General features: G+C 36.8%; 47 protein-coding genes and 7 tRNA genes. 5 read left to right on the top strand and 49 right to left on the bottom strand.

Translation table 11 applies throughout. From position 1 onward, the window contains the following. The first annotated feature begins 156 nt into the window (after positions 1-156). Complete coding sequence (locus tag GXZ93_02155; GenBank protein HHT78588.1) at positions 157-1026, top strand: M56 family metallopeptidase; 870 nt, start codon at positions 157-159, stop codon at positions 1024-1026. Positions 1027-1054: 28 nt separating this feature from the next. Here GXZ93_02155 and GXZ93_02150 read toward each other — a convergent pair whose 3' ends face one another. The 7 genes from GXZ93_02150 to murJ all read right to left on the bottom strand — a co-directional run bounded on the left by GXZ93_02150 (position 1055) and on the right by murJ (position 8657). Beyond that, positions 1055-1324 (bottom strand): EutN/CcmL family microcompartment protein, encoded by a 270-nt coding sequence (locus GXZ93_02150; GenBank protein ID HHT78587.1) that lies wholly within the window; start codon positions 1322-1324, stop codon positions 1055-1057. Beyond that, complete coding sequence (locus GXZ93_02145) at positions 1325-1600, bottom strand: EutN/CcmL family microcompartment protein (GenBank protein ID HHT78586.1); 276 nt, start codon at positions 1598-1600, stop codon at positions 1325-1327. 138 nt (positions 1601-1738) lie between these two features. Next, complete coding sequence (locus tag GXZ93_02140; GenBank protein ID HHT78585.1) at positions 1739-2653, bottom strand: bifunctional 5,10-methylenetetrahydrofolate dehydrogenase/5,10-methenyltetrahydrofolate cyclohydrolase; 915 nt, start codon at positions 2651-2653, stop codon at positions 1739-1741. 65 nt (positions 2654-2718) lie between these two features. After that, positions 2719-4416 carry a formate--tetrahydrofolate ligase gene (locus GXZ93_02135; GenBank protein ID HHT78584.1) on the bottom strand — a complete coding sequence of 566 codons (1698 nt, stop codon included), beginning with the start codon at positions 4414-4416 and terminating at the stop codon, positions 2719-2721. Positions 4417-4612: 196 nt separating this feature from the next. Next, a complete protein-coding gene (locus tag GXZ93_02130; protein ID HHT78583.1) occupies positions 4613-5149 on the bottom strand; it encodes a hypothetical protein in 537 nt (178 codons plus the stop codon). A gap of 97 nt (positions 5150-5246) precedes the next feature. After that, complete coding sequence (gene lepA / locus GXZ93_02125) at positions 5247-7061, bottom strand: elongation factor 4 (GenBank protein ID HHT78582.1); 1815 nt, start codon at positions 7059-7061, stop codon at positions 5247-5249. 21 nt (positions 7062-7082) lie between these two features. Continuing rightward, entirely contained in the window at positions 7083-8657 is a 1575-nt protein-coding gene (gene murJ, locus GXZ93_02120) for a murein biosynthesis integral membrane protein MurJ (GenBank protein ID HHT78581.1), read from the bottom strand. A 204-nt stretch (positions 8658-8861) separates the two neighbouring features. On the opposite strand from murJ, the gene rpsT reads away from it, so the two are divergent. Further along, entirely contained in the window at positions 8862-9137 is a 276-nt protein-coding gene (rpsT, locus tag GXZ93_02115; GenBank protein ID HHT78580.1) for a 30S ribosomal protein S20, read from the top strand. A gap of 8 nt (positions 9138-9145) precedes the next feature. Here rpsT and GXZ93_02110 read toward each other — a convergent pair whose 3' ends face one another. Both GXZ93_02110 and GXZ93_02105 read right to left on the bottom strand, forming a co-directional pair. Next, positions 9146-10195: a hypothetical protein gene (locus GXZ93_02110; protein ID HHT78579.1), complete on the bottom strand. Its 1050-nt coding sequence runs from the start codon at positions 10193-10195 to the stop codon at positions 9146-9148. Positions 10196-10228: 33 nt separating this feature from the next. Further along, positions 10229-11623 carry a ComEC/Rec2 family competence protein gene (locus GXZ93_02105; protein ID HHT78578.1) on the bottom strand — a complete coding sequence of 465 codons (1395 nt, stop codon included), beginning with the start codon at positions 11621-11623 and terminating at the stop codon, positions 10229-10231. Positions 11624-11687: 64 nt separating this feature from the next. Between GXZ93_02105 and GXZ93_02100 the strand changes: the two genes are divergently transcribed. Next, entirely contained in the window at positions 11688-11831 is a 144-nt protein-coding gene (locus GXZ93_02100; GenBank protein ID HHT78577.1) for a hypothetical protein, read from the top strand. Between the two features lie 73 nt (positions 11832-11904). Here GXZ93_02100 and GXZ93_02095 read toward each other — a convergent pair whose 3' ends face one another. The 36 genes from GXZ93_02095 to GXZ93_01920 all read right to left on the bottom strand — a co-directional run bounded on the left by GXZ93_02095 (position 11905) and on the right by GXZ93_01920 (position 46481). Then, a complete protein-coding gene (locus tag GXZ93_02095) occupies positions 11905-12636 on the bottom strand; it encodes a competence protein ComEA (protein ID HHT78576.1) in 732 nt (243 codons plus the stop codon). 127 nt (positions 12637-12763) lie between these two features. After that, the gene (locus GXZ93_02090; protein ID HHT78575.1) at positions 12764-13585 is read right to left on the bottom strand and encodes an SIMPL domain-containing protein; all 822 of its coding nucleotides are present in this window, start codon (positions 13583-13585) and stop codon (positions 12764-12766) included. Positions 13586-13661: 76 nt separating this feature from the next. Beyond that, positions 13662-16196 carry a leucine--tRNA ligase gene (locus GXZ93_02085; GenBank protein HHT78574.1) on the bottom strand — a complete coding sequence of 845 codons (2535 nt, stop codon included), beginning with the start codon at positions 16194-16196 and terminating at the stop codon, positions 13662-13664. A 56-nt stretch (positions 16197-16252) separates the two neighbouring features. Continuing rightward, a complete protein-coding gene (gene rsfS, locus GXZ93_02080) occupies positions 16253-16699 on the bottom strand; it encodes a ribosome silencing factor (GenBank protein HHT78573.1) in 447 nt (148 codons plus the stop codon). Beyond that, positions 16674-18671 (bottom strand): LCP family protein, encoded by a 1998-nt coding sequence (locus GXZ93_02075; protein ID HHT78572.1) that lies wholly within the window; start codon positions 18669-18671, stop codon positions 16674-16676. Before GXZ93_02075 ends, rsfS begins: the two co-directional genes overlap by 26 nt. Then, on the bottom strand, positions 18658-19302 hold the full coding sequence (locus tag GXZ93_02070) for an HD domain-containing protein (GenBank protein ID HHT78571.1): 645 nt from the start codon (positions 19300-19302) through the stop codon (positions 18658-18660). The genes GXZ93_02075 and GXZ93_02070 overlap by 14 nt, the downstream gene beginning before the upstream one ends. Further along, positions 19286-19900, bottom strand: a complete 615-nt coding sequence (locus tag GXZ93_02065) for a nicotinate-nucleotide adenylyltransferase (protein ID HHT78570.1) — start codon at positions 19898-19900, stop codon at positions 19286-19288. Before GXZ93_02065 ends, GXZ93_02070 begins: the two co-directional genes overlap by 17 nt. Positions 19901-19905: 5 nt before the next feature. Beyond that, positions 19906-21156, bottom strand: coding sequence for a glutamate-5-semialdehyde dehydrogenase (locus GXZ93_02060; protein HHT78569.1), 1251 nt, complete (start codon positions 21154-21156; stop codon positions 19906-19908). Between the two features lie 29 nt (positions 21157-21185). After that, positions 21186-22319, bottom strand: a complete 1134-nt coding sequence (gene proB, locus GXZ93_02055; GenBank protein ID HHT78568.1) for a glutamate 5-kinase — start codon at positions 22317-22319, stop codon at positions 21186-21188. A gap of 15 nt (positions 22320-22334) precedes the next feature. Then, positions 22335-23639 carry a GTPase ObgE gene (obgE, locus tag GXZ93_02050; protein HHT78567.1) on the bottom strand — a complete coding sequence of 435 codons (1305 nt, stop codon included), beginning with the start codon at positions 23637-23639 and terminating at the stop codon, positions 22335-22337. Positions 23640-23779: 140 nt separating this feature from the next. Continuing rightward, positions 23780-24031: a 50S ribosomal protein L27 gene (rpmA, locus tag GXZ93_02045; GenBank protein HHT78566.1), complete on the bottom strand. Its 252-nt coding sequence runs from the start codon at positions 24029-24031 to the stop codon at positions 23780-23782. 9 nt (positions 24032-24040) lie between these two features. Further along, positions 24041-24412, bottom strand: coding sequence for a 50S ribosomal protein L21 (rplU, locus tag GXZ93_02040; GenBank protein HHT78565.1), 372 nt, complete (start codon positions 24410-24412; stop codon positions 24041-24043). 99 nt (positions 24413-24511) lie between these two features. Beyond that, positions 24512-26182 (bottom strand): Rne/Rng family ribonuclease, encoded by a 1671-nt coding sequence (locus tag GXZ93_02035; protein HHT78564.1) that lies wholly within the window; start codon positions 26180-26182, stop codon positions 24512-24514. 19 nt (positions 26183-26201) lie between these two features. Further along, complete coding sequence (locus GXZ93_02030) at positions 26202-26867, bottom strand: DUF2344 domain-containing protein (protein HHT78563.1); 666 nt, start codon at positions 26865-26867, stop codon at positions 26202-26204. Between the two features lie 3 nt (positions 26868-26870). Then, the gene (locus GXZ93_02025) at positions 26871-28682 is read right to left on the bottom strand and encodes a TIGR03960 family B12-binding radical SAM protein (GenBank protein HHT78562.1); all 1812 of its coding nucleotides are present in this window, start codon (positions 28680-28682) and stop codon (positions 26871-26873) included. A gap of 2 nt (positions 28683-28684) precedes the next feature. Next, positions 28685-29911, bottom strand: a complete 1227-nt coding sequence (rodA, locus tag GXZ93_02020; GenBank protein HHT78561.1) for a rod shape-determining protein RodA — start codon at positions 29909-29911, stop codon at positions 28685-28687. A 1-nt stretch (position 29912) separates the two neighbouring features. Further along, positions 29913-31805 (bottom strand): penicillin-binding protein 2, encoded by a 1893-nt coding sequence (gene mrdA / locus GXZ93_02015; protein ID HHT78560.1) that lies wholly within the window; start codon positions 31803-31805, stop codon positions 29913-29915. Continuing rightward, entirely contained in the window at positions 31786-32295 is a 510-nt protein-coding gene (mreD, locus tag GXZ93_02010; protein ID HHT78559.1) for a rod shape-determining protein MreD, read from the bottom strand. Before mreD ends, mrdA begins: the two co-directional genes overlap by 20 nt. Before the next feature lie 13 nt (positions 32296-32308). Next, positions 32309-33121 (bottom strand): rod shape-determining protein MreC, encoded by an 813-nt coding sequence (gene mreC, locus GXZ93_02005; GenBank protein HHT78558.1) that lies wholly within the window; start codon positions 33119-33121, stop codon positions 32309-32311. A gap of 30 nt (positions 33122-33151) precedes the next feature. Beyond that, on the bottom strand, positions 33152-34183 hold the full coding sequence (locus tag GXZ93_02000; GenBank protein ID HHT78557.1) for a rod shape-determining protein: 1032 nt from the start codon (positions 34181-34183) through the stop codon (positions 33152-33154). Between the two features lie 101 nt (positions 34184-34284). Beyond that, positions 34285-34929, bottom strand: a complete 645-nt coding sequence (maf, locus tag GXZ93_01995) for a septum formation protein Maf (protein ID HHT78556.1) — start codon at positions 34927-34929, stop codon at positions 34285-34287. After that, a complete protein-coding gene (locus GXZ93_01990) occupies positions 34910-35158 on the bottom strand; it encodes a DUF4321 domain-containing protein (protein ID HHT78555.1) in 249 nt (82 codons plus the stop codon). Before GXZ93_01990 ends, maf begins: the two co-directional genes overlap by 20 nt. Positions 35159-35250: 92 nt before the next feature. Continuing rightward, on the bottom strand, positions 35251-35748 hold the full coding sequence (gene ndk / locus GXZ93_01985) for a nucleoside-diphosphate kinase (GenBank protein HHT78554.1): 498 nt from the start codon (positions 35746-35748) through the stop codon (positions 35251-35253). A 45-nt stretch (positions 35749-35793) separates the two neighbouring features. Next, positions 35794-36243 (bottom strand): zinc ribbon domain-containing protein, encoded by a 450-nt coding sequence (locus GXZ93_01980; protein HHT78553.1) that lies wholly within the window; start codon positions 36241-36243, stop codon positions 35794-35796. 87 nt (positions 36244-36330) lie between these two features. Then, on the bottom strand, positions 36331-37659 hold the full coding sequence (locus tag GXZ93_01975; protein HHT78552.1) for a hypothetical protein: 1329 nt from the start codon (positions 37657-37659) through the stop codon (positions 36331-36333). A 25-nt stretch (positions 37660-37684) separates the two neighbouring features. Further along, positions 37685-40390 (bottom strand): valine--tRNA ligase, encoded by a 2706-nt coding sequence (locus tag GXZ93_01970; protein ID HHT78551.1) that lies wholly within the window; start codon positions 40388-40390, stop codon positions 37685-37687. 38 nt (positions 40391-40428) lie between these two features. Further along, positions 40429-41703, bottom strand: coding sequence for an ATP-dependent Clp protease ATP-binding subunit ClpX (gene clpX, locus GXZ93_01965; GenBank protein HHT78550.1), 1275 nt, complete (start codon positions 41701-41703; stop codon positions 40429-40431). A 22-nt stretch (positions 41704-41725) separates the two neighbouring features. After that, complete coding sequence (locus GXZ93_01960; protein ID HHT78549.1) at positions 41726-42325, bottom strand: ATP-dependent Clp protease proteolytic subunit; 600 nt, start codon at positions 42323-42325, stop codon at positions 41726-41728. Between the two features lie 44 nt (positions 42326-42369). Further along, positions 42370-43860, bottom strand: coding sequence for a trigger factor (gene tig, locus GXZ93_01955; protein HHT78548.1), 1491 nt, complete (start codon positions 43858-43860; stop codon positions 42370-42372). 298 nt (positions 43861-44158) lie between these two features. Beyond that, positions 44159-44244: transfer RNA gene (locus tag GXZ93_01950), tRNA-Leu, on the bottom strand. Between the two features lie 11 nt (positions 44245-44255). After that, positions 44256-44331 (bottom strand) — tRNA-Lys (locus GXZ93_01945). Positions 44332-44618: 287 nt separating this feature from the next. Then, positions 44619-44695: transfer RNA gene (locus tag GXZ93_01940), tRNA-Arg, on the bottom strand. Between the two features lie 13 nt (positions 44696-44708). Next, a tRNA-His gene (locus GXZ93_01935) sits at positions 44709-44784 on the bottom strand. A gap of 38 nt (positions 44785-44822) precedes the next feature. Next, a tRNA-Arg gene (locus GXZ93_01930) sits at positions 44823-44899 on the bottom strand. Between the two features lie 109 nt (positions 44900-45008). Continuing rightward, positions 45009-46202 (bottom strand): polysaccharide deacetylase family protein, encoded by a 1194-nt coding sequence (locus GXZ93_01925; protein HHT78547.1) that lies wholly within the window; start codon positions 46200-46202, stop codon positions 45009-45011. A gap of 202 nt (positions 46203-46404) precedes the next feature. Next, positions 46405-46481: transfer RNA gene (locus GXZ93_01920), tRNA-Gly, on the bottom strand. Between the two features lie 128 nt (positions 46482-46609). Here GXZ93_01920 and GXZ93_01915 point away from each other — a divergent pair. Further along, positions 46610-47530 (top strand): dihydrodipicolinate synthase family protein, encoded by a 921-nt coding sequence (locus tag GXZ93_01915; GenBank protein ID HHT78546.1) that lies wholly within the window; start codon positions 46610-46612, stop codon positions 47528-47530. A 125-nt stretch (positions 47531-47655) separates the two neighbouring features. On the opposite strand, the gene GXZ93_01910 is transcribed toward GXZ93_01915, so the two are convergent. Continuing rightward, complete coding sequence (locus tag GXZ93_01910; protein HHT78545.1) at positions 47656-49005, bottom strand: AAA family ATPase; 1350 nt, start codon at positions 49003-49005, stop codon at positions 47656-47658. Positions 49006-49448: 443 nt separating this feature from the next. Between GXZ93_01910 and GXZ93_01905 the strand changes: the two genes are divergently transcribed. After that, positions 49449-50693, top strand: a complete 1245-nt coding sequence (locus GXZ93_01905; GenBank protein HHT78544.1) for an ATP-binding protein — start codon at positions 49449-49451, stop codon at positions 50691-50693. A gap of 177 nt (positions 50694-50870) precedes the next feature. Here the strand turns inward: GXZ93_01905 and GXZ93_01900 are convergent, their stop codons facing one another. The 3 genes from GXZ93_01900 to GXZ93_01890 form a co-directional block, all read right to left on the bottom strand. Then, positions 50871-52133, bottom strand: a complete 1263-nt coding sequence (locus GXZ93_01900; protein ID HHT78543.1) for an ATP-binding protein — start codon at positions 52131-52133, stop codon at positions 50871-50873. 561 nt (positions 52134-52694) lie between these two features. Then, the gene (locus GXZ93_01895; protein ID HHT78542.1) at positions 52695-53738 is read right to left on the bottom strand and encodes a Fic family protein; all 1044 of its coding nucleotides are present in this window, start codon (positions 53736-53738) and stop codon (positions 52695-52697) included. Between the two features lie 250 nt (positions 53739-53988). Next, positions 53989-54067 (bottom strand) — tRNA-Pro (locus GXZ93_01890). Positions 54068-54115: the final 48 nt, after the last annotated feature.

Raw genomic sequence — 54115 nt, 5'->3', positions numbered from 1 at the left:
TATTATCCGGCAATGAATTATTTGCTTATGGAAAATACTCTGATAATCATCCAGAATATTTCCTACGTTTTTCTAAAAACGTTCTTTTACACTTTTCTGATTTTGTTTATTTTCAAAATATTTAAAATAAAGGATTCGCAATCATTTATATTTCTTATGATTCTTGCAATGATTAAACCTTTTTCTTCTTCCCTGAAGCTCGGATATAGTTCTGATTTTTTTTCTGACAATGAAGTCCATTATTTTTTTGTTGAAAAAATAAAAAATATTTTTCATCCGGACGTAGCAGGAGACAGAGAACTATATACAATCGGCATGGTATTTGTTTGCATTTTTCTGGCAATTATAGTTATCGGAACTATATTTATCATATATCAGAATTCTTATAATCTGAGAAAATTAATGTATTCTCCGAATCTCAGCAGATGTGTGGATAAAGAAATCAATTTACTTGTAAAAAAATATTCCGGGATAATGAAAATAAATACCCCGGAAATATATTTTGCACATGGGAGCAATTTTGGATTTTTTACCATCGGACTGATTAAAAATATAATTATACTTAATACCGAAATATTTGACTTTCTTAATGCCGACGAAAGAGAAACCATAATTTTGCATGAACTTTCCCATATAAAGAGAAAGGATAATATCCTGAATATACTTCTTTATTATTTTAATCTTATCAACTTTTACAACCCGATATCTTATCTGATACATTCATTTGTAAAAGCGGAACAGGAGAAAGATTGCGACAGAATGGTATTAAAATACTCAGACAAAACAAACAAAGAATTAGCAGAGAATATTCTTACTTCATTAATAAAAATCAGAAATCTTTCATACGGATTTAAGTTCAGATGTCCGAAAGCAGCATCGTTTTTTTCGATATCCGGGACCATATCGGAAATGAGAATAAAATTAAGGATTAAGTCATTAATAAGCATGCAGAAAAACGAAACCGGGCTAAGTCTTTCTGTAAAAATACCTCTTTATATTATTTTTATTGCCCTGCTTTTTTATTGAATATTGTCCGGTTCCTGATATTGCGCAGTTATTCCTGAATGTTCATGGAATCTACTTTTGCGACGATAACAGAATCCACGCTTTTATCTTTTGTGTCATCAGTCATTCTTGCCGAACTTCCGTTCACCACAAGCACTTTTTCGCCTATACCGACTCCTATGGTGTCGACTGCCACTACAAATGGTTCAAGAAGATTATCATTGAGATCTATGGCTTTTACCAGCAAGAGCTTACTGCCATCAAGGCTTTTATCCTTTAAGGCGCATACCACAGAACCTATTACTTTCCCAAGTATCATTTAATTCCCCAGAATATTGATTTTATCTATTATTGCAATTACCGTAGCATCTGTCGGGACTTCTTCAGGGTCAAAAGCCCATGATGCTTCTTTTCCGTCTTCATAACCAACAAAATCGCCTATACCTGAAGATGTTGTGTCAACAGCAATTATAAATTTATCCGACAAGGTTTTTGTTTCCATATCAATCGGCCTGACTACAAGCAGTTTTTTCCCTTCAAGCCCTTTACATTTGACAGTGGAAACAATGTTTCCTATTACTTTTCCGTAATACATATACTAATAATACCAGTTCCTGCAATATAATAGTACTCAATAGTTTTTAAATAGCCGGGTGCTGTTTTAAACATAATTTTTTAATCTTTTGCGTGCGCTGATATAACCTTTTTTTACAACATATCTGCAGACCGGCTCTTATCTTATACCTGCATATCTTTTGGCTGACAGAAGAGTATTATTTAAAAGCATTGCTATAGTCATGGGGCCTACTCCTCCCGGAACAGGAGTTATTGCGCTGGCCTTGAGTTCTGCTTCCTGAAAATCAACATCCCCCACAAGTGTCGCACCTTTATTTTCAAAATCCTCTTTTCTCCATTCAAGCAGCTTTTTATCAGCTTTATCCTTTGTTATTCTGTTTATGCCGATATCTACTACAACTGCTCCTTCTTTTATCATGTCTCCTCTTATCAGACCCGGCTCGCCGACTGCCACTACGAGAATATCTGCGCCTCTTGTGTGTGATTTTAAATCTGCTGTCTCAATATGACACACTGTCACAGTGGCCCATTCATTTAGAAGAAGCAGGGCACATGGTTTCCCAATAATTTCACTATGGCCTACCATTGTGGCATTTTTGCCTTTAATCTCTATTTTCTCTCTTTTCAGCATTTCTATTACTCCGGCAGGAGTTGCGGGAACAAACCCCTCTTGCCGGGAAACAAGCCTCCCAAGGTTTACAGGATGGAAACCGTCTACATCCTTATCCGGAGAAATTGCATATAGTATTTTGTTTTTGTTTATATGCGGCGGCAGTGGCAGTTGAACCAGCAGGCCGTGTATGTCGTCTCTGCCCTGATAAAGCTTTATCTGTCTTAGTATCTGTTCTTCTGTTGCGTCTGTCGGCATTCTGGCAGTTTCTGAAAGAAAGCCGACTTCTTCGCAACCTTTCTGCTTGTTTGCCACATAAACTTTTGAAGCAGGATCTTCTCCGACAAGTATAACCCCAAGACCGGGTTTTACTCCTTTAACCCTGACAAGTTCTTTTACTTCTTCTTTTATTTCATTTTTTATTTCTGCAGAGATTCTGATTCCGCTAATCAATTCAGCCATTGCAAATTCTGACCTTTTAATCTTTTTTGATAAGAAAGCAATAAATGATCTTTGAAAAAAAATGATTAAAACAGACCTACAATATTGCCTTTTTCATCGATATCGACTTTGGTGCCTGCGGGTGTCTTTGGCAGTCCGGGCATTGTTCTCATTTCTCCAAGAAGGGGATAAAGAAAACCTGCTCCTATCGAAGTCCTTACATCCCTTATGGGTATTCTGAAACCTTTGGGCCTTCCTTTAAGGTTAGGATCATGGCTTAATGAAAGATGTGTTTTTGCCATACATATAGGTAACCTGTCAAACCCCTGCTTCGTATAAAGTGCAATTTTTTCCTCAGCTTTCTGCAGATAATCCACTCCGTCTGCTCCATATATCTTTGTGGCAATAATCTCTATTTTCTCTTTGATCGATGCTTCAAGGGGATAAAGGAATTTAAAATTGCCGGGTTTGCTACAAGCTTTTATAACAGCTTCTGCAAGCTCTTCGCCCCCTGCGCCGCCTTTTGCCCACACTTCGCTTACAACACATGAATCAGCTCCGGCATTCAGGGCTGCTTCCTTTACTGCCTCTATTTCTTCAGGAAAATCAGCTGTAAATGTATTTACCGTTACAACAGCAGGTATGCCGAATATTTTTATATTTTCAATCATTTTTATAAGATTTTCACAGCCTTTTTTCACTGCTTCCACATTTTTTGCTTCCATCTTTTCCCTGTCAACGCCTTTTCCGGGAATGAATTCAAAGCCTCCGCCATGCATTTTCAGTGCCCTGACTGTTGCTACTATAACCGCTGCCGAAGGTTTGAGTCCGCTGTATCTGCATTTGATGTTCATAAACTTTTCGGCTCCGAGATCAGCGCCAAAACCGCTTTCAGTCACAACATATTCTCCCAGCTTGCTTGCCATCATGTCTGCAAGAACGGAATTGTTGCCGTGAGCTATATTTGCAAAAGGACCGGCATGCACAAAACAGGGATTATGCTCTATTGTCTGAAGGAGATTGGGTTTGATTGCATCCTTTAAAAGAACTGTCATTGCTCCGGCGCACTTTAAATCTTCGGCAGTTACAGGCCTTCCTTCATAATCAGTTCCTATAACCATTCTTGCAAGTCTTTTTCTCAGATCCTTAAGGCTTGTTGTAAGTGCCAGGATTGCCATTACTTCCGATGCCACAGTAATATCATATCCTGTTTCCCTTGGAATTCCATTTACCTTTCCGCCAAGCCCTACTACTATATTTCTCAGCACCCTGTCATTGACATCCACGACTCTGTTGAGAGTTATGCTGTAAGGATCTATATTAAGATCATTGCCATGCATTATATGGGCATCAAGAAATGCAGCAAGAAGGTTATGGGCAACCCCTACGGCATGCACATCTCCTGTAAGATGAAGATTGAAGTCCTCCATCGGCAGAACCTGTGAATAACCTCCTCCGGCAGCACCGCCTTTTATTCCGAAAACAGGCCCCAGGGAAGGCTGTCTTATGCAGGTCACTGCTTTTTTGCCTATTCTGTTTAATGCCATTCCCAGGCCTATTGTGGTAACAGTTTTTCCTTCTCCCATGGGCGTTGGCGTTATTGCTGTAACGTCAACATATTTTGCATCTGGTTTGTCTTTGAATTTTTCAAGTACTTCAAGCTTTACTTTTGCTTTGTGTTTTCCATACAACTCAAGATCATCCTCGTTAAGACCTATTGATTCTGCAATTTCGACGATTGGTTTGATTTTGGCCGCCTGAGCAATTTCAATATCGCTTTTCAACTGCTCCCCCTTCTTTAATCATGGGTTTGATGATAAATTACAAACAAATTATATAAAAAAAATCCTTATTTACCAATTTTTTCACAAATACCGCGAAATAAATTAAAACACAGAAAAACAGCCCGCTGTCTTCTGTGCTTTAAAATAGAATATTTAATTTTTTCTTATCTTTATTTTATCGATATTATCGATAAAATTATCGTTCGATTATCTGCATCCCCAGGGAGGCTTCATCACTTGACTCGCCGATTGTAACAGATACTTCATAGGCTTTGCTTTTCAAATAAAGAAATGCCAGATCACCGTCATCGGATTTTGTGTACTGATCGGTTATAAACTCCCAGCCGGATAATTTTTCTTTATACCAGTTATAAACTTCTTCTACTGAGCCTTTGGTAACTATTCCCCAAACTGCATATTCGTTTTTGCCTGTTTCACCGTTTTTTGTCTTTGTCGACATGGAAAAATTCGTATCGGGATAAACAGGAACATCATTCGGCCAGCCTTCCGGCAAACTGATATTTTCGCCTATCTGTGTTTCTCCGCCTTTTTCGTCTTTTACAACTGCTCCGCCTTTTTCAAGATCAAGATCCACATTTCCGTCTGAAGATTTCTCAAGAGCTTTCTCAATAGCATTTTCAGCGATCTTTGAACCCACTCTTGCACAGCTTACAACAGGAATTACCAGCGATAATGCCATAATAAGACTTATTGCAATTAACAGTTTCTTCATTCCAATGCCTTTCTGTATTTTTAATTTTAAAGTCCTGGCAGTTAATAATATTATAATGGAAATTAAATTAAAACATACAAATATCTTCATAAAAAGCTTATTTGTTATTTATGTCAATTTTATAAAAACTCATGAAGGCTTCACTCGGTATTTCTACTTTGCCGATTTTCTTCATTTTTTTCTTGCCTTTTTTCTGCTTGTCCAGAAGTTTGTTTTTTCTGGTAACATCTCCGCCATACAGTTTCGCTGTAACATCTTTCCTTAAGGCAGAGACCGTTTCCCTGGCTATTATTCTTTTGTTTATAGCTGCCTGTATTGCTATTTCAAACATCTGTCTTGGTATTTCCTGTTTTAATTTTCTGACAAATTCCCTGCCAATAGAGTAAGCTTTGTCTTTGTGCACAATTACAGATAATTCTTCAACCTTGCTGCCTCCCACCAAAACATCCAGCCTGACCAGTTCAGACGCTCTGTAATCTTTAAATTCGTAATCAAGAGATGCAAATCCTGATGTTGCCGATTTCAGAAGATTAAAAAAATCAACTATTATTTCAGAAAGAGGGAAATCATAATGAAGCTCTACTCTACCAACAGAAATAAATTTCATATCTTTATATACCCCTCTTTTCTGATTGGAAAGCTTCATTATCTCACCTATGTACTCTTTGGGGGTAAGTATAGATGCTGTAACAAAAGGCTCTTCTATTTTCTGTATTTTTTCCTCTTCAGGATAATCTGCCGGACTTTTGACCACAACCACTTCACCATTTGTCTTGGTTATCCGATACACTACATTAGGGGTAGTTGTAAGCAGATGAAGGTTATATTCTCTTTCCAGTCTTTCCCTAACGATTTCAAGATGCAGAAGCCCAAGAAATCCCACCCTGTATCCTGAACCGAGAGCAACTGAAACTTCAGGTATGAAAATCAGGGAAGAGTCGTTCAGCTCAAGTTTTTTTAATGCATCCCTTAAACTTTCATAATCATCGCCGTCAATCGGATACAGACCGCAATAAACCATTGGCTTTGGTTTATTATAACCGGGAAGACTTGACTTTGTCGGATTGTCAAAAGAAGTAATCGTATCGCCTACTATTATTTTGTCGACTTCCTTTATTCCGGTTACAATATATCCGACTTCACCGGCAGAAAGACTGTCAACAGGAATCATTTTCGGTCCCATTACGCCTACTTCCTCAACTTCGGTGCAGTATCCTTCTGCCATAAATCTTATCTTCATATTTTTTGCAATTCGGCCGTTCATCAGCCTGATAAGAGAAACTACACCTCTATAAGGATCATAATTTGAATCAAATATAAGAGCCTGGAGAGGCTCATCTTCATTTCCGCCAGGTCCGGGAATATCAGTTATAATACTCTCCAGTATTTCTTCCACGCCTTCTCCTGTTTTTGCCGAAACTTTTAGAATTTTCTCCCCGCTGATTCCAAGAATTTTATCTATTTCTTCAGCCACTTCCTCAGGTCTTGAACTTTGAAGATCTATTTTATTTATAACAGGTATCAGCTCAAGATCGTTCTCCATTGCAAGATAAACATTTGCCAGAGTTTGCGCCTGAATCCCCTGGGTTGCATCGACAACAAGAACAACTCCTTCACAGGCTGCAAGGCTTCTTGATACTTCATAGGTAAAATCCACATGCCCCGGAGTATCAATAAAATTGAATCTGTATTCCTTACCGTCTTTTCTGGATTTATATACAACAGTAACGTAATGAGCTTTTATTGTTATTCCTCTTTCCCTTTCAAGATCCATATTGTCAAGATACTGCTCCAGCATATCTCTCGGACTGACAGTTTTTGTATACTCAAGTATTCTGTCAGCAAGAGTAGATTTTCCATGATCTATATGGGCAATAATTGAAAAATTTCTTATATAATTCTTTTCCGTCATAATTTTAATTATCCAGATGTCTCATTTTACAAATCGTTGCTTAATGGTTCTTGCAATAAAATTGGTTTCTTCCATTTTAAAAACATAAGTCAGGGCAATATAAAGAGCTCCTGCAAAAATAATAATTATAAATAAAAGCAGGACTGTCATAAAGTTATTTTTATCAAAAAATACATAAAGGAGTCTCCATGCAAAGTAAGCAAATGCAGACATAATAACTGAGGCTGCGCTTATTTTCAGATAGGAAACAATTATTTTTTTACCGCCCAGGTAGCCTATCTTTTTTCTCAGGATAATTATAAGCAAAGCAATATTGATGCCTGCAACCAGAGATGTCGCTAATGCGATTCCTGATATTCCCATAACCTTCATTAAAAGCCAGTCAAGCAGAAGATTGGAAGCTATAGAAGCAAGAGCAATGATCAAAGGAGTTTTTACATCTTTCAGGGAATAAAAAATCCTGTTTAAAGTCATTAGAAGACCAAAAAAAACAAGTCCTGCGCAATGAAAAACAAGTATTGTCGCTACCTTCTCCGTATCCATTGAAGTAAACTGATTTCTCTCAAACAGTACTTTTATTATCGGACCGGCAAGTATTATCATACCGGCGGTGGCCGGGATCATTATGTATCCTATCTCTCTTACAGCAATGGAAAAACTGTTTTTTAATCCCGTAATGTTTTTATCGGCGGCCTGCTTTGAAATAAGCGGATAAAGAACCGTAATAACTGCTACTGAAAAAACACCAAGAGGCAGATTTGCCACCCGCCATGAAAAAGTCAGGGCTGTTGTGTTTCCTGCCCCCAGATTTAAGGCAAAAAAATTATCAATACTGTTATTTATCTGCACAGCTCCCAGACTGAGCATTATAGGAACCATCATTGAAAACATTTCTTTTACTGCATCATTTTTAAAATTTATCTTAAACCTGTACTTCAGGTCAATGCCCTTAAGCCCCGGCAGCTGTATCAGGACTTCCAGGACAGAACCGATTATTATTCCTATGGCCATGCTTATAATTCCTATCCTGCCTGCCAGAGCTACAACAAAAATTATTGATACTATATTCATTATCATGGGAGCTATCGCAGGGACTACGAACTTGTTATGACTGTTTAAAATGCTTGTCAGAAGTCCGGCAATGCTCATTATAACCAGAGAAAATATCATAATCCTGTTCATCATTGAAAAACCGGCGATATCCATATTATTCCCTGATATTCCGGAAAGAAAAGAACCGATGGGATTTGAAAAAATAAAAATAATCAGTGATATGGCTGTAAATACAACAATAAAAATATTTGTGACTGATGCAACAAAATCATTCAGCTGATCCCTGTCATTTTTTTTAAGATAAAGCGCGTATATAGGAATAAAAGCAGCAATTATAATCGATTCGGCAAAAAGCACCCTGAAAAGATTGGGTATAAAATACGCCCATGTAAAAGCATCAGTATCATAAGTGATGCCAAAATAGCTGGCAGTTATCTGATCGCGCACAAGTCCGCTTGCTTTAGAAAGCAGAGTGGCGATCATAACCAGAAAAGTCGCATTAAAAATTCCTTTTCTTAAATCTGATTTTTCTCTGGTTTCCATTAATTTATAATCCGGATAATAAGATATTAATCAGGTTTTTCCGCCGTATTTCCTTATTTTAACCTGCATTTTAAAGCTATTATATTGCAAATAACGTATTATACCATTTTAATATGCGTATTTTAATCAAATAAATATTTTTATTTTTTTAAAAAAATGTTAAAATGACCACTTGTTTAAAAACCATAATATGGAGAATTGATAATGCCAAATATCAAGTCACAGGAAAAAAGAGACAGGCAGAACATAAAAAGAGAATTAAAAAATAAATCTTTGAGAACAGAAATTAAGAGTACAAGAAAGAAAATAGCTGCCGACATTGAGCAGAAAGATGCACAGATCCTGCAGGACAACTTAAGCGCTTATTTCAAAAAGCTCGACAAAGCTGTTAAAAAAGGTGCTGTACACAAAAATTTTGCAGCAAACAAAAAATCAAAAGCAGCAAAGCTTGTTAATTCTGCTTCCGGAGAAGAGAAATAAAAATCTAATTACTTTTTATCTGTTATAAGCTGAAGATTCAGGATGAGACTGTTTAAATAGACTTTTGCAGAAAAACTGCTTTTTGACTTTATTTTGATATCAAACTCATTTAAGCAATCCAATACTCTTATGAGCTCATCATAAGAGTATTTTTTTTCAAATCCCTGATACTTCCTGATTATAATGTTTATAAAATAAGGCTTTGCATTTATATTTTTCTGCAGATATTTTGCAGCGCTGTCTGTCCCGTCTTTTTCAGACTTAAGATAAAGCATTACCTTAAACATCCTGTACAAATTGCTTATTACTGTTATCAACAATGTGTTATCGGCTGATGAACTTCCCTGAATCAGATCAGGTATCATGTTTACCGCTCCGGGAAAATGTTTTCCGCCTATGTTGTCGATAAGCTCAAAGATAGTGCTTTCAGTACTCCTTGAAACAAGTGACTTTATTTTTTCTTCATTTACTATTCTTTTATCGTCAAAATAAACATTTGATAAAATTTTTTCATATTCATTTTCAAATAAAATAGGATCTTCTCCAATATTTTCAAGAAAAAGATTTACTGCATTCGGTGTAAACCTGACTTTGTTCAAATCGTTTTTTTCAGCAAGTCTTTTTTTTAAATCTTCACTTATCGCTTTGTCTATCTTGATCAGCTCACCCCGGGCGCCTGCTTCAGGAATCATTGATATTATTTTTCTTGAATTGCTGCAGCAAAGAAAAATTATGGAATTTTTTCCAAAACCGGGATTGGTTTTTATATAGTCTGATAAAAAAGACAGAATATCTCTGGAAACTTTATCTGCGTTCTTTACCGTCAGGACTTTCCGGAGCGAAAAAAAAGAAGGGGTGCTTAAAAAATTAAAAAGATCGTTTACTATTACATCATCATTTTCGTCAATAGATTTAAAATCGCTTACCGCATCAATTTTGGTTCTGAAATAATTTTTTATCTCCTTTATTTTCTTGTCGATTATTTTTTCGCTTCTACTTTCAATCAGATAGATCGGTTTTAATTCCTCAAGATTTTTATTTTTTAAAAATTTTTCCATTTATTTTTTCTGCTTTGATAGATATCAAATAGATTATACTACATTTTTTTCTTTCATTTTGTATTTAAAAGATAAAAAATAGTTTGCAGACAGCAGAAGCATGAAAAGCAGCATGTAATAAATGAAAATATTTAAGGGTCTGTTAAAAAATTTTGTTTTGATATAACCGAATGAAGACTCTGAAAAAAAATTCGATAAATTAATAATCAGACTAATGAGCAATGAAGCCGGTTTTAAAAAAATATAGCCGGTTGCTGGCAGGAATAATGCCAAAACAGAACCTGCAAAAAGAAGCAGAAGAATAAGGTAAAAGACAGGCGAACAGACCATATTTGATAAAAAAGATAAAACATAATATCCTCTGAAATAATAAAATGACAGAGGGAGTATAAAGATATTAACCGATGTATTCAATATCAGTATCTTTACAAAATAATTGCCTGTCAGATGTCTTCCTTCGGAAAACAAAAAAAATATTTTTTTGATAACCGGACTTACAATAATTATTCCCGCAGTTGCTGCAAATGAAAGAATAAATCCTGCATCAGACAAAAATTCCGGATTAATAAGAAGCATTGCTATAAGAGTCATGCAGAGTACATTTTGAGAATGATTGTATTTTCCAAAATTTCTTGAAACAGAGTAAATAATAAAAAAGAAAGAAGCCCTCATCATCGCAGCTTTCAGACCAACAAGAATATTAAATGCCAGAAGTAGCAGAAAACATAAAAGATTTGCGGTATTTCTGAATTTTGTCGATTTTAAATAATCAGCTCTCGACAGAAAAAAAGAAATTATTGAAAAAAGAATTGAAAGATGCAGGCCCGAAATTGCAAGCATGTGATACAGGCCGCTTTTTGTAAAAGATTCCCTGAGAGCCTGGCTTAATTCCTCCTGATTTCCCAGCAATACGGCTGATGCAAATGTATAATTTCTATAAGAAAAGCACTCTCTGAATTTTTCAGAGAGAAAGAAAAACACTTTTTGCCTTACAGTATAAAACTTGTGTAAAAAAGAAGAGGCTTTTTCCTTCTCAGCTTTTTCTGTGCAGAAAACTAATAATTTTTCTCCTTTTTTACCGACATATGTTTTAATATCTTCTACACTTATTTTAATGATGTCGTCCCTCATGACGGCAGGTTTTTTATTTCCCCCGGAAGCCATGCTTATAAAAATATCATTTATATTTTCAAGATAATGCCTGTTGTCTGAGAGTCTGTCATTGAAGATAATTGTAGAATTGTCGAGGTTAAAATAATAATTACCGGTTCCTGCACGGGGATGAGATGCAACCCTTCCGGATATCTCAATGCTGCAAGCTTCTCTCAGGCTGTCTTTATTTATTAATTCATAGATATCCTTGTGATTAAATAATTTAGAAGAAAAAGACCGGCCTGCAGACAAAAATGAAAGCAGCATAAGCAGCACAAGAAAAACCGTTAATATATAAAAGGAGAATCTGTTTTTTGAAAAATTTTCTTTTCCGGAGAAAATGACAAAGGCAAAAATTAATAAAAAAACGATACCGGAGATTAGTATCGGTAATGAAAGAACGGAAATTTTCTCTTTTATGTTTCCGGACAGTTGTCTGAAAATAAATATCCCTGAAATGACCGCAAGAGAAAATAACAAATAAGAATGTCTCAGATAACTCAAGTGCTTTATTGATCAAACTGATTTTTAAAATATTTTATAAAATTCCCCGGTACTCAGACTGTTATCATATCTTTTATATCACTGAATTTTTTATCGCCTATTCCGCTTACTTTCCTGAGCTCATCTACGTTTTGAAAGCCGCCGTGCATCTCCCTGTATTGTATAATCCTTGACGCAAGTTCACTTCCGATTCCAGGTAGCGTTTCGAGCTCTTTTTTTGAAGCATAGTTGATATTTATTGTTTCAGTTCCATGGTTTTCGCAGATTGCTGCATTATCTTCACCACCGGAAAAAACAAAATCTTTGCTTTCTTCAACAGATGGGATATACACTTTTTGTCCATCCACCAGTTTCTGGGCAGGATTTATCAGTTCCAGACAGGCATTTATACCTGTTCCTCCGGCAGCTTTTATAAGATCATTTATCCTTGAACCATCAGCAACCTCATAAACTCCGGGGTTGCTGATCTCTCCACAGATAAAAACTACAAGCGTTCTTTTTTCCTGACCGGCAGAAGATGTATTCCCATCTTTTCCCTGTGCAGCCGGCCGGCTGCCTTCTTCCTGAAAAATATCCTGTCCATCACTTTCCCTTGATTTTGAGACAGCCTCGAGAATATTTTTCTTTATCCTGTTTTCGCTGTTCTGTTTTACAAGTATTATTGCAAGAACAATGAAAGAGATCAGCAGCAGAAAGAAAACTGATATGAAAAACTGTTTCAGCTTTTCATTTTTTATATATAAAAATTTAAAAAGTATTCTCTGTAAGAATTCCCTTGGTTTCATTCTGAATTTCCCGGTATTGGTTAAAACTGCCCGGACAGAACTAAAGTATTTCCGGAATCTGGTAAAACAGAATTGAAACATATAATAGCATATTTGTGTATTTATGTAAATATATAAGTTGAAATAATTATCTGAATATATAAACTACTTCAACCCCTGATCTTACTTCTATCTCCTGCGGAAGTATTTCGGGAGCAGCCACGTCTGCTGCATTAGCTTCCTCTTTCCTCATATAATAAACAGGATTTATAAAGCTGGTGCCTGTTTCGTTTACCGAGAATATTTCGACTATATCTGCAGCCATTGCTTCCGCAATAGCTTCGGCTTTAAGATTGGCATCTTTCATAGCTATTGATAAAGCGCTGTTTTTGGTTTCTTTCTTAAGTTTTTCACTTAAATCATAATTTATTGAAGATATTTCATTTGCTCCGGCTTCAATGGCAGCAGCAATAATATCTCCTGTCTTTTCAAGGCTTTCAGTAGTTATTCTGAGGCTTGATACCGTCCTGTAAGCATAAATTGAAGGGGGCATATTCTCCACATAATTATAAAGAGGGTTAAGATTAAAGCCCTGGGTTTCTATTTCAATATCAGCTATCCCCAGGCTGGAAACGGCATTTATTACACCCTGAACCCAAATTGTATTCTCATTTACAGATTCAGTGCTTGAAGGTTTTTCAGTTATGACTGCAATAACTATGTCGACAAGATTAGGGGCTATTTTTAATACCGATTCGCTGGAAACTGTTATTGTCTTCAGGCTTGCAGCCTGTTTTATCTCAGCTGTTTCCTCTCCGTAAACAGTTTCTCCCTTAATCTTCTCTTCTGTTTCTGAAATCGTATATCTTGGCGGTTTGGAGCCTATGCATCCGGTTAAAATCACAGGAAGCACTGAAATAATAATAAATATAAAAATAAAAAAACTTATAAACAATTTATTTTTTCTCATCTTTTAATCCCCTGTCTTTTATATTTAAAACCATAAATTATAGTTTCCAGCCATTATCAGATTAAAAATTTCGATCTTATCCGGCAACAATATTATATAGCTTGTTTTTGACAAATATCTTTTTTATTACTTTTTTATCCCCGATGTTTTCCATTATTCTGGAAGAAGAAAATGCATACCTGCTGACTTCTTCTTCGCTGCAGTCCATCGCAAAATCCTTCTTTTCCCGGATTTTTCCATTCACCTGGAATACTATTGTTATTTTTTCCTCTTTCGCCAGTTCAGAATCATATTCCGGCCATTCAGTTTTATGCACACTGTTTTCCATGCCAAGCTTCTCCCATAGTTCCTCCGCTATAAACGGAGTAATCGGCGAAATAAGCCTGATGATTTTTTCAGTTGTTTCAAATAGAAGCATGTAGTCAGAATTATCATCATTCTTTATGGAATTATACCGGCTTATCGAATTCATAAGCTCCATGATAGCGCTTATGGCAGTATTAAAATTAAACCTGAATATATCATCAGTAACTTTTTTAATTGTCTGATGCAGTTTTCTGGCAAGTTCCTTTGAAGGTTTGTCCGGATAATCCGGAATTATCCCGGTTCTTTTTTGTATTGCAGCATTATTTCTCTTTAAAAATCCGCTTTTTTCCAGTTTCCTGATATTTTCAGTAATTATCCTGTAAAACCTTCCTAAAAATCTGTACGAACCTTCTACACCTTTGTCATTCCAGTCAACAATGGAATCAGCCGGTCCGATAAACAATATATAAAGCCTGAGAGTATCTGAGCCATATTTATTATAAATTTCCGAAGGATTTATAATATTTCCCTTGGACTTGGACATCTTTTGTCCGCCAAGAGTAACAACTCCATGCGGATAGTATCTGATAAAAGGTTCTTTGAAATTAACAAGCCCCGCATCAAAAAGCACTTTTGTAAAAAATCTTGAATAGATAAGATGCATGGTTGCATGTTCTATGCCGCCTATATACTGATCAACAGGCATCCAGTAATCCGCATCTTCTTTTCTGAAAGCTTCTTTATCATAAGAAGGACTGCAGTACCTGAGAAAATACCAGGAAGAGCATACAAAAGTATCCATGGTATCAGTCTCTCTTTTTGACGGAGAGCCGCAGACAGGACATGCGGTATTGACAAACTTTTCACTGTAAGAAAGAGGAGAAAGTCCTGTGGGCCTGAAATCAACATCTTCCGGCAATATCACAGGCAGATCTTTTTCAGGCACGGGTACCATGCCGCATTTCTCGCAATAAATGATCGGAATCGGAGCGCCCCAGTATCTCTGTCTGCTTATCAGCCAGTTTTTTAATTTATAATTTATTTCCGCATTTCCTATATTGTTTTCATTTACAAATTTTATTATTTCCTTTATGCCTTCCGCAGAATCCATACCATCAAATCGGCCGGAATTAACCATTTTGCCTTTGCCTGTAAAAACTTCCTTTATCTCAGCAGAGATTTTGCCTGTCGGTGAAATGACTTCCCTTATTGGAATCCCGTATTTCTTTGCAAATTCATAATCTCTTTCATCATGCGCAGGAACTGCCATAATTGCTCCGGTGCCGTAATCAGACAGAACATAGTTTGCAATCCATACCGGAACCTTTTCGCCGCTTACAGGATTGATTACATATCTTCCCGTAAACCCGCCTATCTTTTCTGCAATTACTGAACCTCTTTCGATATCCGTCTGCTTGGATATAAGTTTCTTTAATCTGTCGATTTCTTTCCTGATTTCTTTATCTGTCACTATTTTTTCTACAAGAGGGTGTTCCGGAGACAATATAAAGAAAGTCACCCCGAAAATGGTGTCAGGCCTGGTTGTAAATACAGGAATAAGAACTTCTTCATTTTCATCATCAAGCCTGAAATTTATTTTTGCGCCCTCGCTTCTGCCAATCCAGTTTTTCTGTATGGTCAGAACTTTGTCAGGCCATCCTTTAAGAAGCTCCATGTCATCCAGAAGGGCCTGTGCGTAATCGGTGATTTTGAAATACCACTGTGAAAGATTCTTTCTTGCAACCTCGCTGTCACATCGTTCACACTTTCCATCCACCACCTGCTCGTTTGCAAGAACTGTCTGACATGAACCGCACCAGTTTACAAGTCCTTCTTTTTTTTCTGCAAGACCCATTTTGTAAAGCAGAAGAAAAAACCATTGGGTCCATTTATAATATTCAGGCTCGCATGTAATTACCTGCTCTTCAAAGTTATATGTCATTCCCATTTTCATTAAAGCTTCTTCCATTTTTCTTATATTAGTGAAAGTGCTTTTCTTTGGATGAATACCGCTCTTTATCGCTGCATTTTCAGCCGGGAGACCGAAAGCATCATAACCCATGGGATGAAGAACATTAAAACCTTGTCTGCTTTTTATTCTTGCAAGAACATCTCCTATGGCATAATTTCTTGCATGACCCATATGAGGTTCTCCTGAAGGATAGGGAAACATTTCAAGGCAGTAAAATTTGTCCTGCTTTGAAGGATCTTTAAGATTATTGGTACCGTCTGCCTTCCATTTTTCCAACCATTTTTTCTCTACTGATTTGCTGTCATACCCTTCATTAACAAAATTATTATACAATTTAAAAAGTCCTCTCTAAATAAAAAATGAATTTTATCTGATTACAGCCACAGATATTACTGGTTTTCCCACTCAACAGTTTTCGAATCTTTCCAAAGTCTTTCGAGGTCATAGAACTGCCTGAACTCTTCGGTAAAAATATGAACGACAAAATCATCATAATCCATAAGAATCCAGTTGGCGTCTATTGTACCGGAAGTACGGATAGGTAAAAGCCCGAATGGTTTCAGGCTTACTTTTATTTCATCTTCAAGGCTGGATGTCAGCCTCGTATTTTTTGCGCCTATAATGATGAAAAAATCAGTAATAATAAGACGATTCTTCATTTCAAGTATGCTAATGTAGTCTGCACCTTTGGAGTCTGCAAGCCTGGCAACATATCTGACAATATCTGTAGTATTTTCCCTGTCTAATTTTAAGCCTTTGGTTAAACTATTTTCCCGTTCTTTTATTTCTTCTTTATGTCTTATTTTTACCTCACTTTGCAGTATAATCTTTGCCAAGTATAACACTTATCTTGACATTATCCGGATTACTGTCGGAATATTTGATAACCCCTGCGCCCAGTTCTTTCTGTATCTGTTGAGCAATATTATTTATAAGATCGGTATTTTCAAAAAATATTATTTCTGTTTCCGCGTAATTGAAATTAGCCGCATCTTTGACTTCTGATACCTCTATCAGCTTTTGTACTGAATTAAGATTTTTCTCAAGCTGGGCTTTTGCTTTGCCTGCAAGACCCGCTGTACCGACACCGTTCAGTATGTTTATTTTAACAGCTTCTCCCTGCTGGGCTGTCGTTTCGCTTGTCTGTTCTTTTCCATAATCGGCTCCGATTATTATTACGATGTTCTGTGTCGGAGCATCGCTGTTCTGAGTTATATTACCTGCTTTTAATATTGTTTTAATTTCTTCTGCAAGAGCCATATAGCTTGCATCTGAAGAATTAACGACTATCTGCGTAGCAGCATAGTTATAATTATCAGCATCCTTTGCCTGAAGAACATTAAACTTTGCAGTCCCGTCATTATATTTTAAATCTTTAAACAGGCCGCTTACCTTGCCGGCTATACCCGGAGTTCCGACTCCGTTAAGTATCTGCAGGTCAGCAGTAACTTGATTAAATATTGCAATTTCTGTTCCCGGTTGCTGTACATCAAAAATAGAACTTAGTCTTGATATATCCGGCACATAGAAGATATTTCCTCCCTCAAGCTCAACAGAGGTCACATCCAGAGGATAGGCTGAATTGCTTTCAGCCGGCAGTTTTGCAAACGTTGAAAACAGCTGGAATATTTCTTCATCAGAGAGATTGGTCTCATAAAAATTTGAAACAGAATTCAGATTCTTCTGAAGATCTTCATCATTTTCACCATTCACAGCTATAAGTATTGCATCGAATACTTTTTTCTGATTGACTGTCTGGTTTATAGGTACATCTTTTACCGTTCCGCTGTAATATTTCAGATAGCTCACTGCTGCTGTCCCGTTTAATTTGTTGTCTCCTGCCTGTAGTGCTATTTCTTCATCATTTTCAAAATTGTTTATAATCAGATCGGAATCAAGATTTATATTAACTCCACCGATTTTGTCAACTATGCTTTTTATATCAAAAATAATATATCTGTTCACATCCATGGCAAGAGCTTTCTTCAGTGTAAGCATCAGAAGATCCATTCCTCCGAATTCAACTGCTTTGTCAGTGCTTTCAAGCCCGAATCCGGGTATATCCATCAAAGTATTGACCGGAATGGTCAGACTTGTCAGCTTGTTGACTTTGCTGTCAAATCGGGAATAAAAAATAAAATTGATATCCGGTTCAAGAAGATTTTCTCTTGCTCCTGCAACTACCATGCTTATATCTTCCGTAAGTGCAAGATTTGCCGGAACATCGATAGGTTCATTCACAGAAGTAGTTGTTTCGCCCTCCCCGGCTGAAAATTTGTTTTTAAAGAATTTGAAAAGGAAAAAAGCTCCGACTGCGATTATTGCAATTATTATAAATATAATAATTGCAGAAGATATGATTTTTCTTTTTCTTTTTTTCTGCTTTATTTTTCTTGTTCTCGTTGAGTACTCATCAGGATCTATCCCTGAAGGAACATCTTCATTGTCTGAATAATTAAAATCATCATCCTTGAAGAAATCATCTGCAAACCTGTCTTTATATCTGTTCAGATCCCTATTATCCTTCCTGGAACCATATTTATAATCATCTTCATCATAATAATTCTTGTCATAATTACTTTTATCATAAACATCTTTGTCGTAATCATTCCTCCCGAAGTCTTCTCTTTCGAAATTTTCTTTTTCATAATCATCGTCATAGAAATTATTTTTTTTAAAACTACTTCCGTGCTTTCCCCTGTAATAATTGTCTCTGTCCTGATCTTTCTCTTTTTCGAAAAAGTAGTCATCCTTTTTTCTGTCTGAGAAGTAATCATCATCATTGAATCTTCTATCATCTGGGGCCATCTGAAAAACCTCCATAAAGTCTACAGATATTATTCCAAATATTAAAAGTCTGGCTGTAAAAACTTTTATTTCTTCTTATTATATAAATTATATTATTTTTATAAACTTCTAGTAAACATAAATCAATATTTTTTAAAGATATTTCCCTTAAGTAATCTATATCTTCATATTGTCTGCCGTATTCTATTTTATCCGATATATAAACTATTTTGTCAACCAAATCCATTCCAAGTTTCCCGGTAGTGTGGTATTTTACTGCTTCAATTATTTTTCTGTCTTCAATACCAAGCTCCTCCTCTATAAGAAATGAACCGCTGAATCCGTGCAGAAGTGCATCTATTTCCAAATCCTCAGATTTTATCTTTATCTTGTCTTTATTCTTTAAAGCAATTGCCCTTTGTGCATTAATAGCAAGCTTTTTGCCATAATCATGCAGAATTGAAGCTGAGCATATCCTGAAATAGTCTCCCGCACTGACATTATTCCTTTCTGAAAGCATAGAGGCATATTTTAATGTATTTACTGAATGCCGATAAAGATCCGGGTCAAGATTCTTTTTAATCAGAATGTCATAATTTCTTATAATGTTCTTTTCTTCTTCGCCCGTTTTTAATTTATAAATATAATCCATGTTTGAATATGTATTTGCTGACTCCTTCAGGTACAAGGTAGTCTATCGGCCTGCCCCCTCTTACCCTTTCTCTTATATCTGTAGAAGAAATGGCAAGAGCAGGAACTTCCATAACAAGTATTCTGCTGTCAACATTATTTCCGGTTATTCCGTGGAGATCTTTCTTTAATTCCTCCAGCTTAAGCAGATTGTAACCGGGTCTTGTAGCAGCAATCATATAGCAGAGATTAATTATCTCCTTAGTTTTTTTCCATGTGAGAATCTCAAGAATAGCATCAGCGCCCGTTATAAAAAAGAATTCCGCACTCTCACCATATGTTTTCTTTAATTCTTTTAATGTGTCTATTGTATAGGATTTTCCCTTTCTGTCTATTTCTGTCCTTGAGACCAAAAAATTACTGTTTGAAGATGTTGCGATGACGGTCATAAGATATCTGTGTTCGGCGATTTCTTCCTCATGATAGTCTTTGTGCGGAGGATCTCCCGAAGGTATGAAGATTACTTTTTCCAGACTGAACTGGTTTAATGCTTCTGCTGCAGTCACCAGATGGCCGTGATGTATGGGATTAAAAGTTCCGCCCATTATTCCTATCTTCATTTATTTCATTTCCTTATCTGCCCGTTTCCATAGACAATAAATTTATTTGCAGTTATCTGCCTCAGGCCCATGGGGCCCCTGAAATGAAGCTTTTGGGTGCTTATTCCAATTTCCGCGCCCATTCCGAACTGGCCGCCGTCCGTAAATCTTGTCGAAGCATTTACATATACTGTAGACGAGTCTACATTTGAAGTGAAATACATGGCATTTTCATAGTCGGATGTGATTATTGAATCAGAATGCATTGAACCGTATTTATTTATATGCTCAACTGCTTCTTTTGTACTTTCAACAACCTTTACAGCCATTTTAAGGTCAAGATATTCTTCATACCAGTCTTCTTCCTGTGCAGGTTCAATATCTTCATAAATCCCAGCTATTGAAGGGCAGCCCTTTATTATTACATTCTTTTCTCTTAGCGCATCTATGACAGCCTTTCCCGTACTCTCAAGCACTGATCTATGTATCAGCAGCTTTTCTGCCGCATTACATACGCTCGGTCTCTGGGTCTTGGCATTTATTACAATATCAATTACCTGTTTTTCACTTAAACTGAATATGGAATCAATATATATGTGGCAATTGCCTATCCCTGTTTCAATTACAGGGATATTTGAATTTTTTACCACGCTTTCAATAAGGCTTCTGCCTCCTCTGGGTATAAGCACATCGATATATTGCCGCAGAGACATCATTTCCCGGACATCTTCTCTTGAAGCTGTGGGAATGAGCTGAATCAGATCTGCAGGAAAGTTATTTTCTTTCAGGCATTGTCTCATGATTTCAACTACTTTAAGATTTGTGTTCAGGGCATTTGAGCTTCCCCTTAGAACTACCGCACTTCCGGCTTTAAGGCAGAGAACTGCAGAGTCCACAGTAACATTAGGTCTTGCTTCAAAAATCATGCCTATCACACCAAAAGGAACTCTGATATTTTTAAGAATCAGGCCATTTGGGAGATCATATCCGAAAATTACTTCCCCCACAGGATCATTTAACGATATTACATCCAGTATGCTCCCAGAAATTGATTTTATTCTTTCATTATTTAAGGTCAGTCTGTCAAGCATGCTTTCACTTATGCTGCCTTTTGCTGTTTCACAGTCTTTTTTGTTTGCCTCTATAATATCAGGTGATTTTTCAATCAGTGCATCCGATATATCTTTAAGAACCTGATTTTTAGCAGCAGTGCTTGCGCTTGCCAGAAAATATGATGCTTCCCTGGCTTTCTTTGCAATATCATAAACTATACTCATCTGATCTCCTCACCCGGAATGTGATAAAATCATAAAACAAACATACTGTCCCTGTGCACTATTTCACAGCAGAGGCTGCAGCCGAATTCCTCCAGTATATTTTTCTCTCTTTTGCCCTTTATTTTTAATATTTCGTCGCTTGTAAAATTTGTTATTCCTTTTGCAATGGTTCTGTCGTCACTTGCAATTATCGCTATATTATCTCCCTTGATAAATTTCCCGCTTACCTCCAGTACCCCTACCGGAAGAAGGCTCTTCCCTTTTCTCACTATTGCTTCTTCAGCCCCCCTGTCAACCTTTATAGAGCCTTTTGTTATCATACCAAAGGCTATCCATCTTTTAACACTTGCAACTTTTTTTGATTCTTCCGGAACAAAAAAAGTTCCGATATCAATTCCTGAAAGTATTCTTTTCAATATATTTTCTTTACGACTGTTCGCTATTGCCATCGGTATTCCTGAAAAAGAACATATCCTGGCGGCTCTTATTTTTGTTATCATCCCTCCTGAACCATAGCTTGAGCCGATCCCGCCGGCTATTTTTTCAATATCTTCTGTAATAGAACTGACAACTGAAATCAGTTCAGCGTTCTTAAAAACTTGTGGATTTCCGGAATAAAGACCATCAATATCTGACAGAATTATCAAAAGATCCGCTTCTATCAGCCCGGCAACAAGAGCAGCCAGTGTATCATTATCACCAAACTTGATTTCATCCAGTGCCACACTGTCATTTTCATTGATTATCGGTATAACATTCATATCCAGAAGTGTAATTATGGTATTTTTTATATTAAGATACTGTTCTCTTTTTGTAGTATCTTCTCTTGATAAAAGAATCTGGCCGACTTTTTTATCCATTTTATAAAAAAAGCTGCTGTATACTCTCATAAGATCATGCTGGCCTACAGCTGCTACTGCCTGCAGCTCTGGAAATTTTTTTGGTTTTTCATTAAGTCCGAGATATTTTATGCCTGCTGCAATAGCTCCGCTTGTAACTATGATGGTTTTCAGACCTTCATCCCACAGATCGGAAATCTCAGAAGTAAATTTCATGAGGTTATCCATATCAAGCCCGCCAACAGGAGAAGTCAGGCTGCTTGAACCGATTTTTACAACAACTTTCTTAATTCTTTTTAAGTGTTTTTTTCTTATTTCTTCCAATTTATGCACTTAGATTTATTCGACAAGTTCAAAGACCAGTTCACCGATTATTATCGTTGAACCTTCAGGAATGCCCATTTTTTTAAGTTTATCACCAATACCCATTTTTTTTAATTTATTCCTCAAATATATAAGAGCTTCTTCATTTTCAAGATTGGTCATGGATATCATTCTTTTAAGTCCCTTATTCCTGACGACATATTCACCATTAACATTTTTTACTTCAAGGGTGTCTGTTGAATATTCATCTTCTTCCAAAGTATATACTGCTTTTATAGCATCATCTTCTTTTTCTTTATTAAGAACATTTTTGTAAATCTTTTCTTTTTCCTCTTTAACTCTTCTGGTAAGAGTTTTAATAAAGATATCAATATTTTCTCCTGTAAAAGCAGAAATAAAAATTATATCCCCGTCTGTATGTTTTTTAAGCTTTTTTTCAAGCTCCTCAAGAACCGCTCTGTCCGGAAGAATATCTATTTTGTTTACTGCAACTATATAATTTCTTTCATATAATTTTTTATCAAATAATTTAAGCTCCTGCCTCAGTTCAAAAAAATTTTTAGAAATATCTATATCATTTAATGTGGCGTATTCGATATCAAGCACAAATACATTGAATATGGCTCTCATTATGTGTCTTAAAAATTTATCTCCAAGTCCAACTCCTGCATGAGACCCCTTGATGATGCCCGGAATATCTGCAACTACATAATTTGTATCATTTGAATAAACTACCCCAAGATTCGGCACCAGGGTTGTAAAAGGATAATCCGCTATCTTGGGCCTTGCATTTGAAATCCTGCTTATGAGCGTTGATTTTCCTGCATTGGGATATCCGACAAGAGCTACATCTGCAAGCAGTCTCAGCTCCAGCTCTATCCACTGTTCTTCTGTTTTTTCGCCTTTTTCAGCAAATGAGGGAAACTTCAGCCTCTGGGAGACAAAACTGGCATTTCCTCTTCCTCCTATACCGCCCCTGGCTGCAACAAATTCCGCGTTTTCTTCCTCAAGGTCGGCAAGCATTTCTTTGTCTGCGCTTTTAATGATTGTCCCGATGGGAACCTGGATTATGAGGTTCTCTCCGTTTCTGCCGGCCTTTTTGTTTGAAGCGCCGTTCCCACCATTTCCGGCTTTGTAATGCACCTTATTCTTAAAATTATATAATGTGCTTACATTAGAAGAGGCCTTAAATATCACATCTCCTCCGCGTCCGCCGTTTCCTCCACATGCAATCTTTTTTTTCCGGTCTTTGAGAACAAAAAAAGATGCGCTTCCGGAACCGCCGTCCCCTGGTTTTATATTTATTTTTGCTTCATCCAAAAACATATTCGGATATTAAAACAGATTATAAAAAAATCGAGCAGTAAAATATGCCCGATTTTATATTAATAATTATATTGATTTTTTAAAGCTGTAATACACTTTTATAATTTTAATTACAGGCTTTTCAAAAAAATTGATTAACTTATTATATTAACTACTTTTCCCTTTTTGGAATTTTTTACAAACTCAATAATACCGTCAGCTTTGGCAAAAAGAGTAAAATCTCTTCCCATACCTACATTATTTCCCGGTCGGTATTTAGAACCCCTCTGTCTGAGTATAATGCTTCCTGCCTTTGCAGTCTGGCCTGCAAATAATTTTATTCCGAGATATTTTGGATTGCTGTCTCTTCCGTTTCTTGAACTTCCAACACCTTTTTTGCTTGCCATACCTACTCCCTATTTCTTAACACTTATCTTATCAAGGCTTAATAAAGTAAGATTCTGTCTGTGTCCTACTTTTCTATGATATCTTTTTTTTGATTTATATTTATAGGCAATTACTTTATCGCCCCTGAACTGTTTTTTTATCGTACCTTCAATAACCACATCTGATAAAGATGGGCTTCCTATTTCTATTTTATCTCCGTCGCTAAACAGATTTACATCAGTTATTTTAACTTTATCGCCTTCATTACCTTCAATTCTTTCCAAAACTATATTAGAATTTTCAGTAACTTTATATTGTTTACCCCCACTTGTTATTATCGCGTAAATTTTGGGCCTCCTCTTATTAAAAAGAAATAAATACTTATAATTAAAAACCGGCAACGATATTTTACATAATATTATTAAAATATCAATATAAAATCACAAAAGATGATATTAACACAGCAATAATTTTAATGTCAAACATTGTTTAGCAGTAATTTATATTATTTTCGCAACCGCACTCGTTTTTGAAACACCTATTATTTCTACAGTGATACGTTTGCCCATATATTTTTTGCCATTTATTATCTGTATTATATAACCATCTGTCCTGGCAAGAGCGTCATTGGAATTATGAAGATAGGTCTCTTCAACAAGAAGTTCAATCTGGTCACCGATTTTAAAAGGTTTTGCCGCATCATCAACTTCTTTATATGTCCCTTTTGCTGCCAATATCATTCCGTCCATCGGCAGATCATTATCACCTTTTATTATTATGTGTTTTTTTGTTAAAGATTCCAGAAATTTAAGATTTCGTCCGCCCTGGCCTATTATCTGGCATGCAATTGAAGTATTTAATTTGAATAAAAATGCTTTTTCAGGGTTTTTAATGGCAACAGTCCTTATTTTTCTTTCGATTTCATATTTAATCGTTTCCTCTGATTTGACAAATCCTGATCCGGAACAGCACGGACATGGTTTGCATAATGCACCCAGTATTCCGTCTGAAACATTTTTTCTTGTCATTTCCAGTAGTCCGAATTTTGAAAAATTAAGGACCTCTGTTTTGGTTTTGTCTTTATCCAGGCACTGCTTGAATTTTTCCAGCACCCTTTGCTTATCTTTCTCGCTTGTCATGTCTATAAAATCCACCACAATAAGTCCGCCGATATCCCTGAGCTTTAACTGAGCGCATATTACTTCAGCTGCTTCAAGATTTGTTCTTAGTATGGTATCCGATGCATTCTTGTTTGAGGTATATTTTCCGGTATTTACATCTATGGATGTAAGAGCTTCCCCATAGTCTATTACAATAAAGCCGCCTGACTTCAGCCAGACTCTTTTTTCTATTGCATTTTCAATCACTTCATTTACGTTGAAATATTCAAACAGATCACCCGGTTCGTTAAATAAATAAAGTCTGGAAAAATCAACTCCTATATTTCTGAGATATCTTGAGATATCTTTTTTTGTTTCTTTACTGTCCACATGTATTGCATCAAATTCACTGGAAAACATATCCCTGAGTATTCTGAGCACAACAGGCTGCTCATTAATAATAAGAGAAGGATGGTTTGTCCTTGAAATCCTTCGCTGAATCTCGTTCCATGTTCTCATTAGTATTTTTAAATCTCTTTTTAATATATTTTTATCTGCACTTCTTGCGGCAGTCCTTACTATAATGCCGTAATCTCTGGGCTTTATTTCTTTTGCAATCTGCCTCAGAGATTCTCTTTCAGCATCATTAAGCTTTCTTGATACGCCTATTCCGTCATTAAACGGTGCCAGAACCAGGTATCTCCCTGGAATTGAAATAAAAGTAGTAAGACGGGCACCTTTGCTTTTCATGGGATCTTTTGTTACCTGAACAACGATATTTTGATTAGGTTTCAGTATATGCTGAATTTTTTTATGCATTTCTTCACTTTCCTCAAAATCCATATCAAGCGCAATCTCATTAATATAGAGGAAAGCATTTTTTTCTTCACCAATATCTACAAAAGCCGCATCAAGACTTGGGAGGACATTTTCAACTTTTCCGACATAAATATTGCCTACTATTGATTTTTTGAACTTTCTGTCAAAATAAAGTTCCGTTACGCGACCGTCGTCAAGAATAGCTACCCTGGTTTCGCCATCTCCAGAGCTTACAAGCATCTCTTTACCCAAATTTTTTAAACTCCTTTAATCAAACAATACACATGGGAGTTTTAAGAATATTACTTCTTATCACATAAGCTTCCTTCTTAAAAAAATCCATAATACCCACATTTTTATTGCTTGACAATATTTTTAAATTTATTAAAAAATCATTAAATTTGAATATCTTATTATTATTTAACAATTTAGTATATCCAAATAAATTTAAATAAACAATATCAGCATCAGTTTCAGGCTCTGCAAATTCATACATCCAGACTGAGCAGGTTTCTTTGACCATGCTTTCGATTTCGCTTTTATATTCTTCCAGAAAAGACTTATCATCAAAACTCAGCCTGAAAACATACTTTATTATCGAAATATCAGCCATAAGGCTGGGAAGTTTTTCTTTATGAAATAAGGCATCCAGAATTTCCATCCCTTTTCCCAGATTCTTATTTAAGTCAGCTATGAATTTGCTAAGATCAATTTTCTCATATACATCCATATCCGCATATTCCGCAAAACTTCCAAGACCGACAGGAACAGGAAAACTGAAATTAAGCTTTGGATTGGGATTGAAGCCCTCACTGTATTTTATAGGTATTTTCGCTCTCCTTGCTGCCATTACAAGAAGTCTTACAGTTTCGAGATGGGAAAGATATTTGAACTCATTGATTTTCTGAAATTTAAATCTTATTTTATAGCTTTCCATTTTTTAAAAATCACTTGCATTATTTGCTTTTCCGGATCTAAGAATCTCTTTTGCCTTGTTGTTTTCTTTAATGAAGAAGTCCTTTTTTACACCTATATCAATAAAATCCCAGCATAAAAGTTCATCATAAGACATCTCTCTTAAAGAATAAAAGTCCATATCGATGCCTGCCTCTTTAAAAGCATTTTCCCATATTTCAAAATTGAAATATTCGCTCCAATTATCAAAACGCGCCCCTTTTATGAAGGCGTTCTCGACAGCTTTTGCCGTTCTTATATCTCCCCTGGATATCGCACACTCAAGTTTGCTTTTTCTCGGATCTGACCAGCTCACATTAACGGCTTTTTTTGGAAGAAGACTTACGATGATTGCAAACTTTTCTTTAAGGATTTCTGTCGAATCCTGTCCAGCCCACTGGAACGGGGTAAATGGCTTGGGGCAGAAAGCATTTATACTCAGGTTTATTCCTATTCTTCCTGCCTTTCTGTCGGGGAGAAATTCTCTTCCCGTCCTCAATATCTCTTTTACCAGTTCCGGTATTGCCAGGATATCCTCCTCAGTCTCATCCGGAAAGCCTATCATAAAATAAAGCTTTACCTTTTCCCATCCTTCACTGAAAGCAGTTGCCATGCATGCAAGCATCTCATCTTTATCAATATTTTTATTGATTGCATCACGCATGGACTGGCTTCCGGCTTCAGGGGCAAATGTAAGCCCGGTTTTTCTTCCGCCCTGTATCAGCCTGGCAATATTAAAACCGAAGCTGTCCAGCCTCATTGAAGGAAGTGAAACAGATATTCTTTTATCTTTTATGTCTCCGGTAAAACCGTTTATCAGCTTCTCAAGCCCGGGATAGTCAGCACTTGAGAGAGACAGGAATGAAATTTCATCATATCCGCTTTTTGCAATACCTTCCGTGCACTGGAGCTTAAGCTTCTCATGATTTCTGTATCTTACCGGTCTGTAAATATATCCTGCCTGGCAAAATCTGCAACCCCGAAAGCAACCTCTCATTATTTCGCAGACAAATCTGTCATGCACCGGCTTTATATTTGCAATGACAGGATCTTTTACTATATCAAAATCGTCTATTTTCCTTAATACGGCTTTTCTGATTTTTCTGTCAGGCTCTATTTTTTCAAGCAGACCCCGGCTGCCGTAAAAGAAATTGTAATCCTCAGGTATAAAAATTCCTTCAAATTCTCTTATATTGTCAAAAAACCATTTTTTTGATTTCCTGTTCTTTTTCTTTTCCTTCAGGATTTCAAGAACTCTTATAAATACTTCTTCCCCGTCTCCAATAACAAAGAAATCAACAAAAGGAGCCATGGGCAGCGGATTAAAGCATGAGGGACCTCCCGCACATACCAGGGGAGCTTCTTCTTTTCTGTCTTTTGTTTTTATTGCAATCTGCCCAAGCCTGAGTATGTTCAGGGTGTTTGTATACATAAGTTCATGTTGAAGGCTTATGCCGATTATATCGAATTCATCCAGAAAAATTCTGTTTTCGAGTGAAAAAAGCTTTAATCCTGATTTGAGAAGATTATCTTCCAGATCAAACCATGGTGAAAAGACTCTTTCCGCGCTGAAATCCTTGTTTTTGTTTATCAGATCATAAAGAATCTGCATTCCAAGATTGGACATGCCCACTTCATAGGTATCCGGAAATACAAGAGCAGTAAAAACCATTGATTCCGTGTCTGTGGCAGTGCTGATAGCTTTACTTTTTATGCCAGCTTCATTTCCAATATACCTGCCGGGTTTTAATACTCCTTCAAGCAGCTTTTCCAGCTGCCGATAACTTAGTCTTTTCAATTTTATTTGAATTCCTCATTTGCAATTTCATAGTCTTTTCGTATTTCCCTGCGCATATAAACGTTTTCAACAAGAGAAATACCAATAAAAACACTTAAAAGGTTTGAACCCCCATAGCTCAAAAACGGCAGAGGTATTCCTATGATAGGCATCAGACCAATTGTCATTCCGATATTTATTGTCATCTGGGTAAGTATAAGAAATCCCACACCGGCTGATAACAGAAAACCAAACTGGTCGCTTGCCTGTCTGGCTATTTTGAAACAACGCCAGATGATTACTGCAAATATGATTATTGTAATGAATGCACCAATAAATCCGAACTCTTCGCCTATGACGGAAAAAATGAAATCTGTACGGTGCTCCGGAACATAGTTAAGATTTGTCTGGGTCCCAAGAAAAAGTCCTTTGCCAAATAATTTCCCGGAGCCTATTGCTATTTTTGACTGGAAAAGATTATATCCTGCTCCTTCAGGCTTGACATCAGGCCTGAGAAATATCAGAAGCCTGTCAAGCTGATACTGCTTTATAAGCCCCATTCTAAGGCCTGCAAAGACACCGCTTATGGTTACTCCTATCACGCCAAGGACATATAGAAAGTTCGCCCCTGATACAAAAAGCATAAGAACAAAAACAATAAATATAATGATGGACTGTCCAAAATCAGGTTCAAGAAGAATAAGACCGATAGTCAGAAAAGCAATAAATATGGATAGGATGACTTTCTTAAAACTTACCACTGGTTTTTTTTCTGATCGCCATTTAGAAAGAACAGCCGCAACACAGATAATCATAAATATCTTTGCGAATTCGGAAGGCTGTATTGAAGTAAATTTCAAATCAATCCAGCCTTTGGTTGCATTAACTTCATAACCAAATATCAAAACACTTATTAACAAAAGAACATTTGCAGCAAACACAATTATCCAAAATCTTTTGAATCTTCTGTAATTTACAAACAAGAGAGCTCCAAAAATAAAAATCGAAACCAGCAGGAGAGTAAGCTGTTTCTTGAAATAGTATGCCGGATCTGATACACCGTCAGACAGGCTGAACATTGTCGCACTGTAAATGACCAGCAAACCGAATCCTGATAATAAAAGCACGCAAATCAGAAGGACAAAATCAAATTTAAAAGTTTTTTTCTTCTCTTTGTCTACATTGATTTCTTCCAAAAAGGAAGAATTGTCAATGCTTCTGCCGACTATATGCCTGCCTCTTAGAGCCATTTTAATCTCCAAAACTATCAACTGAACGGACTATTCCGCTACTTTCAATATTAAACAGATACTCGAGTATCCTTCTTGCTATGGGAGCAACGTTTCTTCCTCCCCCTCCCGCTTCTTCAAGCATTATAGCTATTACATATTCCGGATTGTCTATGGGAGCATAACATGTAAACCAGGCATAATCCTGTCTGCCTGCAAACTCTGCAGTACCTGTTTTGCCTGCAACCGGAAATTCATTCATGGGAAAGCCGGAAAACGCGCTTGCTGCTGTACCCTGTTTACTGACAAAGTAAAGCCCGGTTTCTATAGTATTTAAATAATCCTGATTAAGATTGAGATCCCTGACTTCTCCAACAGAGTAATCAAAAAGATTTTCACCGCCGTCTTCGCTTATGTCTTTTAATATATGAGGAACATGTTGTATGCCTCTGTCCGCAACTGCCATATATGAATAAGCCATCTGAAGAGGAGTAACCAGTACATCACCCTGGCCTATTGACATATTTACAGTATCACCCGGAAACCAGACAGAATTGGCTTTATCATTCTTAAACCATTCTTTTTTCCATGTTTTATCAGGTATTATTCCGCTTTCTTCATTAGGCAGATCAATACCTGTCGGCTCGCCAAAACCAAGAATCCTGCAGTATTTCTGCAACAGCTCATCAGCATTCTTGTTTTTGAGATAAAGCCTAAGTCCCAGTTCATAAAAAAAAGTATCGCATGAATTCTGTAATGCCCCCAGTATATTCAGCCCGCCGTGTCCGCCTTTATTCCAGCAGGTTTTGGGGTAGTCGCTACCAAGGCCGTACCAGGTTCCTGCACAGCTGAATGAAGTCCCGTTGTTTATTATTCCTTCGCTCAGTCCTGCGTATGCAGTGGCTATCTTAAACACCGATCCGGGAGGAAATCCCATCAGAGCTCTGTTATTCAAAGGATATCTGTTTACAGGCTTGTTAAGTTCGTTCCAGTCAGCTATGGAAATGCCTCCTACGAAAACACCGGGGTCATAAGTAGGATTGCTTGCCATTGCGAGAACCTCTCCTGTCTTGACATCCATTACTACCGCAGCTCCTCCGCCGGCCCTGTAATATTCATTGGTATTTTTTATTTTTGTTTCCCTTATCTGTTCAAGCTGAGTTGCCAGAGTTTCTTCCACAAATCTCTGAAGTTCTATATCTATGGTAATATATATATCATTTCCGGGTATATAATCAGTCTGCTCTATTATATCGGTAGGTCTGCCAAGAGGATCCACTTCATAAACGATTTTACCTTTTATTCCCTGGAGTATATCTTCATACTGTGCTTCGATTCCACTTAGTCCTACCTGATCTCCGCCCTCGTAGCCTGTTTTGTATTTTTCCATTTTCAATTTTTCTTCCGTGATTTCTCCGGTATAACCAAGCACATGGGATGCCAGATATCCGTAATTATACTTTCTTAAAAAAATATTTATCACTTCCACGCCCGGAAGGTTGTTGCTGTTTTCCTTCAGGTATACAAGTGTTTCCTGATCAATATCATATTTAATGATTACCCTGTCTATATAGGTGGTCTTCTTTTCTTCAAGCTTTTTCTTAAGGTCACGGTAAGAAATTTTTAACTTTGAACTTAAAATTGTCATGACATCTTCCCTGCCAAGTACAGTATAGGGATCTATTGCAACTGCAATTGTCGGGATGCTTTCAACAAGAAGTTTGCCATTTCTGTCATATATATTTCCTCTCGGGGCTGCAGTAGACCTGGTTCTCGTAATATTTTCTGAAGCTGCCTGCGCATAAATTTCACCACTCATTACCTGTAGAAAATATAATCTCAGAGTCAGCATTACAACAACTACGATTACAAAATAGCTTATAAAGATAAGTTTCTTATTTGAATTGATATTCAACGATATCTTCTCCGGAAAATTTTAACCTGAATAATGGAAATATAATAAAGACCAGCAATATATTAAGTAAAGGTTTTGTTATCAGCTCAGCAACAACAGATGTGAAATCCATTTTAAAATTAAACAGATAATAAAGAATATTCAATAATATTATATTTATCTCTGTTGAAATAATTACAATAAAAATATAGCTTAAAAGCCTTAATTTTAGTCCTGAGCTTACAAGCCGGCAGATTACAAAAACACATAATGAAAAAATCAGCGGAGAAACGCCTACTATTGCTCCTGAAAGCAGGTCAAATATCATCCCGGCAACAAAGGCAAAAACCATTCCTGTTAAAAAACCATCCTTAAGAGTGGCAGCCACCAATACAACAAGGATAAAGTCGAAGCTTATATAATAGATTTCAAGCTGTTCTCCAAATATTATCTGAACGATAATAAAAAAAACAAGAATAAAAAAATGTATTATTTTTAAAAAATATTTCATTTGCTGTCTGTTATCAGCCGGTTATTATCAGAACGTTTTCTATCTTCCGCATATCCACAAAAGTCTCTATCTCTATTTCCTGATAAGGATTACTTTCAGAAGATGTTGCTTTTTTCACAGTACCTATAAGTATCTCCTCAGGAATATACTTCCCGAATTCAGCAGTTACCAGTATGTCTCCGGGATAAACAATATCATTTTTGGAAATATAATTAAAAAATATGATATTATTCTGAGTCCCTTCAACCATTCCCAGGCTTCTGGAAGAAAGTATTCTTGCTCCAAGACTGGTCTGGGGATCATTTAATAATCTTACATTGCATGAGTTGCTTGCGCTCAGTATAACAATACCTATAAGACCTTTTTCATTTATGACGCACATGCCTTCAAGAACACCGTCATTTTTACCTGCATTAAGAATAATTTCCGACTGCCACTTATCAGTATTATAGCCGATCACTTTGGCAGCTACTGTCTTGTGGTTTGCTCTTTGCTTTATTTCAAGCAGACTTCGCAGGGAATCATTTTCAATTTTCAGATTTATATTTTCAGAATAATCCCTTAAAAGCTTCGCGTTTTCCTGCTCAAGCTCCTTTATTTTCGCAGAAAGAGCAAAGAAATTCCTGATATTATCAAATGTCCTGATTACCGGCTGGAAAAAAGTATAAAGTCTCTCCTGTACTGGCTTGAAAAAATCAAGAGTCCCTTCCTTTAAAGATTTGATTACACTGGCATCTCGAAAACTTGCAGCAATTACCACAAGACACAGCACAACAATTATTAATAAGATAATAATATTCCTAATGCTTTTTCTTGAGGAAGCCATCAATATCCATAAAGTAAAATATTTAAATTTTTAATGCTTTGCATATTTAAGGTATCTTTTCAGAATTGCAAAGTCTTCAGAAACCTTGCCTGTACCAAGCGCAACCGAAGCAAGGGGATCATTTGCCAGATAAACCGGGCAGTGTGTTTCCCTGCTTATTCTTTCAGTTAATCCTTTAAGAAGGGCTCCGCCGCCACTTAGCACTATACCTCTTTTCATTATGTCTGATGCAAGCTCAGGCGGTGTCACATCCAGTACTTCTATTATTGAGTTAACAATATCTGCAATGCTTTTTTCAAGCGCTTTTCTTATCTGCTGGCTTGTAATAATGATCGTTTTCGGCAGACCGGCTACCAGGTCTCTTCCGTTTATTTCCATTTTTTCTTCATTTTCAAGAGGGAAAGCAGAACCGATTTCTATTTTTACCTTTTCAGCAGTCCTTTCCCCCGATAGAAGATTATGCTCTTTTTTCAGATAATATGTAATTGCTTCATCCAGTTCATCTCCACCTATTCTAAGTGACTGGCTTACCACAATACCTCCAAGAGATATAACAGCTACTTCTGAAGTCCCCCCGCCGATATCGACTATCATTGAACCGGTAGGCTCATTGATGGGAAGGTCGGCTCCTATCGCTGCAGCAAGCGGCTCCTCTATTATATAAGCTGCTCTTGCGCCTGCCTGTTCAGCGGCTTCCACCACCGCCTTCCTTTCAACTGCAGTTATTCCTGACGGAACACATATTACTATCCTTGGCCTTGCAAATGCCACATTTCTATGAACACGCTGAATAAAATATCTCAGCATTTTTTCAGTCGTTTCAAAATCTGCAATAACTCCGTCTTTTAAAGGTCTGATTGCTACAATATTTCCGGGAGTTCTGCCCACCATCCTTTTAGCTTCTTTTCCGACTGCAAGTATTTTATTTGTATCTTTGTCAATTGCCACTATTGAGGGTTCATCAAGAACAACACCTTTTCCTTTTACATAAACAAGGGTGTTTGCAGTTCCAAGATCTATACCCATATCCCTACCGACTACATTTAGAAAAAAGTCAAACATCAGCTCTCCTCATAATTAAATTTTATGCTTAAAAACAATTATTTCATTTAAATATATATTACAAAAACAATCAAATAAAAAATATACCGTAAAGTATAAAATTATTTTTGAAAATCCTTAAGACTATAGCCTAATTTTTTAATCATTTCCAGAAATTTGCACACAGGAAGACCTGCAACATTGTAAAAACACCCGTTGATCTTCTTTACAAGTATACATCCATAGCCATCAAGATTATAGGCTCCAGCCTTATCAAGAACATTTTCTTTTTCCAGATAGTCTTCAATATCTTTATCATCCAGCTCTCGAAATGTAACTTCTGTCATATCATAACCAGAAAACACCTTTTCATCAGCAAGACTGATTAGGCTCACACCTGAATAAACTCTGTGGGTTTTACCGGAAAATATTTTTAAAAATTCTCCGGCTTCTTCTGTGCTCTCTGGTTTTATAAAAAATCTTCCCTCAAGAAAAACAATTGTATCAAAACCGGCAATTATTAATCTTTCGAAATCACTTTTTTTAAAAGCAGCTGATTTGTCAGTTTTAATACAGCGGGCAATATTTTCGGCTTTCCTGAGGCTGTTAAAGGTCACAGTTTCGGCAGGATCTTCAAATATTTTTTCTTTTATACGGATTGGAGCTATTATCTTAAAATCAAGATTTAATTTATAAAAGATATCTGCTCTTCTGGGAGACTTTGAGGCTAAAATTACTTTTTTTTTATTATTTTCTTCTAAAAACATCGGCAAGTAAAAAAGCAAGTAATAGGCCTATTATTGCCCCAAGCGTTATATTGACATGAATACTAAAACTTACATCAATAAGGTAAAGATTAAGACTTAGCTGATCGGTACCAACTTTAAGTCCCTGGTCAAGAATAGGGACTATGTCTCTTAAGACATGGCCGAGAATGGCACCCAGGATACCTCCTATAATAATAATAAAAAATACTACTATCCCTCTTCTTTTCAATATTACCTTTCTGTTTTATCAATATTGCCCATAGCAATATTAGCATATAATAATGATTATCTTTATTTTGTTACTTTAAGTATTATAGGTTATTACAGATAATTTCCAAAGAAAATATTTATTTCCCTTTCAGCAGAACTTTCACTGTCGGAACCGTGGACTACATTTATTGTAATATCGGTACCGAAATCTCCTCTGATAGTACCTTTATCTGCTTTCTCAGGATTTGTGCAGCCTATAAGCTCTCTTGCCCTTGCTACGGCATTTTCACCTTTTATTACCATCACAATTGAAGGTCCGCTTGTTATATATTGTAAAAGTTTGGGGAAAAAAGGTTTTTCCACATGTTCTTTGTAATGGATAAGAGCAATATTCTTATCGATATGGAGAACTCTTATTCTTTCAATTTCCAGACCATCGTCCTCAAACCTTGAGATTATTCTTCCTATCAGTTTTTTCTGGACTCCGTCAGGCTTTATTATTATTAAAGTTCTCTCACATTTTGTTTTCTGCTTGACAGGCTTGTCTTCTTTTATTTTTTCTCCCCGCTTATTGCATGTCTCAGTTTTTTCTTCCGCTTTTAGGTTCATAGCAGCCTCCCCTATCCAATTTCCTTAATAAACAATTTTCAAAATTTATTGTGTTGTTCTGCAATAAGGACAGATTTTCCAATCCAGGTTTAAAGGCTTTTGGCAGTTAATGCATGAATTCTTTAATTTTCTTCTGCAGTGCGGGCAGATGAGAAAATCTTCCTTCACTTCTTTGCCACATGCAGGACATTTTACATAAGCACTGTCCAAAAGAAATTCCATCCTTTTTATTTCCAGATCTCTTTCCACAACATCATCTATGAATTCAGGTGGTCTTAAAATTAAATATAAAATCAACCCTACATAATTAAAAACAAATACAACAATAGCCCAGAAAGGCGCCGGGGCATTCCTTAATTTTGCATCCCTGTAAGTCCAGTATATGAATGCAAGCCAGACTATTATAAGCATAAAAATAATCCCGTACAGAAGATATTTCCAGATGGGATTAGTAAAAAATGCTATTATATTATTCGCGTATTTCAGTATATCCATCAATCCTCCAATTTTTAACAAAAAAACAACTTTTAAACAAAAAATCCCCGAATTGCAATAAATAGCAGTCGAGCAATTTTATCAAAACTATACTGTTTTTACAAATTCGAGGTTGGTTATTGAACCGGTTAAAGATATGATAACATCTTTTTTGGCTAAATTTAAAGCATATTTCACTGAATTTTCTATATTATCAACAGCAATTATTTTTTCCGGATGCTTTTCTTTCTTTGTTTTTAATGCATCGGCAATATATAAGGCATCTTTCTTTATTTCTTCTGCAGAAAGACTTCTTTCCGTTAAGGAGCTTGACACAATAAGAATATCAGCAATCTTTATTATATCTTCAAGCATTTTCTGATAATCTTTGTCTTTCAATACGGAAAATATGATTATCTTTTTTTTATCCGGAAAAAATTTTTTAATATTTTTGACAAAATTCTTTATTCCTTCCGGATTATGCGAAGCATCTGCAATAAAAAAAGGCTCTTTGCTTATTACCTGGAATCTGCCCTTTATATTTGTTTTTTTAACTGCTTCATTTATTTTTTCCTGTTCAGCTCCCAAAGAAAGCCTTCCCAGATATAATTCACTCAGAACAACTGACAAAAGAAGGTTTTTTATCTGATAGTCTCCGGCAAGAGGGATATAAATATTGTCATAGCATTTGTAAATGCCTTTTAATGATACTTTCGCCCCCTCGATGCTTTCACTGATGACCCTTATGTCAAAATCTTTTTTATAAACATAAAGCCTGGAACCTGTCTGCAGTGCTTTTTTTAATAATATTCTATTAACTGTCGAACCGGTGCTATTTAAAGCTACAAGACAATTTTCTTTGATGACTTCGGATTTTTCAGAAGCTATAAGCGCTATTGTCTTCCCGAGTATCCGGGTATGCTCAAGGCTGACTCCCGTAAGTCCTGCAACTTTTGCGTCCGCAACATTTGTGGCATCCCATCTGCCGCCCATTCCAGCCTCCATCACCATTACATCAAGATTATTTTTTCCGCAGGCATAAAACATCATACATGTAAGTATTTCGAACTGAGTCATACTGCCGTTAATGCCTGCCGAATTAACTTTTTCAATAAATGGAAATATCTCATAAAAGATTGCGCTGAATTCCTTTTCGCTTATTTCGTCTCCGCCAAGCGCAATTCTTTCCGTATATGAATGAATATGAGGAGAAATATAATACCCTGACTTCAAACCATGATATTTCAAAATTGAAGCTGTCATTTTGGTGGTGGAGGTCTTGCCGTTTGTGCCTACGATATGTATGAAATCGGTATTTTTTTCGGGATGATTCGCCAGCTCAAGAAATTTTTTCATCCTTTCAAGACCCGGTTTGATGCCGAAAACAAGAGTGCTGTCAAGATAATTGCATACTTCTTTAAAATCATTACTTTTCATTTTTTTTAAAATGTAATAAGACAGTTCAGGAGGAAGATGAAAGCATGGCCTGTTTTATTTTTTCCAGTTCTGCTTCCAGGATTTCAAGGCTTTTCTTTAATTCGCTTACCTTGATTTTTTCTTTGTTAACTATCGTTTCAGGAGCTTTGCTGAGAAAATCAGGATTATTTACTTTACTATTGGATTTTTTAAGTTCAATATCCAGCTTTTTAATGTCAGATTCTATCCGTTTTATCTCAAGCTCATAATTTATTGCCCCGGAAAGGTCTAAAAATACCTCGGTGCTGCCTATTATTATCTTGATGATAGAATCACCGGCAGATGGTTTCAGGTAAGCTACGTCTGAGGCCCTGCAGAAAGCCTTGAGGTAACTTTCATTACTGCGTATAAAACTCAGGCTGTCAGAATTTTTATTATTATCTGCGTCTGCGGCATTAAAAAATAATCTTATTTTACTGCCGGGACTGATGTTTAATTCTGACCTTGACTTCCTTACTGCGCTTATAATATCAAAAAGATGTTCCAGTTCACGAGACTCTTCTGAGGATATCATTTTTTTCAAAGCCCCGGGAAAATCCTCCATCATTATGCTCTCGCCCCGGATCGGAAGACTCTGCCAAATGCGTTCAGTCAGAAATGGCATAACAGGATGCAGCAGCCTTAGGAATCTCTCAAGAACATAATGAAGCACAAAGCCAGTATTGTTTTTCCCGGCTGCATCATCACTATAGATGCTTACTTTTGCAGCCTCTATATACCAGTCGCAGAATTCATTCCAGAAAAAGTTATGCAATAGTTTTAATGCAAATGAAAAGTTATATTTTTCAATGTATTTCTCATAATTCTTTATTGTCCATGAAAGTCTTTCAAGTATCCATTTATCCCATATATTCAGTTTTTTGCCTGCCGGTTCGCTTTCAAAATCAATATCGCTATCTTTGATTGCAGACAAGACAAATTTTGAAGCATTCCATATTTTGTTTGCAAAATTTTTTGTGCCTTCGATTTTTTCTTCCCCGAGAAGCAGATTTCTTCCGGGAGTGGTCAGAGCTGTAAGAGTATATCTCAGAACATCGCAGCCATATTTTTCCACTATAGATACAGGATCTATTACATTTCCCTTGGATTTGCTCATTTTCTGGCCTTTTTCATCATTGACAAGAGGGTTAATAAAAACCTCTTTAAAAGGAATATCTTTCATGAAATAAAGGCTCATCATTATCATTCTTGCCACCCAGAAAAATATAATGTCATGAGCGGTTATCAGAACACTTGTGGGAAAGAAATAGTGAAGTTCTTCCGTGTCCTCAGGCCATCCCATTACCGCAAAAGGCCACATATCGGAGCTGAACCATGTGTCAAGAACATCCTCATCCTGATGTATTCCGGAAGAATTGCATTTTACACACTTTGATGGTTCAGTTTCCGTAACTATTACTTCGCCGCAATCATCACAATACCAGACCGGTATCCTGTGACCCCACCAGAGCTGTCTGGAAATACACCAGTCTCTGATATTTTCCATCCAGTTAAAATAAAGCTTTTCCCATTTTTTTGGAACAAATTTTATTCTTCCGCTTTTAACCGCCTCTATTGCAGGAACAGCGAGTTTTTTCATTGAAACATACCATTGAAGCGAAATGCGGGGTTCAACTACCGTCGAGCATCTTGAACAGGAGCCAACCGAGGAAATATGTTCTTTTTTTCCCAGAAGAAAACCTGTTTTTTCAAGTTCCTCAAGGATCTTTTTTCTTGCTTCAAACCTGTCAAGGCCTTCATATGCTCCGGCATTTTCATTTAAAGTTGCGTCATCATTCATGATGTTTATTTTTTCAAGGCTATGCCTCTGTCCCATTGCAAAATCATTAGGGTCATGGGAAGGCGTTACTTTGACCGCTCCTGTTCCGAATTTCATATCAACATATTCGTCAGCAATTACAGGAATTTTCCTTTTGGCTACAGGTAAAAAAACGGATTTTCCGATAAGCCCGGAATACCTTTTGTCTTTTGGATGCACAGCTACAGCAGTATCGCCAAGCATTGTCTCCGGACGGGTAGTTGAGACTACTATATATTTTTCCGTATCTGCTTCTCCGGTTTTTTCATCTATTACAGGATATTTGATATCCCACAGATTTCCATGCTTTTCATGATGCTCCACTTCAATATCTGATACCGCAGTCTGGCACCTCGGACACCAGTTGACCATATAATTTCCCCGATAAATCAAGCCGTCATTATACAGAGTCACAAATTCCCTATTGACCGCTTTTACATAGCTGTCGTCAAAAGTGAATCTTTCCCTGTCCCAGTCACAGCTGCAACCAAGGATTTTCAATTGTTCGATAATCCTGCTTCCGTGTTTTTCCTTCCACTTCCAGACTCTTCTGATAAACTCATCACGCCCTATTTCATGTCTGCTTGTTCCCTGCTTTTCCAGTTCACGCTCAACTACATTCTGGGTTGCTATTCCTGCATGATCTGTTCCGGGAAACCAGGAGCAGTTAAATCCTTTCATCCTTTTAAATCTTATAACCGCATCCTGAAGAGAATTATTCAGTGCATGACCCATATGCAGATACCCTGTTACATTGGGTGGAGGAATGACTATGCTGAAAGGCGGTTTTTGCGAACCTGTTATTCCATGAAAATACTTTTTTCCCAGCCAGAAATCATAGATGCTGCTCTCGAATTCAGAAGGATTATAGCTTCCGGTTAATTCTTTAAACATAATATATTTCTATCAAATCGAAAAACAAATATAATTTTCTATGCAAGTTTCTCTTTTTTATCTATTAATTCTTCCTGATTAAACAATTTTGAATCCTGTATTTTATTCAGAACCACATCGCTTGTTACTATATACTTTTTAATTTCCTTCATGGAAGGAATGTCATACATGATATCAAGCATGACTTCTTCAAGTATTGATCTCAGACCTCTTGCACCCGTCCCTCTTTTCAGTGCCAGCAAGGCAATTGTCTTTATGGCATCATCAGAAAAAACCAACTCGACATCATCAAGTGCAAACATTTTCTTGTATTGCCTTAAAAGGGAATTCTTGGGTTCGGTAAGTATTCTTATCAGATCATCTGATGTAAGATTCTTTAAAGTAGATATTACAGGAAGCCTTCCCACAAATTCGGGAATCATGCCATATTTCAGAAGATCCTCAGGCATGACCTGCGGCAGAAGAAAGTCCGCTCTCTCATTTTTCTTTGGCATCTTATCGGAAATGAAGCCGACACTTCTTTTATTTATTCTTCTCTCAATAATTTCTTCCAGCCCTCCGAAAGCTCCGCCGCATATAAAAAGAATATTGGTGGTGTTTATCTGTATGAGTTCCTGATGTGGATGCTTCCTTCCTCCCTGAGGAGGCACATTTGCTTCGGTGCCTTCAAGGATTTTCAGCAACGCCTGCTGAACACCCTCACCTGACACATCTCTGGTAATTGAAGGGTTTTCGCTTTTTCTTGAGATTTTATCTATCTCATCAATATATATTATTCCTGTTTCTGCTCTTTTTATATCATAGTCTGCAGTCTGTATAAGTTTTAACAAAATGTTTTCAACATCTTCTCCCACATATCCGGCTTCCGTAAGCGTCGTGGCATCGGCAATGCAGAAAGGAACATTTAATATTCTGGCAAGAGTCTGTGCAAGCAGGGTTTTCCCGCATCCTGTCGGACCTATAAGCAGTATATTGCTCTTCTGGATTTCTATATCGTCTTTTGCCAGCTTGCTTTCAAATTTTATCCTCTTATAGTGATTATATACAGCAACAGACAGGATCTTTTTTGCTCTTTCCTGGCCTATCACATAATTGTTTAATGTGCCATAAATCTCATCAGGTTTGGGAAGATTCCCAAAATCTGTTTCATCTTCTATCTTGTTTTCCTCATCTATTATCTCATTGCATAGTTCGACACATTCATCACAGATGTACACATCATTACCTGCTATTAGTTTTTTAACCTGCTTCTGGGTCTTGCCGCAGAAAGAACATTTTAAAAAATCATCTTTTACTTCTTTTTCATTTGTCAAATCAGATTGCTCCTTAAAATAATTACTTTTTAAATATTATCTCATCAACTATTCCGTACGCTTTTGCTTCCTGGGAAGTTAAAATAAAATCCCTTTCGGTGTCTTTTGATACTTTGCTGACATCCTGTCCTGTATGGCCTGCAATTATTTTGTTAAGCGAGTCTCTAAGCCTCATCATTTCCTTTGTGTGTATCTCTACGTCAATAGCCGTTCCCTCAAATCCGCCTGAAGGCTGATGAAGAAGGACTCTTGCATTCGGAAGTATGAATCTTTTTCCTTTTTCACCGGCAAGAAGGAGAACTGCAGCGGCGCTTGCTGCCTGTCCTATACATATTGTCGATACTTTGGATTTAATAAACTGCATTGTATCATATATTGCCAGAGCTGCTGTTACTACTCCCCCGGGACTGTTAATATAAAGCTGTATATCCTTTTCCGGATCATCGGCTTCAAGATGGATAAGCTGCGCCATAACCACATTGGCAACATTATCATCTATTCCTGTCCCAAGAAAAATGATTCTTTCTTTAAGTAATCTTGAGTAAATGTCAAAAGATCTCTCTCCTCTGTTGGTCTGTTCAACAACCATTGGGATAAGATAGTCATTTTTAATTGATTCCATTTAAATCACCGTTAAAATACTTAATTGAAATTTATTTTTAAAGTTTATTTGTTACCGGTTTCTTTTGTTGCCGGTTCCTTTTTCTCTGATTTCTCCTGTTCCGACTTTTTCTGTTCTGACTTTTTATGTTTCGGTTCCTCCTGCTCCGACTTTTTCTGTTCCGACTTCTTCGGATTTTTTTGAAGCTTTGACTGTTTTTTTAATTCTTCAGCACTTATTTCTTTTATTTTTGCATTTTTAATAAGTATGTCCACCAGTTTTTTTCTTCTGATTGAGCTTTTTATATTCTTTTCACCTGTCGGTGTTTTGAAATAATCCTCAAGCTTTTTTTTGTCTTCCGCTTTGGTTGAATTCTTTATGATTCTTTCTTTTTCTTCTTCTATTTCTTTGTCATTCGGTTCAATTTCTTTTCTAAGCTTGTTCTCAAGAGTGTTAAATATTATATATTCTTTTACATTGTTTAATGCTCTCTGTTCAAAATCACTTTCAAATTTTTCTTCTGTAATATTGAAATAGGACAGATACTGATCCTTCGTTATTTTCTGATCCTCAAGTTTGTGGTCAAAATCATGTTTAAGTTCTTTTACTTCATTCTCAATCATGATCTTTGGAATATCTATCTTTGAATTTGCGATAAGATATTCAACTATATCCGAAAAAATCTTGTTCTGTCTTGCATTTTCTTTTTGCTCTTTAATGTTTGTTTTTATAAATTCTCTTAAAGCTTCGACATTCTCAAAATCACCCATATTTTTAAGGAATTCTGCATCTACTTCCGGGAGGATTTTTCTCTTGATTTCCTTTATTTTAAGATTGAATTCAGCTTTTTTGCCTGCAATTTCCTTATTTTCTATTTCTTTGGGCATCTTTACGTTTACAGTTTTCTCTTCACCTTTTTTAAGACCTACAAGAGCTTTTTCGATTTCTTTATAAAGCCTGCCGGCTCCTATATCAAGAATGAAATCATTATAGCTGCCTCCTTCAAATTCTTTTCCGTCAATAGTGCCTTTAAAATCTATCGTTGCAATATCTCTGTTCCGGGAAACTTCTTTTTCATCAATCGGTTCAAGTGAGGCAAACCGGTTTCTGAGATTTTCAATCTGTGCATCTACTTCTTCTTCTTCAACTTCTGTAGGAAGGCCTTTTGCTTTTATTCCTTTGTAATTAGCAAGTTCTGCCTCTGGCTCAACATCTACTGTTATCAAAAAATTAACAGGTTTGTTTTCAAGTATCTCTCCGTCTATGTCAACTTTGGGATAGTCTATCGGTTTGATATCAGAACTTTCAATGATTTCCGGATAGAGTTCAGAGATGGAGATATTTGCAGCTTCTGCCAGAACATACTCTTTTCCGTAATTAATATCTATGATCTCATAAGGTATTCTTCCTTTTCTAAAACCGGGAATCTTAGCCTTTCCAGAAATATCCCTATAGGCTTTCCCTAATGATTTTTTGAAATAACCGTCAGAAACCTCTACTTTCAGCTTTACTTTATTTTTCTCCAGCTTTTCCTGGCTCTTGATGCTGTAACTCAACTTTTCTCGCCCTCCTTAGATAATATGGAATCCAAAACATAAACATTTATAAGCCATCTTGTCTATAAGCCGTTTGAATATAATATGAAATAAAATATATAAAATTCATCGTGCCTAAAATTAAACAACTTATTATAAATAAATTTAAATAAAAATACAAACCGGACCTTGTCTATATTTTTAATGTATTTATGATTATTCTTCGCGGATACGGTTAATTTGTGTGGAGCACGAAAACAGAACTTTTGAAGGCAAATTTTTCAGTGAAAGGATGTCAAATTATGTATTCCTTTGGCTCTGGTGCGAGTGGAGGGAATCGAACCCCCACAGGTGTTACCTACTAGCTCCTAAGGCTAGCGCGTCTGCCAGTTCCGCCACACTCGCTAAAAACAGGCTGGTGGGTCGTACAGGCCTCGAACCTGTGACCCCCTGATTAAGAGTCAGGTGCTCTACCAACTGAGCTAACGACCCTGATTTAAAGTAATATAATAAATAACAAATTTAAAAAAAACAATTAAAATTCGAATCCTTTGTTAAAATATGTCACCGGCATATTTTAACGCTGCATAGCAACATGACTTTTATTTTTAAAGTACTGGCGCGCCTGGAGGGATTCGGTCTTTCGTCTCACCTCCGGTTCGCTGCAGAGCCGCAGACTCCTTCGCTCTGCTCAGTCCGTCTTTTCGAATCCTTTGTTAAAATATGTCACCGGCATATTTTAACGCTGCATAGCAACATGACTTTTATTTTTAAAGTACTGGCGCGCCTGGAGGGATTCGAACCCCCGGCCTGCGGATTCGAAGTCCGTTGCTCTATCCAGCTGAGCTACAGGCGCTCTCAAAATAAAATGGGGTGAGAAACGGGATTCGAACCCGCGGCCACAGGTTCCACAGACCTGTGCTCTACCAGCTGAGCTATTCTCACCACAAAAAAATAATTAAATTAAAAATAAATCCAAGTACTGGCGCGCTTGGAGGGATTCGAACCCCCGGCCTACGGATTAGAAGTCCGTAGCTCTATCCAGCTGAGCTACAAGCGCACAACAAAATAAACACGAGTATTATAACAGATAAAATATCAATTCAAACAATACATTTTCAGCAACGGTATAATACTTTAAAAAAAACCATCCATCAAGTCAATATTTTTTATTGCAGCCCAAGAACTTTTCCATATGCTTCAGGGGATATTTCTGCGACAATTTGAACCCTGTTTAATCTTGCAAAATCAATTGATGAAAGACTCTGAACACCGCCACCCCAATATAAGGCGCCGACATAACCAGACTGCCCGAGAAGACCTATTACTTCATTGGAAGTTGCGCTATGGGGCCAGGCAATAAATATTACTGGCTTGCCTGTGTGCATTTCTATATCTTTTTTGGATTGTATGAGTTCATTTTTTGCTGCTTCAAGCGGAATGTCTTTCATGATGCTGTGGGACCACGAATGAGACTGGAATTCGCAGCCATATCTGTTCATCTGGCTTACTTCAGGCCATATTAACATGGGTCTGACTGCAATTCCTTTTATGCCTGAATCAAAATCATTATTTCTCCTTGAAGAGTTTGAGTCTCCTATGTAACTGCTGATAAGAAAAACCGTCATTTTGTATTTGTATTTCTTTAAAATCGGAAAGGCAACTGTGTACATGTTCTGATATCCGTCATCTGATGTGATGATAACAGGTTTTGCCGGAAGTTTGGTTCCCTTTGCATAATGATTATATAAGTCATTTAAAGTTATTGTTTCATATCCCATATGTTTTAGGGTTCCACACAGAAAATCAAAAGCGCTTGCACTGATTTCATATCTTCCGCTCGGCTGGTTCTCGATTCCGTGAAGTCCTATTATGGGTATGTGTGATACCGTTATCTGTGGAGCTGAACCCGGATCTATATAGCCCTGTTTTACTCCGTAGCCGGCGCACAGATTCTTAAACTCGGCAGCATTGACAAAATTGGCAAGAACAAAATTCCTTGAGTATCCTTTATCAAGCATGCTTATCCAGTTATTTGATGAATCATCAGGCTCTCTGTTAAAACATGCCCTGAAAAGAAAGGTTACAAAATCCCTGTTGTTTTTATTTTTTGCCATAAATTCAGGACTGAAGAAGAAATCAGATACAAGAAGAGCACCTGTTCCTTTTTTTGACAGTATCTTTCCAGCATTTGCCTGCAGTCCTGCTTCATCAGGTTCTCTTTCAAGAACGATCCTGTAAAGTCTTGTAACAAATTCTGTAGCCTGAGATTTCGTTGCCGCAGAAACCGTACCGACCTGCATTGAAAAAACAAAAGAAAAAATAATAATAAAAACCAGTAGATATTTTAGCATCTTTTTCATTTTGCTCTCCATCTTAATCTTATTTTTATTAATTACCGTCTGACAATTCTATTATTTTACCGCTATAAATAAATATTTAAAGACAAAAATCTTATAATTCTGAAATATATTGCTTTCAGACCAATAAAAATCCGCATATACGATATTTTAAACTTTTTCAGATAAATAAAAAATAAGCAAATATGCAGGTAATATTAAGAGATGGAGCGGGAAACGGGGCTCGAACCCGCGACCTAAAGCTTGGAAGGCTTTCGCTCTAGCCAACTGAGCTATTCCCGCTTGAGATAAACAGCGTTTAATAATAATATAATAATTAGAATTAAAAATCAGTAAAAATTTTGCATTATTATTTTATATAAAAAAATGAAATAATCAATATTAATTAAATTTTAAAAAAATAAAACAACATGAGAAGCAAGTCCCGGACCGGTAAAGATAAATTGTCAGGTGTTTTTGCACCTATCATAACTCCTTTTGAAGCTGAAGAAATAGTCTATACAGAACTTGAAAAAAACATTTTAAAGTATAATTTAACAGCTTTAAAAGGATATATGCCGCTTGGGAGCAATGGTGAATACCGGGGACTGACCGATGAGGAATCCCTAAAAATCCTTGATATTGTTCAGAAACGCAGAGCAGAGGATAAAACAATTGTTGCCGGCTGCGGAAGGGAATCAGCCAAATCAACAGTGGATTTCATTAAAAAAGCTGCAGCCGTTGGGCTGGATTTTGCTTTTATACTCACTCCCCACTATTTTGTAAAAAATATGAGTGATGAGGCATTGTTTAAATATTTCTCATTTATTGCAGAAGCTTCACCGATTCCCATAGTAATATATAATGCACCCAAATTTGCTTTTAACCTGCTTATTTCTGCAGAGCTGATGAGCAGACTTGCAGTTCATCCGAATATCATCGCTATGAAGAATTCATCATTTCATCCTACTGCTGATTATAAAAAACATATTCCGGAAGGAACAGATTTTTATCTGCTTGCAGGTAATGTCAAGACTTTTTATTGCGGACTGCAGAGCGGCGCCATCGGAGCAGTTTTATCAACAGCCAGCTATCTGCCTGAATACTGTTGCAGACTATACCAGTTATATGTTGAGAAAAAATATGATGAGGCAGAAGATCTGAGTAATTTCTTAATAGATTTGTCTGAGAATACTGTGGGCAGACTGGCAGTTCCGGGAGTCAAATTCGGAATGGATTACAGGGGTTTTTTCGGGGGCAGCCCCAGACTTCCTCTTCTTCCAATAAGTCCTGAAGAACGGAAGCATGTTGCTGATTATTTTAAAAGTCACGGAATAACAAAATTTAAATAAGTTTAAATATCTCACTGACATATTTAAATATTTATATGTTTTAAAAGATTTAAACTTAAAGTGATGGTGCGAGTGGCGATACAGGGCTTTTTCAAGAAACCGACAAAATCAAAAGAACAAAAATCTCAGGATTTAAGTACTTTCCAGATTCCGTTTTTATTTGAGCCTTCACGTACAATATAACCTCTCTCTCGCAAAGAAGCGAAGACTCTTGAAGCTGTACGTTTAGATACACCTATTGTTGTTGCGGCTTGAGTTTGAGTTGTCTTTGGATTAAATACCAATAGTTCAAGCACCGCTCGCTCTCCATCTGTTAAGTTTTGATTTATACTGACACTTATATCGCCAATTATATTGCCACTTATGCTGCCATGATTATCTCGAACAGTCGGGTCAAACGGTATTATCACATTAATATAATTATCTGCAATATCAAATACTTCTCTTCCGTAGCACTCGACTATTTTGGGGATACCATGCCCGGTATGTTCAGTAATATCCAGATCTTGAAAAATGCGCATCAAAGCACTGTTGCGCGGAATACTTACACCTTTAAGAAATTGCTCTTTTGTTTGCTTGTAGGGAAGTCCTCCATAGGAAATTATTTCAAGTCTGTCGTTGAACATAGAAACCAGTGGTTCACTTATCGACCAATCATTGTGTACCAACGCATTAATTAGAGCTTCATCAACTGCATCTATGTCATACAAGTAGGTATCTTTTCTCGGGCGGAACGTCGTATCGCTCATACAAATATTTTCGGAAATCAGACGGTTCTTCATATTGTAATATGCCGTTATCAGTGATGTTCGGCCAAAATCTGTTCTTTCGGATATTGATGATTTATCTTTTCCTCGAAATTTCACGATGATGAGGGAAATTATGTTTTGGTCGGAAAGCAATCCAGCCAACAAATTGTAATCTCCATCCTTATTTCTTAGACTATAGTTTGTTTCGAATGCATTTCTGTTTATGTGATAGCCTTGATTTGAGAGCGCTATCTGTAGCGTGTTAAAAGAAATAACTCCATATCTGACCGGTATTGCGGTCATATAGTCTCTGGAAGACTCAAATCTTTTTTGATAACGCGCTTGAATCTGAGCCGGCTCCATTTCCTTGCAACTGGTGCCGATTCTTATGGGGCAGCCCACTTGTGAGAAACCGTACTTTTTGATGCAGTATAAAGGAAAGAAGCCTTTTGAAACAACGACTTCAACAATCGGCTTTGATTCTTCGTATATTATTCTGGTACTGATTAAATCGGCAGGATTAGGCTCTATCTGCGAGGAAACGATATCAGCAATTTTTCGGAGTGTCTCATCAATTTTTTCTACACCCTTAATGGAGCCATCATCAGCTATACCAAAATATATAGTGCCTCCGGATGAGTTTAAAAATGCGACAATATCACGAACAGAGCTGTCTGTATATTTGCTTTTCAGTTCAAGAGTCTCCGATTCAATATATTTGTTCATAAGTATCACCTCAGCTGTATTATAGAATATATTGCCATATAAGGCAAATATATCGCCATTTATATCGCCACAAAGCGAAGCTTAGGGGGGATATTTATATATCCTTTCGCCCGCAAAGTAGTGGCGAGTATTCTTACAGGGCTTGGTCATTAAATTGGTGGTATAAACGTAAATGAAGAAAAAATAAAAGGAAAGTAATTAAATACAACTACTTTCCAATGGCATGATTGGCGATATAGGACTTTTTAAGAAATCCGACAAAATCAATGGTTTGATGGCAGTCAATAGGCAGCATGTTCCTTAAATAACCCCCTCCTCCCAAAAGAGTATAGCGGTAGATTTTGAAAATATGCAACTATATAAAAGGCGGAGTGGGAGTTTTTGATTTCAAAAGTAAAATATTATTGATATTTCGAAAGTGTATGCTATAGTGGTTTCGAAAAATGAATTTAATTCAAGTTTTGAAAGCGAGAGCCCGGATGAAATATATAGAACGAACAGCCTATTTAAATAGGCTGAAAGGCCTTCTAAATACTCCGGATATAAAGATAATTACGGGAATCAGGCGTTCCGGAAAATCAGAATTAATGCGAGCATTTATTGACTTTATACTTGATAAAGATAGCAAAGCCAATGTCATTTATGTAGACTTTTTTGATTTAAAATATGATGAATTGAAAAATTACAAGGCACTTCATGATCATATAGAAGGACTGCATAAGCCTAACGTATGTAATTATGTTTTTATTGATGAGGTTCAGCTTTGTTCAAATTTCGAATTGGCGGTAAACAGTCTGCACAATAGCAAAAAATATGATATCTATCTGACGGGCTCCAATGCCTTTTTGCTGAGTTCAGACTTGACAACTTTATTCACGGGCAGATTTATTGAAATACCTATTTTCCCTTTCAGTTTTCATGAATTCTGCATATATTTTTCAGAAGAAACCGACAGAAAGAAACTTTTTGATAGCTATGTTTTGATGGGAGGGCTTGCCGGATCGTATGAATACACCTCAAACCGAGACAGAATAGCTTATGTAAATGATGTTTATAAAACGATTGTAAACAGGGACTTGGTAGATAAGTATCGCCTCCCCTATACTTCGATATTGGAGCATCTGACAGAATTCATGATGGACAATATTTCAAATTTAACATCACCCAATAAAATCAGTGAAAAACTGAACGCCGGTTCGCTATCTACCAATCACGTTACAATTGGAAAATATATTGACCATCTCTGTGATGCCTTCATGTTTTACAAAGTAAAGCGTTATGATATCAAAGGTAAGAGATATCTGGAAACACTTGATAAATACTATCTTTGCGACTTGGGTATCCGTTATGCGATATTAGGGCAAAGGAACATGGATTATGGTAGAGCATATGAGAATTTGGTTGCTGTAGAACTTATGCGCAGAGGGTATGAGGTATATGTCGGGAAATTATATCAAAAAGAAGTTGACTTTATTGCGTTAAAACAGAGTGAAAAGCTATATATTCAGGTTTCTGATAATATAACGGAGCGCTCAACTTTGGAACGCGAAGTTATGCCTCTTCTGCAAATAAAGGATGCATATCCTAAACTTCTTATAGCAAATACAGGTCATCCGGAATATCTGTACGAAGGAATCAGGATTGCAGATATCTCAAATTGGTTATTGAATATAAAAGAACATGAATAAAAAAGCGTACGCTGATTGAAGTGGGTATATGGCTTTAAAGCATAAAAAGAACGGTAATTGACGAATTCTATCAAACCCCTCATCTGTTATGGTGCGAGTGGCGATACAGGGCTTTTTTAAGAAATCCGACAAAATCAATGTTTTGATGGCAGTCAATAAGCAGGGTATTTCTCAAATCTACGGCTTCAAGCATCCCAGTGGCACAACTACAACTCCGTCACTTCTCGTATAGGCATATTCTGTTCCGGTAATTATCATGAGTAGAGAGGGCTCAGGGGTTCTGCTCGAATCGATTTTTTCTTTTAAGGCAAGGAGATTTGCGGCTCCTGCATCCACCTGCTTGCTTCCTAGTTTTACTTCCACCGCTGCCCACCGTCCATCCGATAAATGGATTATAATATCCGCTTCAAGTCCACTACTGTCTCGATAATGGGAAACATGGCCATAGTTAGCCTGGGCATAGACGCGCAGGTCGCGAACGACAAGAGATTCGAAAAGCAGACCGAAGGTATTTATATCGCCGAGCAAGGTTTGTGGGTAGGCCTGCAGGAAATATGCAGCGATTGCCGGATCTATAAAGTGACGAGTGTCTGCGGTGCGAATTGATGTTTTCGATCTAAGCCACGGGCTCCAGGCAGGCACATCATCGATTACGAACAAGTGGTTGAGCGCATTGATATATGAATCCAAGGTGTTGATATGCATCATTTCGTTGTTCTGCAAAATATCTTTTTGTATTGTAGTTTTCGGCGCTTGGGTGGCAGTATGTCTGGAATACGAACGAAGTAACGAACTTACCTTGCGTTCGTCCCGAGAAACACCGTCTATGGTTGACATATCTGACTTTACAATAGCATCACAATATCCGGCAATCTGACGTTGTACGACTGCATTGCTTTTGCCAATAGTGCTCGGCCATCCTCCACGGACGATGAGGCGCGCATAGTCCTCTATCATTAAGTCAGATTTCGCCGCCACATTAGTCGAATTTTCAAGCAAATCTGAAAGACTAACCGTGCCATTGGAGTCTTGCGACTCATAGAGACTCATTGTGTACATTTTTAATCTTGAAATTCGCCCTGCGCCCGAGTGCTTTATTTTGGTTTCATCCACAGATGTAGAGCCGGTAAGAATATAAAGTCCTTCGGTGCTTTTTACATCCACATCGTGTCGTATGGCATCCCAAAGCTGCGGGGCCATTTGCCATTCGTCTATAAGTCTGGGATGCTCCCCATCCAACAGCAGAGATGGCTTTATATCTGCCAGTTGCAAGTAAGTCTCCTGTTGATCGGGAGAATGCAAATTTAATACACTTCTAGCTATTTGTTTTGCCGTCGTTGTTTTGCCGCACCATTTCGGTCCGGCCAGCAATACAGCTCCAAAAGATTCGAGCTCTCGCCTGAGCAGTTCATCCATAATCCGTGGCATATAGTTAATCATTACATTCACCTCACTGTCATTCTACCCTGCAATGTGGGAAAAGTAAAGATTTTAATGTGGGAATTATTAAAAAATACCCATGTTATAATGTGGGAAATGCAGAGATTTTAATGTGGGAATTGTATTTGACTGTACAGGATACATCAATAAAAAGAAATCTGACGGTTTAATTGTTCCGAGTTGAGTTATACATCCAATTGCTAATCTATTCTCCGGAATATGTACTGCATTTTCTATTATTTGATATATCAGTAATTTCAAATTTATCTAATTCGATAATTGAATGGAAAAATCCTTTCGCTCGCAAAGCACTGGCGAGTGTTCTTACAGAATCTATTTATTAAATAGGATGTCAAAGGTCTGCGAAATGAGGGAAAAGTACAAGGAAAGCAGTCGGATCGAGTTAATTTCCAATGGTGCGAGTGGCGATACAGGGCTTTTTAAGAAATCCAACAAAATCAATGGTTTGAGAACAGTCAATGGGTGGCATATTTCTCAAATAGCTTCTTATAAAAGATTGCATGTCTTAGATTTTTGAAATTTGTCTTCAGAAAATCCGATTTAAATCTTGACATATCTTGTTGAGCGTCCACCGCCTACCTGCTTTATTTTTTCGTTCTCTTGCAATTCTTTTAAGGCTCTTTCTATTGTCCTTTGAGATATGTCCGGACAAAGCATAACAAGATCTCGCTTCGAAAGCGGCTCCAGAGATTTTTGAATAACCGCCAGCACTCTCTCCGGTGATGATAATGTCTTTTCTCCTATCAGCTTAAATCTATCATCACACTCTCTATATGCTTTTAGAATAATTGCCAACATATATTTAATAAACGGTAGTTCGTCATTCTCACCTATGTGCCATTTTTCGCTTGAGTTTTGAAGCTCCTTATAGTAAGAATCTTTGCTCTCCTCAATCAGCATCTCGATACTTATATATCTTCCGACAAAATAATCAAATTTATATAAAAGAAGAAGTGTTAATATTCTGCTCATTCTTCCGTTTCCATCGTCAAATGGATGTATGCACAAAAAATCATGGATAAGGACAGGTATCAAAATGAGCGGTGGTATGTTTGCTTTAACAGCTTTTCTATAAGCTGCTACCATTTCGTCGAAATACTTTTCCGTTTCAAAACTGCTTACCGGTTTGAATCTTACTTTTTTATTACCCATACTGTTGACTTCAACAATGGTATTATCCATCGTCTTGAACTTTCCCTTATGGTTAACATGGGAGTAAGAATATAGTTGATTGTGTAAGGTTAGAATATCATTTTTGCTGAATTCTATATAAGGATAATTTTCGTGTACCATGTCGAGCACATGTCTGTAGCCGGCAATCTCTTCCTCGTTTCTGTTCCGGGGTTCAGATTTCTTATTCATCAACTCCAGCAGTCTTGTATCGTTGGTGTAAATTCCTTCAATAGCATTAGAATACTTTGCGCTCTGTATTTTTGCGATGTTTATCATCTTTTCTAAGACATCCGGATAATTGATCACATAAAGCTCTTGTTTGCCTTTATACTCGTGAATTTGTGCTATCGTATGGTATATGCTGACCGGTAAAGATAGATTCATCAATTTTAAATAATCGAACTTTCTCAAAACATCGCCTCCATTTTTACATAGCCATTATACTTCATTTGGCATAGATAAATCAATATTGGCGAGAATAGTCTCGCCAATATTTAGCTTTTGGCGTACCAGATCTCAAAGTGGCGAGGATGAAAAATCCTTTCGCTCGCAAAGCACTGGCGAGTGTTCTTACAGAATCTATTTATTAAATAGGATGTCAAAGGTCTGCGAAATGAGGGAAAAGTACAAGGAAAGCAGTCGGATCGAGTTAATTTCCTAGTGGTCGGGGTGAGAGGATTTGAACCTCCGACCCCCTGCTCCCAAAGCAGGTGCGCTAAACCAAGCTGCGCTACACCCCGAAAAAACAAATAAGATGTAATATATCATATATTCTGAATATTTCAATC

This window comes from Actinomycetota bacterium (assembly GCA_012837825.1).
Lineage (GTDB): Bacteria > Actinomycetota > Humimicrobiia > Humimicrobiales > Humimicrobiaceae > Humimicrobium.
This window is presented reverse-complemented; position numbering and strand designations above follow the sequence as displayed.

What these genes read in the sequence shown, in the direction of transcription:
- GXZ93_01975 (HHT78552.1), bottom strand. Translation starts at nt 37,659, where the DNA reads ATGAAAAGTAATGATTTTAAAGAAGTATGCAATTATCTTGACAGCACT.
- mreC (HHT78558.1), bottom strand. Translation starts at nt 33,121, where the DNA reads ATGGCTTCCTCAAGAAAAAGCATTAGGAATATTATTATCTTATTAATA.
- GXZ93_02150 (HHT78587.1), bottom strand. Translation starts at nt 1,324, where the DNA reads ATGATACTTGGGAAAGTAATAGGTTCTGTGGTATGCGCCTTAAAGGAT.
- GXZ93_02065 (HHT78570.1), bottom strand. Translation starts at nt 19,900, where the DNA reads ATGAAGATAGGAATAATGGGCGGAACTTTTAATCCCATACATCACGGC.
- GXZ93_01900 (HHT78543.1), bottom strand. Translation starts at nt 52,133, where the DNA reads ATGATTAACTATATGCCACGGATTATGGATGAACTGCTCAGGCGAGAG.
- GXZ93_02140 (HHT78585.1), bottom strand. Translation starts at nt 2,653, where the DNA reads ATGGCTGAATTGATTAGCGGAATCAGAATCTCTGCAGAAATAAAAAAT.
- GXZ93_02070 (HHT78571.1), bottom strand. Translation starts at nt 19,302, where the DNA reads ATGGATTATATTTATAAATTAAAAACGGGCGAAGAAGAAAAGAACATT.
- GXZ93_01925 (HHT78547.1), bottom strand. Translation starts at nt 46,202, where the DNA reads ATGAAAAAGATGCTAAAATATCTACTGGTTTTTATTATTATTTTTTCT.
- rpsT (HHT78580.1), top strand. Translation starts at nt 8,862, where the DNA reads ATGCCAAATATCAAGTCACAGGAAAAAAGAGACAGGCAGAACATAAAA.
- murJ (HHT78581.1), bottom strand. Translation starts at nt 8,657, where the DNA reads ATGGAAACCAGAGAAAAATCAGATTTAAGAAAAGGAATTTTTAATGCG.
- GXZ93_02000 (HHT78557.1), bottom strand. Translation starts at nt 34,183, where the DNA reads ATGTTTGACTTTTTTCTAAATGTAGTCGGTAGGGATATGGGTATAGAT.
- lepA (HHT78582.1), bottom strand. Translation starts at nt 7,061, where the DNA reads ATGACGGAAAAGAATTATATAAGAAATTTTTCAATTATTGCCCATATA.
- rpmA (HHT78566.1), bottom strand. Translation starts at nt 24,031, where the DNA reads ATGGCAAGCAAAAAAGGTGTTGGAAGTTCAAGAAACGGAAGAGACAGC.
- GXZ93_01910 (HHT78545.1), bottom strand. Translation starts at nt 49,005, where the DNA reads ATGAACAAATATATTGAATCGGAGACTCTTGAACTGAAAAGCAAATAT.
- GXZ93_02030 (HHT78563.1), bottom strand. Translation starts at nt 26,867, where the DNA reads ATGGAAAGCTATAAAATAAGATTTAAATTTCAGAAAATCAATGAGTTC.
- rodA (HHT78561.1), bottom strand. Translation starts at nt 29,911, where the DNA reads ATGGCTCTAAGAGGCAGGCATATAGTCGGCAGAAGCATTGACAATTCT.
- GXZ93_01905 (HHT78544.1), top strand. Translation starts at nt 49,449, where the DNA reads ATGAATTTAATTCAAGTTTTGAAAGCGAGAGCCCGGATGAAATATATA.
- GXZ93_02095 (HHT78576.1), bottom strand. Translation starts at nt 12,636, where the DNA reads ATGAAACCAAGGGAATTCTTACAGAGAATACTTTTTAAATTTTTATAT.
- GXZ93_02060 (HHT78569.1), bottom strand. Translation starts at nt 21,156, where the DNA reads ATGAGTATAGTTTATGATATTGCAAAGAAAGCCAGGGAAGCATCATAT.
- GXZ93_01915 (HHT78546.1), top strand. Translation starts at nt 46,610, where the DNA reads ATGAGAAGCAAGTCCCGGACCGGTAAAGATAAATTGTCAGGTGTTTTT.
- GXZ93_02110 (HHT78579.1), bottom strand. Translation starts at nt 10,195, where the DNA reads ATGGAAAAATTTTTAAAAAATAAAAATCTTGAGGAATTAAAACCGATC.
- mreD (HHT78559.1), bottom strand. Translation starts at nt 32,295, where the DNA reads ATGAAATATTTTTTAAAAATAATACATTTTTTTATTCTTGTTTTTTTT.
- GXZ93_01980 (HHT78553.1), bottom strand. Translation starts at nt 36,243, where the DNA reads ATGGATATACTGAAATACGCGAATAATATAATAGCATTTTTTACTAAT.
- GXZ93_01960 (HHT78549.1), bottom strand. Translation starts at nt 42,325, where the DNA reads ATGGAATCAATTAAAAATGACTATCTTATCCCAATGGTTGTTGAACAG.
- maf (HHT78556.1), bottom strand. Translation starts at nt 34,929, where the DNA reads ATGTTTTTAGAAGAAAATAATAAAAAAAAAGTAATTTTAGCCTCAAAG.
- GXZ93_01970 (HHT78551.1), bottom strand. Translation starts at nt 40,390, where the DNA reads ATGTTTAAAGAATTAACCGGAAGCTATAATCCTTCTGAATTCGAGAGC.
- GXZ93_02090 (HHT78575.1), bottom strand. Translation starts at nt 13,585, where the DNA reads ATGAGAAAAAATAAATTGTTTATAAGTTTTTTTATTTTTATATTTATT.
- ndk (HHT78554.1), bottom strand. Translation starts at nt 35,748, where the DNA reads ATGAACCTAAAAGCGGAAGAAAAAACTGAGACATGCAATAAGCGGGGA.
- GXZ93_02145 (HHT78586.1), bottom strand. Translation starts at nt 1,600, where the DNA reads ATGTATTACGGAAAAGTAATAGGAAACATTGTTTCCACTGTCAAATGT.
- GXZ93_02130 (HHT78583.1), bottom strand. Translation starts at nt 5,149, where the DNA reads ATGAAGAAACTGTTAATTGCAATAAGTCTTATTATGGCATTATCGCTG.
- GXZ93_02075 (HHT78572.1), bottom strand. Translation starts at nt 18,671, where the DNA reads ATGGCCCCAGATGATAGAAGATTCAATGATGATGATTACTTCTCAGAC.
- GXZ93_02100 (HHT78577.1), top strand. Translation starts at nt 11,688, where the DNA reads ATGACAAAGGCAAAAATTAATAAAAAAACGATACCGGAGATTAGTATC.
- GXZ93_02155 (HHT78588.1), top strand. Translation starts at nt 157, where the DNA reads ATGATTCTTGCAATGATTAAACCTTTTTCTTCTTCCCTGAAGCTCGGA.